The organism is Pseudomonas sp. AK-TSAG1-1 (genome assembly GCF_056821665.1).
Map to the genome: position 1 here is coordinate 342,777 of NZ_CM165965.1, position 55,854 is coordinate 398,630.

53 protein-coding genes, 1 tRNA gene and 1 pseudogene (1 of these 55 cut by a window edge) are annotated in these 55,854 nt (G+C 57.8%); 28 read left to right on the plus strand and 27 right to left on the minus strand.

All coding sequences use genetic code 11. The features are described from left to right. The first annotated feature begins 174 nt into the window (after positions 1 to 174). From AC1UK9_RS01490 to AC1UK9_RS01500, 3 genes are all read left to right on the plus strand, one after another. Entirely contained in the window at positions 175 to 2,109 is a 1,935-nt protein-coding gene (locus AC1UK9_RS01490; protein WP_482579109.1) for a RecQ family ATP-dependent DNA helicase, read from the plus strand. A gap of 214 nt (positions 2,110 to 2,323) precedes the next feature. Further along, complete coding sequence (locus AC1UK9_RS01495; protein ID WP_482579111.1) at positions 2,324 to 3,550, plus strand: 3-hydroxyacyl-CoA dehydrogenase; 1,227 nt, start codon at positions 2,324 to 2,326, stop codon at positions 3,548 to 3,550. 146 nt (positions 3,551 to 3,696) lie between these two features. After that, on the plus strand, positions 3,697 to 4,128 hold the full coding sequence (locus AC1UK9_RS01500; protein WP_473014166.1) for an acyl-CoA thioesterase: 432 nt from the start codon (positions 3,697 to 3,699) through the stop codon (positions 4,126 to 4,128). A 64-nt stretch (positions 4,129 to 4,192) separates the two neighbouring features. Here AC1UK9_RS01500 and AC1UK9_RS01505 read toward each other — a convergent pair whose 3' ends face one another. The 3 genes from AC1UK9_RS01505 to fdhD all read right to left on the minus strand — a co-directional run bounded on the left by AC1UK9_RS01505 (position 4,193) and on the right by fdhD (position 8,184). Beyond that, the gene (locus AC1UK9_RS01505; protein ID WP_025110971.1) at positions 4,193 to 4,672 is read right to left on the minus strand and encodes a glycine zipper domain-containing protein; all 480 of its coding nucleotides are present in this window, start codon (positions 4,670 to 4,672) and stop codon (positions 4,193 to 4,195) included. Between the two features lie 327 nt (positions 4,673 to 4,999). Further along, positions 5,000 to 7,348, minus strand: coding sequence for an FdhF/YdeP family oxidoreductase (locus tag AC1UK9_RS01510; protein ID WP_025110970.1), 2,349 nt, complete (start codon positions 7,346 to 7,348; stop codon positions 5,000 to 5,002). Further along, positions 7,345 to 8,184 (minus strand): formate dehydrogenase accessory sulfurtransferase FdhD, encoded by an 840-nt coding sequence (fdhD, locus tag AC1UK9_RS01515; RefSeq protein WP_025110969.1) that lies wholly within the window; start codon positions 8,182 to 8,184, stop codon positions 7,345 to 7,347. The genes AC1UK9_RS01510 and fdhD overlap by 4 nt, the downstream gene beginning before the upstream one ends. 377 nt (positions 8,185 to 8,561) lie before the next feature. Between fdhD and lysM the strand changes: the two genes are divergently transcribed. Beyond that, positions 8,562 to 9,002: a peptidoglycan-binding protein LysM gene (lysM, locus tag AC1UK9_RS01520; RefSeq protein WP_473014167.1), complete on the plus strand. Its 441-nt coding sequence runs from the start codon at positions 8,562 to 8,564 to the stop codon at positions 9,000 to 9,002. A 92-nt stretch (positions 9,003 to 9,094) separates the two neighbouring features. Here the strand turns inward: lysM and yrfG are convergent, their stop codons facing one another. Next, positions 9,095 to 9,757: a GMP/IMP nucleotidase gene (yrfG, locus tag AC1UK9_RS01525; RefSeq protein ID WP_025110967.1), complete on the minus strand. Its 663-nt coding sequence runs from the start codon at positions 9,755 to 9,757 to the stop codon at positions 9,095 to 9,097. An 88-nt stretch (positions 9,758 to 9,845) separates the two neighbouring features. On the opposite strand from yrfG, the gene nudE reads away from it, so the two are divergent. Continuing rightward, positions 9,846 to 10,412 carry an ADP compounds hydrolase NudE gene (gene nudE, locus AC1UK9_RS01530; RefSeq protein ID WP_025110966.1) on the plus strand — a complete coding sequence of 189 codons (567 nt, stop codon included), beginning with the start codon at positions 9,846 to 9,848 and terminating at the stop codon, positions 10,410 to 10,412. Between the two features lie 11 nt (positions 10,413 to 10,423). Continuing rightward, complete coding sequence (gene cysQ, locus AC1UK9_RS01535; RefSeq protein ID WP_482579114.1) at positions 10,424 to 11,251, plus strand: 3'(2'),5'-bisphosphate nucleotidase CysQ; 828 nt, start codon at positions 10,424 to 10,426, stop codon at positions 11,249 to 11,251. Positions 11,252 to 11,318: 67 nt separating this feature from the next. Here cysQ and AC1UK9_RS01540 read toward each other — a convergent pair whose 3' ends face one another. The 4 genes from AC1UK9_RS01540 to rfbC are packed head-to-tail and all read right to left on the minus strand — an operon-like array spanning position 11,319 to position 15,549. Beyond that, positions 11,319 to 11,774, minus strand: a complete 456-nt coding sequence (locus AC1UK9_RS01540; protein WP_482579116.1) for a thioesterase domain-containing protein — start codon at positions 11,772 to 11,774, stop codon at positions 11,319 to 11,321. After that, entirely contained in the window at positions 11,771 to 13,156 is a 1,386-nt protein-coding gene (locus AC1UK9_RS01545; RefSeq protein ID WP_473014171.1) for a sigma-54-dependent transcriptional regulator, read from the minus strand. The genes AC1UK9_RS01540 and AC1UK9_RS01545 overlap by 4 nt, the downstream gene beginning before the upstream one ends. Continuing rightward, a complete protein-coding gene (locus tag AC1UK9_RS01550; protein WP_025110962.1) occupies positions 13,153 to 14,961 on the minus strand; it encodes a sensor histidine kinase in 1,809 nt (602 codons plus the stop codon). The genes AC1UK9_RS01545 and AC1UK9_RS01550 overlap by 4 nt, the downstream gene beginning before the upstream one ends. 42 nt (positions 14,962 to 15,003) lie before the next feature. Further along, positions 15,004 to 15,549, minus strand: a complete 546-nt coding sequence (gene rfbC, locus AC1UK9_RS01555; protein WP_025110961.1) for a dTDP-4-dehydrorhamnose 3,5-epimerase — start codon at positions 15,547 to 15,549, stop codon at positions 15,004 to 15,006. Positions 15,550 to 15,695: 146 nt separating this feature from the next. On the opposite strand from rfbC, the gene AC1UK9_RS01560 reads away from it, so the two are divergent. From AC1UK9_RS01560 to AC1UK9_RS01570, 3 genes are all read left to right on the plus strand, one after another. Further along, positions 15,696 to 18,608 (plus strand): aminotransferase, encoded by a 2,913-nt coding sequence (locus AC1UK9_RS01560; protein WP_482579118.1) that lies wholly within the window; start codon positions 15,696 to 15,698, stop codon positions 18,606 to 18,608. A 249-nt stretch (positions 18,609 to 18,857) separates the two neighbouring features. After that, complete coding sequence (gene aguA, locus AC1UK9_RS01565) at positions 18,858 to 19,964, plus strand: agmatine deiminase (RefSeq protein WP_482579120.1); 1,107 nt, start codon at positions 18,858 to 18,860, stop codon at positions 19,962 to 19,964. Positions 19,965 to 20,209: 245 nt separating this feature from the next. Further along, on the plus strand, positions 20,210 to 20,422 hold the full coding sequence (locus AC1UK9_RS01570; protein WP_007961849.1) for a hypothetical protein: 213 nt from the start codon (positions 20,210 to 20,212) through the stop codon (positions 20,420 to 20,422). Positions 20,423 to 20,609: 187 nt separating this feature from the next. On the opposite strand, the gene AC1UK9_RS01575 is transcribed toward AC1UK9_RS01570, so the two are convergent. After that, positions 20,610 to 22,703, minus strand: a complete 2,094-nt coding sequence (locus AC1UK9_RS01575; RefSeq protein ID WP_482579122.1) for a TonB-dependent receptor — start codon at positions 22,701 to 22,703, stop codon at positions 20,610 to 20,612. A 256-nt stretch (positions 22,704 to 22,959) separates the two neighbouring features. On the opposite strand from AC1UK9_RS01575, the gene AC1UK9_RS01580 reads away from it, so the two are divergent. From AC1UK9_RS01580 to AC1UK9_RS01605, 6 genes are all read left to right on the plus strand, one after another. Next, a complete protein-coding gene (locus AC1UK9_RS01580) occupies positions 22,960 to 23,628 on the plus strand; it encodes a DsbA family protein (RefSeq protein WP_473014175.1) in 669 nt (222 codons plus the stop codon). Between the two features lie 297 nt (positions 23,629 to 23,925). Further along, positions 23,926 to 25,212 carry an OprD family porin gene (locus tag AC1UK9_RS01585; protein ID WP_025110955.1) on the plus strand — a complete coding sequence of 429 codons (1,287 nt, stop codon included), beginning with the start codon at positions 23,926 to 23,928 and terminating at the stop codon, positions 25,210 to 25,212. A gap of 230 nt (positions 25,213 to 25,442) precedes the next feature. Beyond that, positions 25,443 to 26,189: a 2OG-Fe dioxygenase family protein gene (locus tag AC1UK9_RS01590; protein WP_003220699.1), complete on the plus strand. Its 747-nt coding sequence runs from the start codon at positions 25,443 to 25,445 to the stop codon at positions 26,187 to 26,189. 79 nt (positions 26,190 to 26,268) lie between these two features. Continuing rightward, positions 26,269 to 26,646: a GNAT family N-acetyltransferase gene (locus tag AC1UK9_RS01595; RefSeq protein WP_003220700.1), complete on the plus strand. Its 378-nt coding sequence runs from the start codon at positions 26,269 to 26,271 to the stop codon at positions 26,644 to 26,646. Next, positions 26,643 to 27,359, plus strand: coding sequence for an AzlC family ABC transporter permease (locus AC1UK9_RS01600; protein WP_003220701.1), 717 nt, complete (start codon positions 26,643 to 26,645; stop codon positions 27,357 to 27,359). The genes AC1UK9_RS01595 and AC1UK9_RS01600 overlap by 4 nt, the downstream gene beginning before the upstream one ends. Beyond that, positions 27,338 to 27,655 (plus strand): AzlD domain-containing protein, encoded by a 318-nt coding sequence (locus AC1UK9_RS01605; protein WP_007909127.1) that lies wholly within the window; start codon positions 27,338 to 27,340, stop codon positions 27,653 to 27,655. The genes AC1UK9_RS01600 and AC1UK9_RS01605 overlap by 22 nt, the downstream gene beginning before the upstream one ends. Here AC1UK9_RS01605 and AC1UK9_RS01610 read toward each other — a convergent pair. Next, a complete protein-coding gene (locus AC1UK9_RS01610; protein ID WP_007961685.1) occupies positions 27,572 to 28,498 on the minus strand; it encodes a LysR family transcriptional regulator in 927 nt (308 codons plus the stop codon). The genes AC1UK9_RS01605 and AC1UK9_RS01610 overlap by 84 nt on opposite strands. 442 nt (positions 28,499 to 28,940) lie before the next feature. On the opposite strand from AC1UK9_RS01610, the gene AC1UK9_RS01615 reads away from it, so the two are divergent. The 9 genes and pseudogenes from AC1UK9_RS01615 to AC1UK9_RS01655 all read left to right on the plus strand — a co-directional run bounded on the left by AC1UK9_RS01615 (position 28,941) and on the right by AC1UK9_RS01655 (position 34,705). Next, positions 28,941 to 29,450 (plus strand): PBECR2 nuclease fold domain-containing protein, encoded by a 510-nt coding sequence (locus AC1UK9_RS01615; RefSeq protein ID WP_482579127.1) that lies wholly within the window; start codon positions 28,941 to 28,943, stop codon positions 29,448 to 29,450. Positions 29,451 to 29,757: 307 nt separating this feature from the next. Further along, complete coding sequence (locus AC1UK9_RS01620; protein ID WP_482579129.1) at positions 29,758 to 30,168, plus strand: MbcA/ParS/Xre antitoxin family protein; 411 nt, start codon at positions 29,758 to 29,760, stop codon at positions 30,166 to 30,168. Continuing rightward, the gene (locus AC1UK9_RS01625) at positions 30,165 to 30,845 is read left to right on the plus strand and encodes an RES family NAD+ phosphorylase (RefSeq protein WP_482579131.1); all 681 of its coding nucleotides are present in this window, start codon (positions 30,165 to 30,167) and stop codon (positions 30,843 to 30,845) included. Before AC1UK9_RS01620 ends, AC1UK9_RS01625 begins: the two co-directional genes overlap by 4 nt. A 77-nt stretch (positions 30,846 to 30,922) precedes the next feature. Next, a pseudogene (locus tag AC1UK9_RS01630) lies at positions 30,923 to 31,048 on the plus strand (helix-turn-helix domain-containing protein); the annotation flags it as partial. 589 nt (positions 31,049 to 31,637) lie between these two features. Then, entirely contained in the window at positions 31,638 to 31,910 is a 273-nt protein-coding gene (locus AC1UK9_RS01635) for a hypothetical protein (protein WP_017127016.1), read from the plus strand. Then, the gene (locus AC1UK9_RS01640; protein WP_017127015.1) at positions 31,907 to 32,263 is read left to right on the plus strand and encodes a helix-turn-helix domain-containing protein; all 357 of its coding nucleotides are present in this window, start codon (positions 31,907 to 31,909) and stop codon (positions 32,261 to 32,263) included. Before AC1UK9_RS01635 ends, AC1UK9_RS01640 begins: the two co-directional genes overlap by 4 nt. A 3-nt stretch (positions 32,264 to 32,266) precedes the next feature. Beyond that, complete coding sequence (locus AC1UK9_RS01645; RefSeq protein ID WP_017127014.1) at positions 32,267 to 33,286, plus strand: ImmA/IrrE family metallo-endopeptidase; 1,020 nt, start codon at positions 32,267 to 32,269, stop codon at positions 33,284 to 33,286. An 80-nt stretch (positions 33,287 to 33,366) separates the two neighbouring features. Then, entirely contained in the window at positions 33,367 to 33,933 is a 567-nt protein-coding gene (locus tag AC1UK9_RS01650) for a C1 family peptidase (protein WP_179029096.1), read from the plus strand. After that, complete coding sequence (locus tag AC1UK9_RS01655) at positions 33,911 to 34,705, plus strand: thymidylate synthase family protein (protein ID WP_017127012.1); 795 nt, start codon at positions 33,911 to 33,913, stop codon at positions 34,703 to 34,705. The genes AC1UK9_RS01650 and AC1UK9_RS01655 overlap by 23 nt, the downstream gene beginning before the upstream one ends. Here the strand turns inward: AC1UK9_RS01655 and AC1UK9_RS01660 are convergent, their stop codons facing one another. Genes AC1UK9_RS01660 through AC1UK9_RS01670 form a run of 3 tightly spaced genes read right to left on the minus strand, consistent with a single transcriptional unit; the run spans position 34,706 to position 36,899 of the window. Beyond that, entirely contained in the window at positions 34,706 to 35,377 is a 672-nt protein-coding gene (locus tag AC1UK9_RS01660; protein ID WP_017127011.1) for a uracil-DNA glycosylase, read from the minus strand. Continuing rightward, positions 35,374 to 36,588, minus strand: a complete 1,215-nt coding sequence (locus AC1UK9_RS01665) for a nucleoside triphosphate pyrophosphohydrolase family protein (RefSeq protein WP_017127010.1) — start codon at positions 36,586 to 36,588, stop codon at positions 35,374 to 35,376. The genes AC1UK9_RS01660 and AC1UK9_RS01665 overlap by 4 nt, the downstream gene beginning before the upstream one ends. A gap of 20 nt (positions 36,589 to 36,608) precedes the next feature. Beyond that, positions 36,609 to 36,899, minus strand: a complete 291-nt coding sequence (locus AC1UK9_RS01670; protein WP_017127009.1) for a DUF4031 domain-containing protein — start codon at positions 36,897 to 36,899, stop codon at positions 36,609 to 36,611. A 66-nt stretch (positions 36,900 to 36,965) separates the two neighbouring features. On the opposite strand from AC1UK9_RS01670, the gene AC1UK9_RS01675 reads away from it, so the two are divergent. After that, a complete protein-coding gene (locus tag AC1UK9_RS01675; protein ID WP_158683243.1) occupies positions 36,966 to 37,292 on the plus strand; it encodes a helix-turn-helix domain-containing protein in 327 nt (108 codons plus the stop codon). Positions 37,293 to 37,359: 67 nt separating this feature from the next. Here AC1UK9_RS01675 and AC1UK9_RS01680 read toward each other — a convergent pair whose 3' ends face one another. From AC1UK9_RS01680 to AC1UK9_RS01695, 4 genes are all read right to left on the minus strand, one after another. Continuing rightward, positions 37,360 to 37,971, minus strand: a complete 612-nt coding sequence (locus tag AC1UK9_RS01680; RefSeq protein WP_179029098.1) for an Nmad2 family putative nucleotide modification protein — start codon at positions 37,969 to 37,971, stop codon at positions 37,360 to 37,362. After that, positions 37,968 to 38,417: a hypothetical protein gene (locus AC1UK9_RS01685; RefSeq protein WP_179029099.1), complete on the minus strand. Its 450-nt coding sequence runs from the start codon at positions 38,415 to 38,417 to the stop codon at positions 37,968 to 37,970. Before AC1UK9_RS01685 ends, AC1UK9_RS01680 begins: the two co-directional genes overlap by 4 nt. 89 nt (positions 38,418 to 38,506) lie before the next feature. Continuing rightward, positions 38,507 to 39,763: a nucleoside triphosphate pyrophosphohydrolase family protein gene (locus tag AC1UK9_RS01690; protein ID WP_482579137.1), complete on the minus strand. Its 1,257-nt coding sequence runs from the start codon at positions 39,761 to 39,763 to the stop codon at positions 38,507 to 38,509. Positions 39,764 to 40,109: 346 nt separating this feature from the next. Then, entirely contained in the window at positions 40,110 to 41,198 is a 1,089-nt protein-coding gene (locus tag AC1UK9_RS01695) for a hypothetical protein (protein ID WP_482579139.1), read from the minus strand. 354 nt (positions 41,199 to 41,552) lie between these two features. Between AC1UK9_RS01695 and AC1UK9_RS01700 the strand changes: the two genes are divergently transcribed. Beyond that, on the plus strand, positions 41,553 to 43,763 hold the full coding sequence (locus AC1UK9_RS01700; protein ID WP_482579141.1) for an AAA family ATPase: 2,211 nt from the start codon (positions 41,553 to 41,555) through the stop codon (positions 43,761 to 43,763). Between the two features lie 490 nt (positions 43,764 to 44,253). Further along, positions 44,254 to 45,156 carry a hypothetical protein gene (locus tag AC1UK9_RS01705; protein ID WP_482579143.1) on the plus strand — a complete coding sequence of 301 codons (903 nt, stop codon included), beginning with the start codon at positions 44,254 to 44,256 and terminating at the stop codon, positions 45,154 to 45,156. 304 nt (positions 45,157 to 45,460) lie between these two features. Here AC1UK9_RS01705 and AC1UK9_RS01710 read toward each other — a convergent pair whose 3' ends face one another. The 9 genes from AC1UK9_RS01710 to AC1UK9_RS01750 form a co-directional block, all read right to left on the minus strand. After that, on the minus strand, positions 45,461 to 45,736 hold the full coding sequence (locus AC1UK9_RS01710; protein ID WP_240164019.1) for a hypothetical protein: 276 nt from the start codon (positions 45,734 to 45,736) through the stop codon (positions 45,461 to 45,463). Continuing rightward, positions 45,733 to 46,713: an integrase domain-containing protein gene (locus AC1UK9_RS01715; RefSeq protein WP_482579145.1), complete on the minus strand. Its 981-nt coding sequence runs from the start codon at positions 46,711 to 46,713 to the stop codon at positions 45,733 to 45,735. Before AC1UK9_RS01715 ends, AC1UK9_RS01710 begins: the two co-directional genes overlap by 4 nt. A gap of 910 nt (positions 46,714 to 47,623) precedes the next feature. Next, a complete protein-coding gene (locus AC1UK9_RS01720) occupies positions 47,624 to 48,946 on the minus strand; it encodes a tyrosine-type recombinase/integrase (RefSeq protein ID WP_482579146.1) in 1,323 nt (440 codons plus the stop codon). Between the two features lie 172 nt (positions 48,947 to 49,118). After that, a tRNA-Thr gene (locus AC1UK9_RS01725) sits at positions 49,119 to 49,194 on the minus strand. A 420-nt stretch (positions 49,195 to 49,614) separates the two neighbouring features. Further along, positions 49,615 to 50,850, minus strand: coding sequence for a methyltransferase (locus tag AC1UK9_RS01730; protein WP_482579147.1), 1,236 nt, complete (start codon positions 50,848 to 50,850; stop codon positions 49,615 to 49,617). Then, positions 50,831 to 51,520 (minus strand): ABC transporter permease, encoded by a 690-nt coding sequence (locus tag AC1UK9_RS01735; RefSeq protein ID WP_025110952.1) that lies wholly within the window; start codon positions 51,518 to 51,520, stop codon positions 50,831 to 50,833. Before AC1UK9_RS01735 ends, AC1UK9_RS01730 begins: the two co-directional genes overlap by 20 nt. Further along, positions 51,517 to 52,212 carry an ABC transporter permease gene (locus tag AC1UK9_RS01740; RefSeq protein ID WP_025110951.1) on the minus strand — a complete coding sequence of 232 codons (696 nt, stop codon included), beginning with the start codon at positions 52,210 to 52,212 and terminating at the stop codon, positions 51,517 to 51,519. Before AC1UK9_RS01740 ends, AC1UK9_RS01735 begins: the two co-directional genes overlap by 4 nt. Before the next feature lie 78 nt (positions 52,213 to 52,290). Then, the gene (locus tag AC1UK9_RS01745) at positions 52,291 to 53,040 is read right to left on the minus strand and encodes an ABC transporter substrate-binding protein (protein WP_025110950.1); all 750 of its coding nucleotides are present in this window, start codon (positions 53,038 to 53,040) and stop codon (positions 52,291 to 52,293) included. Between the two features lie 13 nt (positions 53,041 to 53,053). Beyond that, positions 53,054 to 53,827 (minus strand): ABC transporter ATP-binding protein, encoded by a 774-nt coding sequence (locus AC1UK9_RS01750; protein WP_025110949.1) that lies wholly within the window; start codon positions 53,825 to 53,827, stop codon positions 53,054 to 53,056. Positions 53,828 to 54,379: 552 nt separating this feature from the next. Between AC1UK9_RS01750 and gabP the strand changes: the two genes are divergently transcribed. Next, positions 54,380 to 55,771, plus strand: a complete 1,392-nt coding sequence (gabP, locus tag AC1UK9_RS01755) for a GABA permease (RefSeq protein WP_025110948.1) — start codon at positions 54,380 to 54,382, stop codon at positions 55,769 to 55,771. Between the two features lie 71 nt (positions 55,772 to 55,842). Here gabP and vapC read toward each other — a convergent pair whose 3' ends face one another. Then, positions 55,843 to 55,854, minus strand: the end of a protein-coding gene (gene vapC, locus AC1UK9_RS01760; protein WP_482579148.1) for a type II toxin-antitoxin system tRNA(fMet)-specific endonuclease VapC. The gene runs 396 nt beyond the window's last position; only the last 12 of its 408 coding nucleotides appear in the window; the start codon falls outside the window, past its right edge — the gene reads right to left on this strand; it ends in the stop codon at positions 55,843 to 55,845.

Consider the following 55,854-nt stretch of genomic DNA (forward strand, 5'->3'; position numbering starts at 1 on the left):
TTCTTGTGTTGGTCTGAAAGGCCTCTTCGTGAGCAGGCGCGCTGCCACAGGGCACCGAGTGGATTGCACCATTCGCTGTATCATCCCGTATTGAATTGACCCCGGCCTTTTCTCGACTCGCTGCGACCGCCCGCTAGGCTGTTGGCATCACAGCGGTCAACGGAGTGACAGCGCATGCATAACACCCTGGAACAGGTTTTCGGTTATCCACAGTTTCGATCTGGACAGGAGGCGGCGATCAGCGCCGTGCTGGCCGGGCGCTCGGCAGCGGCGATTTTCCCCACCGGTTCCGGCAAGTCGCTTTGCTATCAGGTTCCAGCGCTGTTGCTGCCGCACCTGACCCTGGTGGTCTCGCCGCTGTTGGCGTTGATGCAGGACCAACTGGCGTTCCTCAAGCGTCACGGTATCAGTGCCGGCAGCATCGATTCGGCACAAAGCCGCGATGACGCCAATGATGTGATGGCCCGCGCCCGCTCGGGTGAATTGAAGATTCTGATGATCTCGGTGGAGCGCCTGAAGAATGAGCGTTTCCGCAACTTTTTGCAGCAGGTGCCGATCTCGCTGCTGGTGGTCGACGAGGCGCATTGCATCTCCGAATGGGGTCACAACTTCCGCCCCGACTACCTGAAACTGCCGGACTACCAGCGCCAGTTCAATATCCCGCAAACCCTTCTGCTGACAGCCACGGCAACACCGCAAGTGATTGCCGACATGCAGGCCAAATTCGCCATCGCTGAAGCAGATGTGGTGACCACCGGTTTTTACCGGCCCAACCTCAATCTGCTGGTCGAACCGGTGCGCGGTCAGGACAAGCGTCGGCGTCTGGTGGAGTGGATGAGCGAGCGTGCGGGACAGCCGAGCATCGTCTACGTCACCCTGCAGAAAACCGCCGAGCACATTGCCGAGCATCTTGGGCGAAACGGCATTCAGGCCGAGGCCTATCACGCCGGATTACCACACGATCAACGCGAGGGCATACAGAAGCGCTTCATGGCCGGACAGTCCAATTGCATCGTCGCGACCATTGCGTTCGGCATGGGTATCGACAAGAGCGACATCCGCAATGTGGTGCATTTCGACCTGCCCAAATCCATCGAGAACTACAGTCAGGAGATCGGTCGTGCCGGACGTGACGGGCAGCCCTCGGACTGTCTGGTGCTGGCCAATCGCGACAGCCTCAACGTGCTGGAAAACTTCGTCTACGGCGACACCCCGGAGCGCGAGGGGATTCGTTGTGTGCTGGAGGAATTGCAGGCTGCGGCGCCCGAAGGGCAGTGGGAGTTTCTGCTCGGGCCGCTGGCCGATCAGAGCAACATTCGCTCGCTGCCGCTGAAGACGCTGCTGGTGCAGCTGGAGCTGCGTGGCCTGATCGCGCCGCGCTATGCGTATTACGCCGAGTACCGTTTCAAGTACCTGCTGGAACCGGAAGCGCTGCTGGAACGTTTCGAGGGTGAACGCAGGGATTTTGTCGCGGCGATCATTCAGACCTCCAGTCGCGCACGCACCTGGGCCACGGTGAATTTCGACGCGATGTACACCCAGTATTCGGCGGAGCGCAATCGGGTGGTGACGGCGCTGGACTACTTCCAGGAGAAGGGCTGGGTCGAGCTTGAGAGCAAGCAGATGACCGAGGTCTACAACGTGTTGCACAGCGATTTCGACAGCGCTGTTCTGAGCGGTGAATTACACGGATATTTCACCCGGCATGAGCAGGCTGAGATCGCCCGGATTCACGCGATGCTCGAGCTGTTTGCCACCGAGCGTTGCCTGGGATATCGCCTGGCCGAATATTTCGGTGACCACAACGCGCCCGAGCATTGCGGGCACTGTTCGGTGTGTCATGGGGATGTTGCGCGGCTACCACCACCACCGGAACTGCCGGCGCTTGTGGATAAAAACTTTGTGGCGCTGTGCGGTGATTTTATCCACAGGCACGAACAGCACACTGGCAGTGTGCCGACGGCGGAGCGGCTGACACGGTTTCTGTGCGGGATCAGTGTGCCGCTATTCACCAGGCTCAAGGCGCGAACGATTTCCGGGTATGCGGCGTTGGAGGAGTATCCGTACGCCGAAGTCCGCCGCTGGGCTGACAGTCATTTGCCCGAATGAACGCATAATCTTGTGGGAGCGAGCCTGCTCGCGAAGGCGCAAGGTCAGCCAACACTTGATTTGAATGTGCTGGCCTGTTCGCGAGCAGGCTCGCTCCCACATGGGAATGCTGCATCCATGCGCTGAATGTCGCTCATCACGGTAATAAACTTCAAAAACACCCGGTGCCTGACTATGGTGAAGGCTGTCTTCGGATCGCCAACAAGAGAACAACATGAGCCAGACATCCTTCGATATTCAGCAGGCCGCCGTGATCGGCGCGGGCACCATGGGCCGCGGCATTGTGATGTGCCTGGCCAATGCCGGTATCGCCGTGCAGTGGGTCGATAACAATCCGCAGATGCTTGAGCAGGCGCTAGGCACGGTAGCGGACACTTATGCACACAACGTGCGGCAGGGCCGAATTGACCAGACTGAGGCGGACGCACGTTTCGCCCGGATCAGCGCTGCCGCGGATTACCCGGCGATCCGTAATGTCGATCTGGTGATCGAGGCGGTGTACGAGAACCTCGAACTCAAGCAGAAGATCTTTCGCGAGCTGGATGGCCTGCTCAAGCCAGCAGCGTTGTTGGCGAGCAACACGTCGGCGCTGGATATCGATGCGATTGCCGCGGCGACAAAGCGTCCGCATCAGGTGCTCGGCCTGCATTTCTTCAGCCCTGCGCACATCATGAAACTGCTGGAAATCGTCCGCGGTGCGCAGACGTCACCGGCGGTATTGGCAGCCGCACTGGCTTTAGGCAAGCGCATGGGCAAGGTCAGTGTGGTGTCGGGCAATTGCCACGGATTTATCGGCAATCGGATGTTGCATCCGTATGTGCTGGAGGCGCGCAAGATGCTGCTCGAAGGCGCTTATCCACAGCAGGTGGACGCGGCACTGCAGGGATTCGGCTTCGCCATGGGACCGTTCCGCATGTATGACGTGGTGGGTATCGACCTGGAATGGCGCGCTCGCGAACTGGCCGGCAAGGGCCAGGATGCGCCGCAGGTTCAGGTCGATAACCGCTTGTGCGAGATGGGCCGCTTCGGGCAGAAATCCGGCAACGGTTATTACCACTATGAGCCGGGCAGTCGGCAGGCCGAGCAGGATCCTGAGGTCGATGCGCTGGTGCTGCGGGTCAGCGAAAGTCTGGGTTTTCAGCGCCGCGAGATCGGCCCGGAGGAAATTCTGGAGCGTTGCTTGCTGGCGTTGGTCAACGAGGGCGCCAGGATTCTTCAGGAAGGCATTGCCGGGTCAGCCCATGACATTGATCTGGTATATCTGAACGGCTACGGCTTCCCGGCCGACAAGGGCGGGCCGATGGCCTGGGCGGATCAGCAGGGGCTGGCGGATATTCATCAGCGGCTGCTGGCGCTGCAGACGCGTCAGGGCGATCAGTGGCAGCCGGCGCGGTTGATTGGCGAGCTGGCGGCGCAGGGGAAGGGTTTTGCCGAGCGCTGAGGGATGGAGGGCTGTGAGGACGCCTTCGTCGGAACGCCGCCCGGAGCAAGGGAGAGCGCATTCCAATGTGGGAGCGAGCCTGCTCGCGAAGGGAGCGAGGCGGTTTTACATTAGACTGACCCATTAATTTCAGGGATTGCTGATCGATGTCCAACCCGATGCCCCAACGCACCGACTACCCGCACTTCCAGCCCGTCACCACACGCTGGCACGACAACGATGCCTACGGGCATGTGAATAACGTCACCTATTACAGCTTCTTCGACACGGCCGTGAATACCTACCTGATCCAGGTCGGCGGGCTGGATATTCATGACGGTGAGGTGGTGGGGTTCGTGGTCAGTTCGGCTTGTGACTACTTTGCCTCGATTGCTTTTCCGGACCTGATCGAGATCGGTCTGCGGGTCGGCAAGCTGGGCAACAGTTCGGTGCAATACGAATTGGCGGTGTTCAAGGTCGGTGAAAGCGAGGCGTGTGCAGCGGGGCGTTTTGTCCATGTCTTCGTGGATCGGGCGACCAACCAGCCGGTGCCGATTCCAGGCAGGTTGCGTGAAGCGTTGGAGCGTCTGGTGATTTGAACCAGAACAAAAAAAATCGCAGCCCTCGGGCTGCGATTTTTTGTTTTCCGCTTAACCAGACGCGTTAGTCGCGGTAGTAGCGGTGATGCTTGCGGTGGCCGTAGGCGTGGCCGCGACCACGATGTTCGTCGCGGTAGTAGCGACGGTCGTCACGACCGCGATCGTAATGACGACCCTCGTCATTGCTCTGGTTGCCCATGTAGTTACCCAGCGCGCCACCGGCGCCGCCACCTGCTGCGGCGCCGATCAGGCTGCCGGTGGTGCCGCCCATGCTGCGGCCGACCACGTTACCGCCGGCTGCGCCCAACGCACCGCCAATGGCTGCTTCGCCGCGGCTGTGTTTGTTGGCACCCACCGCGCTACCACCCGCGCCGCCCAGGGCGGCGCCAATGGTTGAACCTGTACTGCCGCCTAACGACTGACCGACGACCGAGCCAAGAACCCCGCCCAATGCGCCGCCCACACCTGCTTCGGTGGTGCCTCCGGCAGAAGCGAAGCCACTGACCAGGCCAAGGGACAACAAGAGAATCGAGGAGAACTTCATAGAGGAGCCTCAAAGGGATGACGGCGCGATCCTGAGGCTGTGTAACAAGGCTGACAATCGAAATCCGACGAATAACACGACGTGTATACAATTTTGCAAGTTGCTGTTTTTTCTGCGGAACTTAGGCTTTTTTTGCCGGTCTTTAGCTACTTCGGACAGGCCGCTTTGTGAAAAAGCGGCCTTTTTTGTGGGCGTTTGAAAGGTGCACAGTACAAAGAATTCTGTTGAATGAGCTGCCGCTTTCGCGAGCAAGCCCGCTCCCACATTTGAATTGCATTCTAATGCGGGAGCGGGCTTGCTCGCGAAGGGTTCAGTCCAGAGACCGCATTACGCGGATTTGGCCATGATCAGCCCAGTCTCACTCGCCGCCTCAAGACGGATCGCGATGAACTTCGACGTCGGCGTATGGCTGCCATCCCCTGTGCTTTCGAGCGGCACCAGCGGATTCACTTCCGGGTAATACGCCGCCGCCTGCCCCGCTGGAATATCAAACGCCAGCAAGGTGAAGCCCTTCACCCGACGCTCGCGACCATCGTCCCACAGCGACACGATGTCGGCCTTCTGCCCTGGTCGGAAGCCCAGGCGAATGATGTCGGCCTCGTTGGCGAACAGCACATCGCGCTGGCCTTTTACCCCACGGTAACGGTCGTCAAGGCCATAGATCGTGGTGTTGTACTGGTCGTGGGAGCGCATCGATTGCAGAATCAGGTCCGGCAGTTGCCCGGTGGCGCGGGTGCGCTCGTGCACCAGGTCTTTGGGCAGCATGTTCGCGCGGAAATTGGCCCGGCCCGACGGAGTGTTCCACTTGCGCGCGCCGGCACTGTTGCCGAGGTAGAACCCGCCCGGGTTCTTGACCTTTTCGTTGAAGTCCCTGAAGCCTGGAATGGTGTCGGCGATCAGGTCGCGAATACGCCCGTAATCGGCCACCAGCCAGTTCCAGTCCACCGGTTTGCTGCCCAGCGTGGCGGCGGCAATGCCGGCGATGATCGCCGGTTCCGAGCGCATCTGGTTCGACAGCGGCTGCAACTGGCCGTTGGAGGCGTGAACCATGCTGAAGGAGTCTTCCACGGTAACCGCTTGCGGGCCTTCGGTCTGGATATCGATGTCGGTACGACCCAGGCACGGCAGGATCAAGGCGTCTTTGCCGTGGGCCAGATGGCTGCGGTTGAGCTTGGTGCTGATCTGCACGGTCAGGTCGCAGTTGCTCAGCGCCGCGAAGGTACGCGGGCTGTCTGGCGTGGCCTGGGCGAAGTTGCCACCCAGACCGATGAAGACCTTGGCGCGGCCCTCGGCCATGGCGTGGATCGCTTCGACCACGTTGTGACCGTTGTCACGTGGCACCTTGAACTGGAAGCGGCGTTCGAGGGAATCGAGGAACGCCACCGGCGGACGCTCGTTGATGCCCATGGTGCGGTCGCCCTGCACGTTACTGTGGCCGCGTACCGGGCACAGGCCAGCGCCGGGCTTGCCGATGTTGCCGCGCAGCAGCATCAGGTTGGCGATTTCCTGGATGGTCGGTACCGAATGGCGATGCTGGGTGATGCCCATCGCCCAGCACATGATCACGTTCTTGCCCTTGGCGTACATGCGCGCCGCTTGCTCGATCTCGACCAGGGTCAGGCCGGATTGAGCAACGATCTGCTCCCACGGCGTATCGTCGACCACGCCCAGATACTCCAGCACGTTGGCGCTGTGGGCATTGAGGAAATCGTGATCAAACACCGCCGGGGCGCCAGCCTTCTGCGCATCGCGCTCCCATTGCAGAAGGAATTTGGCCATGCCGCGCAGCAGCGCCATGTCGCCGCCCAGCGCTGGCCGGAAATACGCAGTGTTGGTCGGCTTGTCACCGTTGGTGAGCATTTCGATCGGGTGCTGCGGGTGCTGGAAACGTTCCAGGCCACGTTCCTTCAGCGGGTTGACGCACACCACTTGCGCGCCGCGTTTCACCGCTTCACGCAGTGGTTCAAGCATCCGTGGATGGTTGGTGCCGGGGTTCTGGCCCCAGACGAAAATCGCGTCAGCGTGTTCGAAGTCATCGAAGGTCACGGTGCCCTTGCCGACGCCAACGCTCTGCGCCAACGCCACACCGCTGGCCTCGTGGCACATGTTCGAGCAGTCGGGGAAGTTGTTGGTGCCGTAGGCGCGCACGAACAGTTGGTACAGGTACGCCGCTTCGTTGCTGGCCCGGCCCGAGGTGTAGAACTCGGCCTGATCCGGGCTCGACAGCGCTTGCAGGTGCTTGCCGATCAGAGCAAAGGCGTCGTCCCAGGCGATGGGTTTGTAGCGGTCGGTCTGAGCGTCGTAGACCATCGGCTCGGTCAGACGGCCCTGGTATTCGAGCCAGTAGTCGCTCTGCTCCAGCAGCGAGGTCACGCTGTGTTTGGCGAAGAACTTGCTGTCCACCCGACGCTTGGTCGCTTCCCAGTTCACCGCTTTGGCGCCGTTCTCGCAGAACTTGACCATGCCGCTTTCCGGCGAATCGCCCCACGCGCAGCCCGGGCAGTCGAAGCCGCCGTTCTGGTTGGTCTTGAGCATCATGCGCAGGTTCTTCAGCGCGTTATCGCTGGTCAACCAGGCCTGGGCCACACTGATCAGGGCACCCCAGCCACCGGCGGCACCCTTGTAGGGTTTGTAGCGCGGGACGGGTTTCTGGTCGGCTTGATGATGTTGGCTCACGCTTGATTCTCCATCGCTGGGCTGTAGACCCGCGGCGCATTCTTCTGCGGCAGGTGGATGAGATTGAGGTTGTGGCGACGGGCCCATTGCACGGCAAGGCCCGTGGGTGCGGACAGGCTGACCAGGGTCTGGATGCCGGCGCGCAGGACTTTCTGGATCAATTCGAGGCTGCAACGACTGGTGACAATCGCCACGCCGCCGTCTGTGGATATCTTCTGGCGGATCAGGCCGCCGATCAGCTTGTCGAGTGCGTTGTGCCGGCCGATGTCTTCGCGGCCCAGCAGCAATTCACCGCTGGCGTTCATGAACACCGCCGCGTGTACGGCGCCGCAGTGCTGACCGAGTGGCTGGAACGCGCCGATGCGCTGGCGCAGGCCATCGAGCCATGCCGCAGGCGGCAACGGTGCGCCGGGCAACACCTTGAGGTCGGGCAATGCCTGCTCCACCGCCTCGACGCCGCACAGCCCGCAACCACTGGTGCCGGCCAGTTGCCGACGCTGTTGCTTGAGATTCCAGAACGCGCGATTGGCGATGGTCACTTGCGCGTATTGCGCCGAGCCCGCGCCGGTCAGTTGCAGGTCATAAATGTCAGTGGCGTCTTCGATGATGCCACTGCCGAGACTGAAGCCGACAATGAAGTCTTCCAGATCCGTTGGGGTCACCAGCATCACCGCCTGGCTGATGCCATTGTAGGCAATCGCCAGCGCGACTTCCTCGGCGAGCGCGGTGCTGGCCGATTCCACGAGGGGCAGGTCACTGTAGCTGTAAGTCTGGCTGGCGGCGGGCGCGGGCGTTTCGAGTGCAGGCGCCGCGCAGGCTGGGCGCTTGGCGTTCATGGCATCACCGACGGATTGATCAACGCTAAGACTAGGCGCGGCAACTTGTCGCGTCTAATCGCTACTGTCGATCTATTGATAGATGCCGTCGATCAAGCGGCTGTCGATACCGGCTGCGGCCAACACCGAATAGGGGCGCGACGACGCAGGATGAGGCCCGGTGGCGCGAGGCTCTGGGCGTTCTCGATCGGTTGCAGGCGCCGGGGATGGATGCGTTTTTCCGGACCACCGTGCACAGCTTGTAACAATTGATCCGCGGCAACAGCTGCTGTGGGGCAGGCCCCGCAGGCAGGTGGGTCATTGGTCGGTCAGGAACCGCGTTTGTTTGGCGTGGTCTAGGCTTGGGCGTCTGGAACCCAAATCAAGGAGTGTGCGCTATGAGTATTTTCAGCTTTGTGAAAGAAGCCGGCGAAAAATTGATCGACCTGCTGACCCCGGGCAACGCCAATGCCAGCGAGCAGTTGAAGGAACATATCAGCAAGGTCGGGTTGGGCAATCCGAATGTTCAGGCGACTGTGGACGGCGACAAGGTCACGGTTACCGGTGAAGTCGCGAGTCAGGAGGAGAAGGAAAAGATTCTGCTGGCGGTGGGTAATATTGAAGGCGTGGGCAGCGTTGATGATCAGATCACCGTGTCGGGTCCGGTGGTGGCTGCGGCACGTTTTGTCGTGGTTAAAAAGGGCGACACCCTCAGCGCGATTTCCCTGGCGGTGTATGGCAATGCCAACCAGTACAACAAGATTTTCGAAGCCAACAAACCGATGCTCAAGGATGTGAACAAGATCTATCCTGGGCAGACACTGCGTATTCCTGAGTAAGCCTCGAAACCGCTTCGCGAGCAGGCTCGCTCCCACATCGGACGGCATTTCAATGTGGGATCGAGCCTGCTCGCAAAGGGGCCAACCCGGTCTCAGAGCCCGATAATCAACTCCCGATAATCCTCGACCGCCGCAAACTCGGCAGTGTCCTTCGGCCCTTTGCGGCTGTCCGGCTCTTTGACCGCCAGCAGATGCCCCACACCGAAATGCCGCGCACTGCGCAGGATCGGCAACGTGTCGTCGATGAACAGGCTGCGCGCCGGATCAAAATCGATATCTGCCTGCAAGGCATCCCAGAACTGCGGATTCTCCTTGGGGAAACCGTAATCATGGGAGCTGATCAACCGCTCGAAGTACGGCGCCAGTTCGATCCGCTCCAGTTTCAGCGACAGCGAGTCACGGTGCGCGTTGGTGATCATGATCACCCGTTTGCCTGCCTGTTTGATCGCTTGCAGAAACGTGTCGGCATCAGGACGCAGGGCGATCAGGTGCGCGGTTTCCAGTTTCAGTTCACGCACCGAGAGTTTCAGCTCGGTGCTCCAGAAATCCAGGCAATACCACTGCAACTGACCGGCATGGCGCTCGAACAGTGGCTGCAACTCCATGTCGGCCATGGCCCGACTGACACCGTGCAGCTCGGCGTAGCGTTGGGGCAGGTGTTCCAGCCAGAAATGGTTGTCGAAGTGCAGGTCCAGCAGCGTACCGTCCATGTCCAGCAGGACGGTATCGATGTCAGACCAGGGTAAAGAAGGCATGGCAACGTCTCGAGCGGTAGAAAGATATCCGACACTAACAATCGGGAAAGCCGCGTTATAGTAGCGCGTTCACGCCAAGGAGCTTTGCATGCGCCAGAAACCCACTGTACTCGCCCGCGAGATCGTCGCCACCAGTCGCCTGTTTTGCGTCGAAGAACTGAAGCTGCGTTTTTCCAACGGCGTGGAGCGCACCTACGAGCGGCTGGTCGGCAAAGGCGCGGGTTATGGCGCGGTGATGATCGTGGCGATGCTCGACAGCGATCACGCAGTGCTGGTCGAGGAATACTGCGGCGGCACTGATGAATACGAGCTGTCCCTGCCCAAAGGCTTGATCGAGCCGGGTGAGGATGTGCTGGCAGCGGCCGAGCGCGAGCTCAAGGAAGAGGCCGGTTTTGGCGCCCGCCAACTGGAGCATCTGACCGAGCTGTCGCTGTCGCCCGGTTACATGAGCCAGAAAATCCAGGTGGTGCTGGCCACCGACCTGTATGAAGAACGTCTGGAGGGCGACGAGCCCGAGCCGATGCGGGTCGACAAGGTCAACCTGCGCGATCTTTCGGCGCTGGCGCAAAATCCGCAATTTACTGAAGGTCGTGCCTTGGCGGCACTGTATCTGGCCCGTGATCTGCTGACGCAGCGCGGGTTCTTTCAGGCATGAGAGAGACGTCGATGAATTTTCCCCATCTGTTGATGGCGCCGGTGATTGAGCTGGCATTGCAGGCTGGCGAGGCGATCCTGCCGTTTTGGCGCGCCGGTGTTGAAGTCACCGCGAAGTCCGATGATTCACCGGTGACGGCGGCGGATATCGCCGCGCACCATGTGATCGTGGCCGGACTTACCGCGCTGGATTCCAGCATCCCGATTCTTTCCGAGGAAGACGCCGACATCCCGCAGAGCGTGCGTGCCGGGTGGCAGCGCTGGTGGCTGGTAGATCCGCTGGATGGCACCAAGGAGTTCATCAGCGGCAGTGAAGAATTCACCGTCAACATCGCGCTGATCGAAAACGGTCGGGTGGTGTTTGGTGTGGTGTCGATGCCAACCAATGGCCGGTTCTATGTGGGCGGTGCCGGACTCGGCGCCTGGCGCGGCGACAAGGGCGCAACGCCGGTCGCGATTCAGGTGCGTGATGTGCTTGCGCCGGGTGAAGCGTTCACCGTGGTCGCCAGCCGTCGGCATTCCAGCCCGGAGCAGGAGCGTCTGCTCGCGGGTCTCGGTGCCAGCCTGGGCGAACTGCAATTGGCGAACATTGGCAGCTCGCTGAAGTTCTGCCTGCTGGCTGAAGGTGCCGCCGATTGTTATCCGCGACTGGCGCCGACTTCGCAATGGGACACTGCGGCCGCCCAGGGCGTGCTGGAGGGTGCGGGTGGTGAAGTGGTGGATCTGCGGGGCGAAGCGTTCTGTTATCCGCCGCGTGAGTCGTTGCGCAATGAGTTCTTTCTGGCGTTGCCAGCGAAGGCGGCGTGGCGCGCAAGACTGTTGGAGCTGGCCCGAGGTTAAGCAGGCTGACTCTCGGTTCCCCTCACCCCAACCCTCTCCAAGGGAGAGGGTTGGGGGCTGTTGACCGTCAGCGGTGCAGAACATACTGCCCGCTGAATGTCACCGCATCTTCATCACTCCCGGCATTGACGATCCGCGTATGGAGCGTCAATCGCGCCCGCCCGTAGCGCTGATACATCGCCAGAAACTTCTTCCACACTGCCGCCTCCGGTGCCAGGCAAATGGCCGTGGCGTCGCCGGTCACTGGCAGTGGATAACTGATCTGCCCTTCCTGGATCACAATGTGCCCGTCTGTGATGCCTGCTTCCTTGAGGCGCAAATGCAGCCAGCCCCAACCCGCCAGCACCGCGCCGCAGTAGAGGCTGCCGCCGAACATGGTGCTCTTGTGATTGACGTTCGGCTCCAGCGGCAAGTGCAGGCGCAGCTGTTGCTCACGCCAGTCGAGTACCTTGAGGCCCATCTCGCGGGTCAGCGGAATATCGTGATGCAGCACGGACTCCAGATAGCGAGTGTCGCGGTTCATTCGGCTTCGTCTCCCTGGGCGCCACTGTCGGCAAAGTTCAAGCCGTGCTTGCGCAGCTTGTCGTGCAGGGTCTTGCGCGGTATGCCCAGGGCTTCGGCGAGGCTGCGTACCGAACTGTGGGAGCGCGCCAACTCGGCGGCGATCAATGATTTCTCGAAATTTTCCACTTGCTCGCTCAGGCCACCGCTGATGACTTCAACGCTGGTGCCGCTGCCCTCGGCGCCACTGTTATCCAGCGCCAGTTCCAGACCGAGGGCGAAACGCTCGGCAGCGTTCTGCAGTTCGCGCACGTTGCCCGGCCAGGTGTGGCGCAGTAACAGGGCGCGCTGTGCCGGTTGCAGTTCATGAGGCGGCAAGCCATGCCGGGCGCTGGCTTCATCGGCGTAATGCTGGAACAGCACCAGCGCGTCTTCGCCGCGTTCGCGCAGCGGCGGAATGCGCAGCGGCGCAACGTTCAATCGGTAGTATAAGTCGGCGCGGAAGCGGCCCTGGTCGGCGGCCTGACGCAGGTCTTCCTTGGTCGCGGCGATGACGCGGATGTCCAGCGGGATCAGTTGATTGCCGCCCAGCCGTTCGACGACGCGCTCTTGCAGCATGCGCAGCAGTTTTACCTGCACGTCCATGCTCATGCTTTCGATTTCGTCGAGAAACAGCGTGCCGCCGTTGGCGAATTCGAACTTGCCGATCCGGCGTTTCTGCGCACCGGTGAAGGCGCCTGGCTCATGTCCGAACAGCTCGCTTTCGACCACCGATTCAGCCAGTGCCCCGGCGTTGATCGCCACGAACGGGCCGTTGCGCCGGCTCGACAAATCGTGCAGCGCACGGGCCACGACTTCTTTGCCGGCGCCGGTTTCACCGAGGATCAACACGTCAGCCTTGGTCGCGGCCAACGCCCCGATCTGCTCGCGCAGGCGCAACATCGGCGCCGAATGGCCGACCAGTCGTGCGCTCAATTCGTTGCGATCGCTGAGGGCCAGACGCAGGCTGCGATTGTCCAGCACCAGCCGGCGCAGGGCCAGGGCGCGGCGCACGCTGTCGAGCAGCGCATCGCTGGCGAACGGTTTTTCCAGAAAATCATAGGCGCCGGCACGCATCGCTTGCACCGCCAGCGGCACATCACCGTGACCGGTGATCAGCAGCACTGGCAGCTCGGGATCCTGCGCGTGCAGTTCGCTCAACAGCTCCAGACCGTCCATGCCTGGCATGCGGATGTCGCTGACCACCACACCGGGCCAGTCACGCTCCAGTTGCCCGGCCAGGCCTTTGGCCTCGGACAGCGGGAGGATTTTCAGGCCGGCCAGGTCCAGGGTCTGGCCGAGGGCCTGACGCAGGTGCGGATCGTCGTCGATCAACACCACCTGAATGCGATTGTCGATGGTCATGCACTTCGATCCTCGGACGGTTGCAGGCTGACCCCGGGTGCGCCAGCGCGCAGCCGCAGGGTGATCAAGGCGCCGCCTTGCTTGTGGTTGGCGAACGACAGTTCACCACCGAAGGCGCGCATCAGGGTTTCACAGATGGCCAGCCCCAGCCCGAGGCCCTGGGTGCGGGTCTTGGTGGTGTAGAAGGGCTCGCTCGCGCGGCCAAGGGCTTCCATGCAGAACCCCGGGCCGTTGTCGCGAATGTACAGATTGACGCCTTCGGCGGTGGATTCGGCACTCAGCCAGAGTTTGCGCGGCGGGCCTTTTTCGGTCAGCGCATCGAGGGCGTTGGCCAGCAGGTTGCCGAGCACCTGGCGCAGACGGGTTTCTCCGGCTTCGACCCACAGGGTGGCGGCGGGCAGGTCGCGGATCAGTTCGACCTCCATGCTCCGGCGCCGCTTGGCCAACAACGCCAGCGCATCGTCCAGCGCCGGTTGCAGGGCGACGCTTTCCGGGGCATGGCGGTCGCGGCGGGCGAAAGCGCGCAAGTGGGCGATGATCGAGGCCATGCGCCCGGTCAGTTCACTGATCAGTTTGAGGTTGCCACGGGCGTCGTCGGTGCGTTGATGATCGAGCAGCACTTCGGCGTTTTCGGCGTAGCTGCGAATCGCCGCCAGTGGCTGATTGAGTTCGTGGCTGATGCTCGCCGACATGGTGCCCAGCGCCGACAGTTTGCCGGCCTGGACCAGATCGTCCTGGGCGCGCACCAGTTCCTGCTGGGCCTGCTCGCGCTCCAGCACTTCCTGCTTGAGGCGGCGGTTGAGGCCTTCCAGATCGCTGGTCCGCTCGGCGACCCGGCCTTCCAGTTCGCGACGGGCCTTGGCTTCGAACGCGATACGCTCCAGGTAATGCCGACGGCGCTGCATCATCAATCCGAGCAACAGCATCACGACCAACAGCGTGGCGCCGCCAATCGCCACAACGGTGCGCACCGGACGATCGATCAACGTGCGGGGGGCGAGAATGCTGACGCTCCAGCCGGTTTCGGCGATGTTCACGGTCTGCGTCAGCCAGGCGTTGGGGCTGAGGTTCAGCGGGCGCGGCTCGCGGGTTGGATAGGGCTGGATGGCGGTGATTGCCGAACGCTCGGTGTCGCTCAGGGTGCGGGTCGAACGGAAGCGCCATTCCGGGCGCGAGGTGAGAATGACCACGCCGTTGTGGTCGGTCACCAGCAGTTGTTCCGGGGTTTTGCCCCACAGGCTTTCGGTGTGGTCGAGGTCGACTTTGATCACCAGCACGCCGATGATTTTTTCGCCGTTGCGCACCGCTGCGGCGAAGAAGTAACCGCGCTTGGCCGAGGTGGTACCGAGGCCGAAGAAGCGTCCCAGGCGTCCGGCCATGGCTTCGCTGAAGTACGGACGGAAGGCGAAGTTGCGCCCGACGAAGCTGTCGTGTTTATCCCAGTTCGACGCCGCAAGGGTCTGGCCGCTGGTGTCCATCAGGTACATGACTTCGGCACCGGTCTGCGCGGCGATGTTTTTCAGCAGGCGGTTGGCATTGCCTTGGGTGACGCCGTCGTCCGGTGCGCCGAGTACGGCGCGCAGGGCCGGCAGATCGCCGAGAATCTGCGGCAACACTTCATAGCGATGCAGGGTGCCCAGCAGGTTGGCAACGTAGAGGTCGAGGGTCTGGCGGTTTTGCCCGGCCAGTTCACTGCGGTAATAGCGCTCGGCCAGATGTTCCAGCGGCCACAGCAACGGCGCCAGGCACAGGGCCAGCAGGGCGAGGCTGCGCCAGCGGGGTCTGCGGGGAAGAGTAGGTTTCATGAGCCGGATGCGCCTGAGTGAACAGGCGCATTATGCCTAGGCTCAGGCGAAGACGTCAGCGTCCTTGAGCAGTGCGCCAGCCTGGTCCTTGGCCGACAGCTTCGGCGCTTCGTCCAGTTGCCAGTCAATGCCCAAAGCGGGATCGTCCCAGCGAATGCTGCGCTCGGACGATGGATCGTAGTAGTTGGTGGTCTTGTAGAGGAATTCGGCGAACTCGCTCAGCACCACGAAACCATGGGCGAAACCTTCCGGGACCCACAGTTGACGGTGGTTTTCGGCGGAGAGGCGCACGGCAACCCATTTGCCGAAGTGCGGCGAGCTGCGGCGGATATCCACGGCCACATCCAGCACTTCACCTGCGGTTACCCGGACCAGTTTGCCCTGGGTGTTCTGCAGTTGGTAATGCAGGCCGCGCAACACGCCTTTTTGCGAGCGCGAATGGTTGTCCTGGACGAATTGAGTGTCCAGACCGGTTGCATCCTGGAATGCCTTGGCGTTGAAGCTCTCGTAGAAGAAGCCGCGCTCGTCACCAAATACCTTGGGTTCGATGATCAGAACACCGGGCAGATCGGTGGTGATTACATTCATGAGATTTTTCCAGATAGGTATGAATGGCCGACATTCTTGCGCAAAGCGCTGGCGGATGCGAGTGCTTGAATAACCGTGATCGGGGGTTGCGCATCCTCTGCAGCAATGGCGATATAGACGCCTAATAAAATTTCAGGGGTCGTTTCATGCCGCTCGCCACGTTGATTCATCGCGCCAGCTTGCCCAGTCCACAGGTCTGCGAGGCGTTGGCCCGGCAGTGGTTGGCGGAGCATTACGGACTCAGTGGCACGTTGCAGGCGCTGGGCAGTCAGCAGGATCTCAATTATCGGGTCGACAGTGAGCGTGGGCGCTTTGTCCTGAAAATCTGCCGCGGCGATTACGCGCTGGTGGAACTGCAGGCCCAGCATGCGGGTCTCAAATACCTCGCCGAACACTCGTCGGTGCACGTACCCAAGGTGATCCCGGCCCATAACGGCGACGACCTGCTGTCGCTGCAGGCCAACGGTGAGCCGGTACACGTGCGGTTGCTGGACTACATCGAAGGCCAGCCGCTGACCCATCTTGAGTATCTGGGTCACGAGGTGGTGGCCGGTTTCGGTCAACTGTGTGGCGAGATGGATCTGGCGCTGGCCGGCTTCGACCATCCGGGTCTTGAGCGCACCCTGCAGTGGGATGCACGTCACGCCAGTGCGCTGATCAACCATCTGCTGCCGGTGATTCAGGACGAGCGCCAGCGCGCATTGATCGCTGACGCCGCCGAACAGGCCGAGCGCCGCTTGCAGCCATTGCTGGACAAGCTGCCGGTGCAGGCGATTCACATGGACATCACTGACGATAACGCCGTCTGGCAACGGGATGCGCGACGCCACTGGCAGTTGCAGGGGGTGATCGATTTCGGTGATCTGGTGCGCACCTGGCGCATCACCGATCTGTCGGTGACGTGCGCGGCGCTGCTGCACCATGCCGGCGGTGATCCGTTCGTGATTCTGCCGGCGGTGCAGGCCTATCACGCGGTCAATCCGCTGCAACATGAAGAGTTGCAGGCACTGTGGCCGTTGATCGTGGCGCGGGCGGCGGTGCTGGTACTCAGTGGCGAGCAGCAAGTCAGCATCGATCCGGGCAACACCTACAGTCGCGACAACCTCGGCCACGAGTGGGAGATCTTCCACGTGGCCACTTCGGTGCCACTGGCGTTGATGGAAGCGGCGATCCTCACGTCAGTCGGCCAGCGTCTGCCGGCCATCGGCAGTGAAGGTTTTGCGCCGCTGTTGCCAGAGCTGGTCGGACGTGAGTTCGCGTTGATCGACCTGGGTGTGCTCAGTCCGCATTTCGAGGCGGGCAACTGGGAGCAGGACGGCATCGATCAGCGGCTGCTGACGGAAGCCGCCGCCGCGCATGGCCTGGCGGCGAGTCGTTACGGGCAATACCGCTTGTCGCAGACGCGAGCGGACAGTGCGGTCGAACCGGACACCTTCCCGTTGCACGTTGAATTGCGTGTGCCGCAAGGCTCGGCGGTGGAAGCGCCGTTTGCCGGTGTTCTGCATCACGCGGCGGACGGTGTGCTGCAACTCGATGGGCCACAGTTCAGCGTGCGCCTGTGGGGCGTGAACGCCTCGCTGCACAGCGGCGCGGCGCTGGTCAAAGGTCAGGTGCTGGGTTTGGTCGGTGGGCCGTTGAAGGTGCAGTTGAGCCGTGTAGCCGCGCTGGATGCGCCTTTGTTCTGCAGTCCGGCGCGCGCGGCTGCGTGGCAGGCGTTGTGCCCCTCGCCAGCGGCGCTGCTGGGCCTGGCCTGCGATGCCGAGCCGGAGCTGGACGCCAAAACCTTGCTGGAACGGCGTGACGCCAGCTTCGCCCGCACGCAAAAACACTACTACGTTGATCCGCCGCGTATCGAACGCGGCTGGCGCAATCACCTGATCGACATGCAGGGCCGCTCCTACCTCGACATGCTCAACAACGTCGCAGTACTCGGTCACGGTCATCCGCGCATGGCACAGGTGGCGGCACGGCAGTGGTCGCTGCTCAACACCAACTCGCGGTTCAACTATGCAGCGGTGGCGGAGTTCTCCGAGCGCTTGCTGAAACTGGCGCCGGAAGGCATGGACCGAGTATTTCTGGTCAACAGTGGCAGCGAGGCCAACGACTTGGCGATCCGTCTGGCGTGGGCCTATAGCGGCGGGCGCGACATGCTCAGCGTGCTGGAGGCTTACCACGGCTGGACGGTCGGCGCCGATGCGGTGTCGACGTCGGTTGCCGACAACCCGCGAGCGCTGGAAAGTCGTCCTGACTGGGTGCATCCGGTGACCGCGCCGAATATCTATCGCGGTGAATTTCGCGGTCTTGATTCTGCGCCGGATTATGTGCGCAGCGTCGAAACACGGCTGGCACATATTGCGGCGCAAGAGCGCCAATTGGCCGGGTTCATCTGCGAACCGGTGTACGGCAATGCCGGTGGTATTTCTCTGCCGCCGACGTATCTGAAACAGGTCTATGCGTTGGTGCGTGCACAAGGCGGGGTGTGCATTGCCGATGAAGTGCAGGTCGGTTACGGGCGTATGGGCCACTTTTTCTGGGGCTTCGAAGAGCAGGGTGTGGTGCCGGATATCATCACGATGGCCAAGGGCATGGGCAACGGCCAGCCGCTCGGCGCGGTGATCACGCGCCGGGAAATCGCCGAGGCGCTGGAGGCCGAAGGCTACTTCTTCTCGTCCGCCGGTGGCAGTCCGGTGAGCTGCCAGATCGGCATGGCGGTCCTGGATGTGATGGAAGAAGAGAAGCTCTGGGAAAACGCGCAAGTGGTCGGCGGTCACTTCAAGGCGCGTCTGCAAGCGTTGATCGATAAACATCCGCTGGTGGGCGCGGTGCATGGTTCCGGCTTCTATCTGGGCGTGGAGTTGATCCGCAATCGCGAGACCCTGGAGCCGGCCACTGCAGAGACCAGCCTGTTGTGTGATCGCTTGCGCGAACTGGGGATTTTCATGCAGCCGACCGGGGACGACCTGAACATTCTCAAGATCAAACCGCCGATGGTCACGTCGCGCCGCAGCGTGGACTTCTTTGTCGACATGCTGGATCGGGTGCTCGAAGAGGGCCTGTAAACGCTGCTTTTTGTGGGCGCGGGCTTGCTCGCGAATGCGATTTTCATTCAAAAGTGATATCGACTGCTGTGCCGCCTTCGCGAGCAAGCCCGCTCCCACAGGAATTAAGTGTTAATTCGATTTGTATCGGGATTAATATGAGTTTTTTAGTCTTTCTGCGTATTCAAGCATTTAAAATACGATATTTATCGGTTATAAAGTCGGCATTGCTTTGAAAACCCTCGACGGTGCCCTGGAGTTCAGATCCCGATGACCACTTTGAAAAGTACCCCGCGTGACGATGGCTTCTACATGCCGGCCGAGTGGGCGCCGCAGACCCAGACCTGGATGATCTGGCCCGAGCGCCCGGACAACTGGCGCCTGGGCGGCAAGCCGGCGCAAGCTGCGCATGTCGCAGTGGCCAAGGCTATCGCGCGTTTCGAACCGGTGACCGTTGCCGTGTCGGCCGGCCAGTACGAAAACGCCCGTGCGCGCCTCGATGTGCCGAATATCCGCGTGGTCGAGATGTCCAGCGATGACGCCTGGGTGCGTGATACCGGGCCGACGTTTGTCATCAACAACAGCGGCGAAGTGCGCGGGGTGAACTGGGATTTCAATTCCTGGGGGGGCTTTGAAGGCGGCCTGTACTCGCCGTGGAACCGTGACTCGCAGGTCGGCGGCAAGATTCTCGAAATCGAACGCAGCCCGCGTTATCGCACTGAAGGTTTCGTGCTCGAAGGCGGCTCGATTCACGTTGACGGCGAAGGCACGCTGATTACCACCGAAGAGTGCTTGCTCAACCACAATCGCAACCCGCACCTGGGCCGCGAAGAGATTGAAGCGGTGCTTCGCGACAATCTGTCGGTGGATAAAATCATCTGGCTGCTGGATGGCTTGTTCAACGACGAAACCGACGGTCATGTGGATAACTTCTGCTGCTACGTGCGCCCGGGCGAAGTGCTGCTGGCGTGGACCGACGATCCGCAGGATCCGAACTACCCACGCTGCCAGGCTGCGATGAAAGTGCTGCAAGGCAGCACCGACGCCAAGGGTCGCCCGTTCACGGTGCACAAGATGCCGATTCCGGGGCCGCTGTACGCCACTGAAGAAGAGTGTGCCGGTGTCGATCCGGTCGACGGTACGCAGGAGCGCAATCCTTCCGTGCGCCTGGCCGGTTCCTACGTGAACTTCCTGATCGTCAACGGCGGCATCATCGCGCCAAGCTTCGACGATCCTATGGATGCCCCGGCACGGGGCATCCTGCAGAAGCTGTTCCCGCAGCACGAAGTGGTGATGGTGCCGGGTCGTGAACTGTTACTGGGCGGCGGCAATATCCACTGCCTTACCCAACAGCAACCAGCGCCGCACAAAGAATGAGTTGAGACGTAACAGCTTGAGTTGACTCATAAATCGGCGATGCGACGATTAGCTCGCTATCCATGTAAAGAAGCCCGCGGCCCTGTTGGACCGCGGGCTTTTTTGTATCCGCTTGTCGACAAATCGGAAACCTTGGCATAGCTCTTGTATCGGACAAAGGGCACTAGGGAGAGGGAGGAACTTCAACAGTTCTGTCATAAACCTTGGATAACTTAGCCGCTCACGAACGGGGAGAGAGCGCTGAAATGAACGCCGAAGTGAACGTAGTCAGCGAGCGGACGTTGCATCCCATGGCCGTAAACGGCGAATCGCTCCAGATTGTCGCGCACTTTTTGAAATCCAACGGAACGCGTCAGATCAGGGAACCTGATCCGCGCCGGATGATGATCGAGCGCTACCCCGCTGGCCTGTTCAGCGAGGCCGAACTGGAAGCATTATGGGCTGTGATGGAAGGATAAGAAGAACAACAGGGATTGGTAAAAGCGCTGCCGGGATGGCGGCGCTTTTTTTTGCACAGAACAAAACCACTGCGAACATTGCACCTGTGGGAGGGGGCTTGCTCCCGAATGCGATAAGTCAGTGACGATGATGTTGCCTGACTCGACGCCTTCGGGAGCAAGCCCCCGCCCACAGGTTTTGTGCTGATCAGAAACTGTAGGTGCCAGTCATCACTACGCTGCGCGGTGCACCTGGCTGAATCTGATTCTTGCTGGTCGCCGAGGCGTAGTACTCACGGTCGGTGATGTTGTTCAGCGCTGCGCGCAGATCCCAATCCTTGAAGCGGTAGCCTGCCAGCGCGTCCCAGCGGCCGTAGCCCGGCAGCACCGTGGTGTTGTCGTTGTCGGCATAACGCTGGCCGACCAGGGTCAGGCCGGTTTCGCCGTACCAGCCCATCTCCGGTTTCCAGGTCAGGAACAGACTGCCGTTGTGCTTGGCCACGTTGTTGACGCGCTTGCCTTCGAGACCGTTGTTGTCCTTCTCGATGGTCGTGTCCTGTACGCCGACGCCACCGCGCACGTACCAGTTGCCGCCGAGCTTGCCGGTTGCGGTCAGTTCGATGCCGCGCGAACGTTGCAGACCGGTCATGACCGTCAGGGTCGGATCATTCGGATCGCTGGTGCGGCGGTTGTAGAGTTCCAGGTCATAGACCGCCAGCGTGGTGCTCAGGCGATCATCGAGCCAGTCGCTTTTCACGCCGATTTCTTTCTGTTTGGTCAGCTCGGGGCTCAAGTCGTTGGTATTGCCGGCAGCGCCTGGCGTGATGCCGATCAAACCGCCGCCCGCGGGCGAGAAGGTCTTGGACCATGAAGCATAAAACGAATGATTCTGCAGTGGCGTCCAGACAACCCCCAAGCGCGGGCTGGTGCTGTGGCTGTCGCGATCTTCGGCAATGTTCTTGAGCTTGTTGGTCGACTCGATATCGAACGTGTCGTAGCGCAGGCCGGCCAGCAACTGCCATTGATCATTCAGGCGTAATTGGTCCTGCACGTAGACCGCGCGGCTTTCGACTTCGGTGTGGCTGTCACTGAATACCTGCATGCTGCCGGTGTGGCGCAGCTCGCGGTTGGGGTTGAACAGGTCAAGTGACGGCACTGGCTGCGCGCCCGGGGTCTTGCCGGTTGCAGCGTTGTACAGCTTGGGATCGCGGCGCTGGCTACCGATCTCGATGCCGGTCAACAGGCGATGCTCCAGACCAAACGTGTCGAAACCGCCTTCCAGCTCGATGTTGTTGTAGACGTTGCGGGTGGTCAGATCCTGCTGCCAGTGCTGACGGACAACCTTGTTGGTTTTGGGATCGAAGTTGGTCAGGTAGGTGTTGTCGAAATCGCTGTCGAGCTTGAACACGCCGAGGGTCTGGCGCAGTTGCCAGTTATCGTTGATCTCGTAGGTGAGTTTCGAGCGCAGGGACTGCGCCTTGTCGTCGATGAAATCGTGATCGTTGCCGTACGTGGTGTCGCGTCCGACGTCGGCCGGGCGGCCGTTCACCCCCGGAATGCCGCGATCCGGTGTGCGGTTGTAGCGGCTGTATTCATATTGCACCAGCCAGTTCAGGTCCGGGGTCAGTTGCCAGCTCATCGACGGCGCGAACAACTGGCGGTTGCCACTGACGCCGTCGCGGAAGCTGTTTTCATCCATATTGCCCATGTTCAGGCGCAGGCTGAGGTTTTCGCTGGGGTCGGTGCTGAGGTCGGCGTAAAGGCTACGCAAGTCTTCGCTGCCGCCTTGGGCTTCGATGGTCGAGCGCCGGCCGAACTCGGGCATTTTGCTCACGCGGTTGACGATCCCGCCCTGACTGCCACGGCCATAGAGCACCGCCGCCGGGCCTTTGAGCACTTCGACCCGCTCGATATTGTGCAGGTCGCGCTTGTATTGGCTGTCGTCGCGAATGCCGTCCAGATAGAAGTCGTTGCTGGCATCGAAGCCACGAATGCGCAGGCTGTCGAAGCGGGTGTCGGCGCTGCTGCTGACGTTGGGAATGCCGCTCAAGGCGTCGCCGATGTCATTGGTGCCGTAGTTGGCGACGTTCGAGGTCTTGATCGAGTCGATCGCTTGCGGCACATAACGCACCGGTGTCGAGGTGCGGGTGGCAGTGTTGCTGATCTTGACGCGTGGATCTTCGGCTTGTTCTTCAGCGCTGATCGCGGTGGCGGGTAACTCGGTGGCGGAATAAGCAAAACCGCTGGACAGAAAGGCAGACAATCCAAGGGTGACAGGCGTGAGGCGGAACGGGGCAGGCATTGAAGAGCGCATCCGAAAGGGTAGGGGAATTCAAACGCGCGAATGGTAATGCTTTGCATTTGCTTCCGTAATTTATTCCTGAGAAGTTCCCCTGACAGATTGTTTCAATTTATGTCGATCTGGATACAACCTGACCGTTCGGTCCATTCGACCGATTCGCGAAACAGTCTGAAAGCCATTCCGGCGTTTTTCGCCCATGCGTGAAGGAATAGTCTGCCGGCATCGACTTTTCCCACTTTTCTGCCGGAGTTCTCCCATGATCCTTCACTACATCTATGACCCATTGTGTGGCTGGTGCTACGGCGCCAAACCGTTGGTGCAAGCGGCGCAACAGGTGCTGCCGGTCGTGGCTCATGCGGGCGGGATGATGAGCGGCGCGAACCGCCAGCAGGTCTCACCGCAACTGCGCAATTACGTCATGCCTCACGATCGGCGCATTGCCGAGTACACCGGGCAGCCCTTTGGCGAGGCGTATTTCGAAGGGCTGCTGCGTGATCACTCGGCGGTTTTCGACTCGACGCCACCCATCGCGGCGGTGATGGCTGCAGAGGCTATAGACGGCCGTGGCCTGCAGATGCTCGGGCGTTTGCAGACCGCGCATTACGTCGAAGGGCAACGGATTGCCGATGAGGCAGTGCTGTTCGAAATCGCGGCTCAGATGGATTACGCGCAAGAAGCTTTCGTGGCAGCGTTTAAAAGCGTTGATACCCAGGCGCATGTAAAAGCCAGTCGCGCATTGCTGGCCCAACTCGGTGGGCAGGGCTTTCCGACGTTGGCGCTGGAACAGGACGGGCAATTCACGTTGATCGACATCAGCCCTTGGCTGGGTAAACCGCAGGCCTTCGCTGACTGGTTGGGGCAAGCGATTGTGGCTGATGAAGTGGCTCAATCCCCCGCGCAATGTGGTCTCGACGGCTGCGCATAATCGCGCTGGATTCACTGGTTAAGCGCATTTCCGAGCAATGGGCTATCGCAAAATTTACGATTCTTAGACGATTTTTACCTATTTAAAGACGATTCTTGAAATTGACACATTATTGAGGGCGCGGCTACGATTCGGCCCAACGCCTGTGGCCAACCGCCATGACTCAAGAATAATAAGCAGGCCCGCCATGACCTTGTCGTGGGCGGGTCTTTTTGTTTCGGGGTGAAAAAAGAGTGCATTAGCGCCGTTTCAGCCGTTTCGACACAGCGCGTTTCAACCCGTAATAAGGAAAACAAAATGTTGAACAAGCGTATCAGTCTGATCGCACTGGGGATGTTGAGTGCCACACAGGCCATGGCTGACGGCCAGGCCGAATCGAAGGGTTTTGTAGAAGACAGCAGCCTCAAAGTGCTGCTGCGCAATGCCTACATCAATCGTGATTACAAAGACGGCAACAAAGACAAATCCGAGTGGGGCCAAGCCGCCATCGGTACGTTCTCGTCCGGCTTCACCCAAGGCACCGTTGGTGTGGGTGTGGATGCTTTCGGCCTGTATGCCCTGAACCTGGAGCGCAGCGAAGATCGCAGCGGCGCCGGCGGTATCGATTTCTTCAAGCGTGGCGACAGTGGCAAGCCAGCCAACGACCTGTCCAAGGGCGGCGCAGCGGTCAAATTCCGTCTGTCCAACACCGTGCTGACCTACGGTGATCAGATGCCGGCCCTGCCGGTGCTGAACTACGACAACTCGCGTCTGCTGCCGGAAAGCTACACCGGTACCTTGATCACTTCCAAAGAGATCAAAGGCCTTGAGCTGAACGCCGGTCGTTTCACCGCCGAATCGCGCAAGAGCGCTGAAGGCCGTGACAGCGGTGGTCTGAAGTCGATCAACGTGTTGGGCGGTAGCTACCAGTTCACCGAACAGTTCAAGGCTGCGCTGTACGCCTCCGACGTTGAGGATGTGCTGAAGAAGCAATATGTGAACGCCAACTACGTGTTCCCGATCGACAAGGATCAGTCGCTGACCCTGGACTTCAACGGCTATCGCACCAAGCTGGACGACTCCTACGTTCGCCAGAGCGGCGCTACCGGTGACGACAACAAGATCTGGAGCCTGGCAGCGACTTTCGCCACCGGCCCGCACTCGTTCACCGTGGCGCATCAGCGTTCCACCGGCGACAGCAACCTGGGCTACGCCTACGGTGGCTATCAGAAAGAGCAAGGTCGTGTCGGTGACGGTGGCAACACCATCTACTTGGCCAACTCCTACTGGTCGGACTTCAACGCTGAAGACGAGCGCAGCTGGCAGTTGGGCTACGGCCTGGACTTCGGCGCGTTTGGCGTACCGGGTCTGAGCTACAACTTCGCTTACGTGCGTGGCGACAACATCACCACCTCCACCAGCGAAGGCGGCACCGAGCGCGAAATTTTCAACCAGGTCAAATACGTCGTGCAAAGTGGCCCGGCCAAAGACCTGAGCGTGAAACTGCGTAGCTCGATCCTGCGCGTTTCGCAGAAATCCAGCGAGTACAACGTCAGCGGCAACGAACTGCGTGTGTTCGTGGACTACCCGATCAACATCTTCTGATGATCGTTCAGGTATAGATGCATGAGAAAACCCCGACGTGTTCGGGGTTTTTTTTCGAGGCCTTTTCGGTAAAAACCGTAAAAAACCCGTGTTTTTGTCATGTAAAAGTTGTTTTAAGAGCACTTCAAACGCCGTTTCAAGCAGGGCTTTAAATGCCTGAAATTCTTTCTCATGGACGCAAATTCTCCACCTAATAGATTAGGCCGCTCAACGCAGCGGAGAATTTGGTAATGATCGTTTTGAACAGAGAAGTGGGCGAATCGCTACGGCGCGACAAATATGTCAACGTCCAGGGTGGTGACTTCAATCTCTACGGTCATTTTGCCGACTTCGTCAGACTGACCAAAAGTTGGGAAAACATGGAGCCAGACAGTTACTACGGTCAGGCCGAAGCCGGCATGCGTTACCGTCGTTACAGCGACTTTGAGTACAACCCGAAAACCCGTGAACTCAAGCAACTCGAGCATCGCGCGTACGTGCAGTCGAAAGAGAACAACGCCTACGTGGGCGGTGTTGTGCGGCACTTCCAGGACTTCTCCGATGAAGTGATCACTTCACCGGTGATGCGCAGCCTGATCGACACCGATTTCGAAGTGTACAAAAGCGTGTTGCCGGAAGAACTGCACGATGAAATCTGGCAGTGCCAGATCCATCAGATCCGCATCGAGATCAAACCCGGCAAGCAACTGGAAATCACTCCTGAAGGGATTCACTGCGACGGCTATCCGTTCAGCGGTGTGCACTTCTGGGGGCGCAACAATGTCGAGGGGGCGGAAAGCCGTTTGTACGATGTGCACGAGCATCAACTGGCGTCGACCACCTACAAGGAAATCCTCGATACCACGTACTTCCTTGACCGCGACATGCGCCACTACGTGACCCCGGCGCGCAACACCCACACGCATGCCATGGCGTACCGGCAGATTCTGGCGATTTCCTTCTCGCGGCCCGGGACCGCTTTCGACATTGTTCGCTAATCAGATCACCCCAATCGATGGCGTCGAATGCTCGACGCCGGTGGTGCTGCGACGCGCCACCGCCAAGGATGCGCAGCGCATGGAGCGTTTCTTCCGCCAGTTCGACGAAGTGTCGTTCTGCGAGTGGCAGGACGCCAAATGCCTGCGCGGTGTATTGATCCAGAAGACCACCACGGCCTATCTGGCCTTCGACGTGGAAGGCGAAATCGTCGGCGCGGTGCTCGGCGGCATGCTCGGCAGTCGCGGCACTATCAACCATCTCGCCGTCAGCCCACGCTATCGCAGTCAGGGCGTCGGCCAGCGGCTGGTGGAAGCGGCGTCGTCTGACATGAAACGGGTCGGTGTATTACGGATGTTTCTGTTCGTCGACGATGCTAACCTCGCGGGCAAGCGATTCTGGACTGCCCAGGGTTTTTGCGAACCCCATGGCGAGCGGACATTTGAGAGGGATCTATGAATGAAACGTCCGGCAGTGCGCCGCTGATGGCTGCCCATCAGCCATCGCGCACGTTTGCCGAAGCCAGCCCGGTGGTGGCCGGTTATTTCACGGTGTCATTCGTGTTCGGGCTGATGGCCGTCAATGCCGGGCTGCCGATGTGGCTGCCGGTGGCGATGTGCTTGTTCGTCTACGCCGGCGCTTCGCAATTCGCCGCGCTGGCGCTGATCTCCAGCGGCGCTTCGCTGACCACCATCGTGTTGACCACCTTCCTGATTAATGCGCGGCACATGCTGATGTCGGTGTACATGGCCAAGGCCCTGCGCGCACTGGGGCTCAGCCGCATGGAGCGCTGGGCCTACGCTGGTGGGCTGACCGACGAATCCTTCGCGTTTCACAGCGTGAAACTGGGTACCGGCGCGCCGGTCAATATCCGTTACCTGATCGGCTTCAACCTGTTCTGCCACACCTCCTGGGTGCTGGGCGGATTGCTGGGCGCTGTTTGTGCGCAATACGCGTCGCACCTGATCAAATACCAGCTCGACTACGCACTGACCGCGATGATGCTCTACGTGCTGGTGTCGCTGTGCAACACCCGTAACAAACTCATCGCCGCAGCGGCCGCTGTGGCCTGCATGGGCGCGCTGAGCCTGGTCGGCACCTCGCCGTTCAACGTATTCATCGCCACGTTTGTGGGCTGCGGAGTGGGTGTATGCCTGACCAAACGTTCCTGATCCTGGTGGTCGCGCTGATGATGGCCGTGACCTTCCTGCCACGCGCGCTGCCGCTGCAGGTCAACACCGAGCACTGGCCGCCGTTCATTGCGCGGGCGCTGGAATACCTGCCAGTGGCGATCGTCGCTGCGATCAGCCTGACACCCTTGTTGATCAAGGATCAGCACATACAGCTCGATCGCCCGGAATTTTATGCAGCCATTCCGACGCTGTTATGTGCGTATTTCAGCAAAAACCTCTTTCTCAGTGTGGCGGTTGGGACGGCTGCGTACATTGCGCTCGGCTCGTTCATGTAGCGGCAGATCGACCACGTCGTTCAAGGCCTGGCCTGAAAGATTCGGGTTGTTCACCGCGAGCCGCACTTCGAGGAAATCCTCGAAACCGGGGAAAATCGTCAGGCCGTTCTTTTGCGCGGCCTCGCGAGAAACCATGCCGACCGCGTCCATTTGCGTGATCAACGACAGCGTCAGGGTTTCGCTGCAGGAATAGACCATGCGCTGACCGTTCTCGTGATTGCCCAGACCCGCGTCGAGAAAACGCAGAAAGCTGTGGGAATACGGACAATCTTCCGCAGGACGCACCTGAAACTTGTTGCCCAGCAACGTCAGCGGATCGTTTTCCTGCCCGCAATGGGCACCGACCACCTGCACCTGCACATCCGGCAGGACGATGCTCGGCAAACCCGGACGCTGCGGGCCAATCAGCACCGCGAGGTCAAAGTCTTCGTTCTTCAGCTTGCTGAGGTTTTCCATCGACTCGGCGTAGCTGAATTCCATCTGGTAATCGGGAAACACCTCGATCAGGCGTCCGATCATTCGTCGGTTGAAGTCAGACGACAACGTGTTGTTCAACGCGACCTTCAATGTGCGCTGGCCAGGCACCTTGAGCGCCTCGACCTTTTCTTCCATCTGTCGCGTGGCAATCAGCACTTTGTCCATGTAGGGCGTCAGCTCAGTGCCTTGCGGCGTCAGCGTCAGCCCTTTGTTGGAACGACGAAACAAGCGGAAACCGAACTGCTCTTCGACCTTGTTCAACTGCGCGGCCAGGGCCTGCACAGTCAGGCACGAATGCTCGGCTGCGGCCGACAAGGAGCCGGTCTGCACGATGCGCATGAGGTTGCGTAAGGTTCTGCTATCCATGGGTAATGCCCTCTGAAGTGGGCTGGGTATTGTTGTTTACGAGACTGCCGATCCGGCGTCATATGCCGGCTATATTCCAGCACCTGAGCATAGTTGTCGCGGGTTTAGTAGCGAATTGACGTCCCTGCCGATGGCTGGAAGCTGACACAGGATCGGGATTTTTGATGACGTGGGGGTGATTGGGGTCAAGAAAAGTGCCCGACTCGGACGAGTCGGGCACTTTTTTATGCCTTGGGACTACACCATTTTTGAGTGTTTCCCACACCGAAACGCCGCTGTTTTGCACCGTTGTCGGAAGCCTCCTATAGAAAAGAGCGAACGGGCTGATTTACCGCCAATGCCCAAGTGGCTGAAATATCAGGTAGTTATTTTCGGGACTTTTAGTCCGAGGTCATGGATTTCCAGGCAATGCCGGCATCCGCGAAGCTAGCGAGTCGATGCCATGAGTTTGCAGGGGAGCAGAGCGTTACCCGACCAAAAAAATTGGAAAGATCTGAGCTTGCCGGATATTCGCGATATTGAACCCGGGCTTCTGATTGCTGCGGTTAGAGAGCTTCCGGGTGCATCGAGCCTCAATGCAGCGTGGGAGCAGGTTGCCAGCGGTTTCGGACTTGATCAGGGTCTGGATGCTGTTCTGATCGAAACGCCATATGTGCCGATTTTGGTGAAACGCGAGCATTTGCTTCATACGGTGGAAAAGCGCCCGAATGCCCGTGAGCGGTTTACCGAATTTGCGCGAGATACTCTAACGAGGCCATTAGAGATATGGCGGGTTTCCTACGATGACGCCTCGTTTCGACTCTCCTTCATCGGTGCTTACAACGCGAGATACCAGATGCTGGTGGTAATCCATGTTGAGCGTGGCAACGTACTCTGGAATTTCATGAACTGTGACAAGAAGGGCCTGAACAAGCATCGGCATGGTGATCTGTTATATCGGCGTTACCGATAGCACAAACAAAAAAGGCAGCCTTCTCAGGCTGCCCTTCACATGAATGTCGCTTGATATTGTGCTCCCTCAAGCAGGGGAGAAGAGGTCTCACCCGGGCGCTGATTTTCAGGTCATCAACGGGGTTCCTAACGCCGACTATCGCCACCTGAAGGCAGTCGGTTTCGCGCTCTTGGCCAGATTCTCTGCCACGGAACATTGCAGTGTCAACCCGGGAATTCAAGGGGCTCTATTCGTATACGAATGACTTTATGGAAAATATTCATATCTGTACTAAGCTCAGTTTGCATGGCAGCTACGAAGGACAAACATGCCCACCTCCCCCCCAGCCCTCACCCCGCGTGAACAACTCGACGTCCCCGAAGCCGGGCGCGTCGCGCTGAAGTTTTTCTTCAACCTCATGGAGCGCTGGGGCTGCAACGCCGAGCAGCAACGCACTTTGCTGGGTGGCGTCGGCAACACCACGTTCTACAAGTACAAACACCTGCCGCCGAACATTCGCCTGCCGCATGACACCCTGGAGCGCATCTCGTACCTGATGGGTATTCACAAGGCGTTGAGCATCATCTTCAGCAACAGCCGCGAGCGCGCCTACACGTGGGTCAGCAGCCCCAACACGGCTGCGCCATTCAATGGCCGAACGGCGTTGGATTACATGCTTGCCGGGAGGGTGGTCGACATCGCTGACGTTCGCCGTTACCTCGACGGGGTGCGCGGGTGAAGGCCCCGCCGCTGGCCGAGCCGCAATGGCCGAAAGCCTACCGGATCGTCAACAGCAGCTTCCCGCCGATTGCGCTGTTCGAAGACGTGCTCGACCCCGAAGACCTGGAAATCGCCTACGCGCTGGAAGCGCTGACCAACGATCGCCTGATCGAACAGGCCGGCGTCCTCGCCCGCGTGCGCCCCGAAGACCGACTCTCCGGCCCCGGTTCAACGCCGGTGATGGCGGCATTTACCCACATCGGCAAAAGCAGCCGCTTCACCGACGGCACCTTCGGCGTCTACTACGCCGCCAGCAGCCAGGCCGCGGCCATCGCCGAAACCTGCTATCACCAGGAACGTTTCCTCGCGGCCACCCACGAAGCGGATCTTGAGCTGACCATGCGGACTTACGTCAATCGCGTGGTTAAGCCACTGCACGATGTTCGTCACGACTTTCCCGACTTGCATCAGCCCGATCCGGGCGCCTACGGCCCGTCTCAGGCGTTTGCCCGACAACTGCGCGAGTCTGAATCCTGGGGGCTGCTCTATAACAGCGTGCGCCTCCCGGGCCATGAATGTGTCGCCGCGTTCCGGCCGCCGGCGGTGTCGATTCCGAAGCAGGGCAAACATCTGCGTTATGTGTGGAGTGCGAGCCAGTGCAGGATTTCGTTTGTGTTTGAGATTAGTCAGGTGTGAAAAGCGAGGCGGCATACGTGTCATTATTCGACAACCTGCGCAGCCATTCTTAATCAACTGAAGGATGAAAATCAGCGATGGTCAATGAACTGGAGCAATTCCAGAAGGGCTTGCTGGACTCTGTACGTCAGATGAAGGCCGGGCAGGCTGCACGTGTCACGGAAGTGCTTTGCTCTGCACCGGCAGACACAAGTGCCTCGCTGACGAGTAATTCAGATTAACGACTGTTTTTGATAGTCCGGCCGTTAAAGCCAATGTGGACGTCATGTGGACGTTCCAAAAACAACAAAGCCCCAGCATTTCTGCAGGGGCTTCGTTTTGTATGGTGCGGCACCAGGAGTCGAATAAAAACAAAAGTAACTGAATTTTAAGAATATTATTTTTTAGTGGCTGCCCTTCTATCTCTAAAACTACCTCAAGGCGCCCTTACCGCTGTAAAAAATAGCCAGAGCAGGATGTAAAGGACTACTTTGCATCCGAATTCCGGACACAACCCTTAATGCTTGCGTGAGATTAGGCAGCGTCATTTTGCCTTATTCGACCAGTCGGGTACCGAGAAGCCTCTTGGGTGTAGCGGTAGCCTTAGCGCTCACCTGCGGTCTGCACGTACTGCGCTAGACCCTTATCAGGATATGTCTGACCAGCTAGCTGGTGATAATGGCACATTGATCTTTTCTTTGGATCCAGTGCTACTATCGGCATCCGGACGATATTGAATCATCTCCAAAGAGTGTCTCGTTGACGTATTATTTTCATACGGCTATGGTTTGATTTTCTTACGAGCGTTGTACGATGGATATCAAGACGCAAATCGAAACCTTGCTAAGTGCTTTCTGGGACAAGCGAGCGCAGGAAATCATTGACGATCCCTTGTCGACTGATGAGCTAGGAGCACCTCTGGATTCTATCTCGGCTGTCGATGCTTTCGTCGGGATCGACAAACTGGTCCAGCGCAAACTGCCCGTTGAGCTGATCATCCGCCATGGGGGATATAACTCGAAAGACCAGTTCGTCACTGACATTACCGACAAAGTTCTCCGTCATCTTAAGGGGGCACCGAAATGATTGACGTGACGCATTCGGATCGCAATGACATCGGTGATCGGCTGCGACAGGCCCGCGAATATGTAGGACTCTCGCAAGAGGAAGTTGCAACGGCTTTGGGACTACCTCGTCCATCGGTCACCAACATCGAGCTGGGTGCCAGAAAGGTCGAAGCGACCGAGCTCGGGAAGCTCGCGAAGCTTTACCGTCGAACACTGGAATATCTTTTGACGGGCGTTGAGCCTGCTCCCAGCGGGCCGGAGCAACTGGCGTTCCTGGCACGTGCGGTGAACGGTTTATCAGATAAAGACCTGGAAGAAGTCGCGCGCTTTGCTGAATTCCTGAAGCAGTCCGGGCGTAAACGCGGGGGGTAAATCATGGCCGTACGCGACATTGCGATGGCGACAGCCAAGGTGGCTGCCGAGGTCTTCGCGTCATCTCGCGCCATGGAGCGCATCGAGCAAGACGGCTACACACGGATTGACCCCTTTCGCATCGCGGCTGACCAGGGGGTTTCGGTTCTGTTGCGGCCCATGGAAAAGCTTCTCGGCGCCTTTGTACGCGAGGATTGCCCCGGGATTCTGGTGAACTCGGCCCGATCCGCCGGCTTGATCCACATGACCTGCGCCCATGAGTTAGGACATTACTTCATGGGGCACCAGAGTACGGTAGATGAGACCATCGATTACGGTGGTCAGGCCGCTGTGATGGAGCAGGAGGCCGAAACCTTCGGCTATCACCTATTGGTGCCGCGTCCTTTGCTAGGCATCATTTGCAAGCGCAAGGGCTGGAACAAAGCGTCGCTGAGCAATCCTCATGTGCTTTACCAGATGTCCCTTCGTCTGGGTGTGAGCTATGCCGCTGCGGCCTGGTCTCTGGTTCGGCACAAGATCCTTACGTACGACGCTGTTCAGGAACTCTTGAAAGTACAGCCTGCCTCGATCAAGCAGTCACTGCTGCAAGGGCAGCTCCCGGATGCCACGAAGGACGTCTGGCTGTTCGACGAAACCGATCAATCCTCGGTCCTGGAGCCTCGTCCGGAAGATCATCTGGTGGTGCGCCTCAAAAGCCACGCGTCCGCCGGCTACCTGTGGAAAGCGGACTCGGTGGAGCAGGTGGCCGAACAGGGCTTCACGCTGGCTCCATTGGTAACTGCGCGTCCTGTGGATCCTCGCACTGTAGTGTTCGGTGCTGATTCCACGCTGGATTATCTGCTCTCCGCGAAGCGGATGAATGTCGAGCAAGCCCATCCTGTAACGCTGTCCGAAGTTCGGCCATGGATGGGTAAGCAGGCCGGCGATGCGTCGTTCAACTCTAGGACTCATTTCGAGCCGATCGCTGAAGGGCTTTCTCGCGAATCGAAGCGCGCGCTGATTGAGGAGGTCGCCGGTTCGTGATAACAGTCGAGTGCCTGAGCGATAGATCCCCGGTCAAGGCGAGAAACCAAGGCAATCGTCCAACGTGCGTGGCCTTCGCCGTGACCGAGCTGAATCGTCGCTTCTCTGATGGTGATCTCGGGCCTGAGTATTTCTACCGCGCCACCGTCCAGAGGATTCCAGGCTGGAAACCTGGCGACGGAGTTCAAGCGGCTGCGGCGGCTGAAGCCTCGCAGGCCGGGCATGCCCTGGAAGTCCACTTCCCTTATCAGGCGGATGAGCCAGTCGTACCACTTGAAGCCCTGCCTGACGCGCTGGATTTGTTTGGTCACCCCATCCGTTTTTTCAATACCGACGTTGGCGAACTGATCGATAGCATGCGCATGGGTGTGCCTGTCGGCTTGGCTCTTCGGCTCACCTATGAGTTCTATTCGCCTGCCGAAGGGATCATCCCGTTCAGCCATTCGATCCTTCCTGGAGCGATGCAGCACGCGGTGGTTGCTGTTGGCCTGGGGCATGACGCTCACGGCGAGACTTGGTTTTTGATCCGCAACAGCTGGGGAGAGGAGTGGGGCCAGAAAGGTCACGCTTGGATCCCGGCTGCATATATCGCTGCGCATGCGACGTGCGCATTTGGAGTGGAACATGGCAGTCCTAATTCAGCATGACCGAGTGGTATCCGCCTGGCTGGCCGCGGCCCGTCATCTGGCGACGTGCCCAGATTACACTGCCCGAAACCTGGTGCTGGAGATCGCTTCGCCCGGGGTCCTGGAAGCGCAGGACAGAGATGTCATCGGTGCAGTCGATGCTGCAATTCGACAATGCTGGCCTAGTCTCAGCGTGCAGACTGTAGCGGGCACAATATTCCCGAACGAGATGTACCGCAGAGAAGGGCGACCAGCGTTCTACGAGTCTTACCTGAGCGCGATGGCTCGCGGAATGAAGAGCGGGACGTGGGGGACATACGCCTACAGGATGATGCGCAGGGTCAGTCGAGACGGCAAGACGACCTTTAACCCATTGGAGGTGATCGTCCGCAAGCTTCAGGCCTCCAAGACTGGGCGCCGCTTCCAAGCGGTATATGAGCTGGGAGTGGTGGATGTCGAATACGACATAGAAGACGACGGATTCGGCTTTGAATTGCCGTTGTATGACCCCGCGGCCGATCGAAATAAGCCGATGAATATGCCTTGCCTAAGCCATCTCAGTTTCAAGGTGACCGGCGACAAGCTGGACTTGACCGCGGTGTACCGATCTCATTGGTACGGCCAGAGAGCTTTGGGTAATCTGCTCGGGCTGAGCAATTTGCATAAATATGTCAGCGACGAGTCCGAATTCGAGCGTGGAGTTCTCACCTGCATCGCCACCCATGCGTTCCTGGATGTGGAATCGCTGGGCGGCGCGACAGCCGCTAAGCAGATGCTCGCGGCGTTTCCCTGATTAGAACAGCGAACCTTGGCGTTTCGAGCTGAATGTTTCGACTGGGATGTTGTACAGGGCGCTCATCCCATTGCGGAAGTCCTTGATGCCTCCGTAGCTAGGATGCCGGATGGCAACGACTTCGACATCGAACCGGCTCGCGTAGTTATAGGCATCTCCGCCAATGGCCACGACTCGGCGCACGCCCAGCCACTTGATCAACGTCTCGTTGAGCAGGTCGACCTTCTGCAGTTCACGAGCGGTGAACTTGCGATTGGTAAACGGATTGCCTGGCTCGTGTGGATGAAACGGGAACACGTTCCACAGTAGCGGCGGGAGCGCGAGCGCTCTGAGCACCGACCAGATTTCGGACGCCGTGCGCTCAACCACCGCCGGCCCGACCGTTGCTTGCTTGAAGTTGGAGCCAGGGTACCGCTGCATCATTTCCGGGAGGTGGTATTCGTCGGTCAGCGCAAGCCCGGTTCGCCGTCCACCGCGGTACCCCAGATCTCGTCCCATCCAGATGGTGTCGACACCGATATCGGTCGCGGCCTTGAGGTAGCCACGAAGATTGCGCCGGCGTGCGGCGACAGCATCGCTGCGATCGTGGACGGGGCACTTATCAGCGTAGGGATTGAACACGTTGTCCAGCTTCAGCTCAGACAGGGCATTCACAAAGGCGGTAGGGTTCATGGCTGCTCTTTCTTTTCTAAAGGTTCAAAGTGCATGGTGTGCTCGTGCACGTTGACATGTACGGTGCCGCACCGGTGCTTCTGTAATTGGCGAAATACCTGAAACCCGGTGAGGATCGCTTTTTCCCACTGCCACAGCTTGCACTCCTCGACCTCGTAGCCTTCGACCATGCTCTTGATCTGTTTTAGCACGCTGTAATCCAGCGCGCCTGGCTCGGGGTCGATAGAAAACTTTCGGCTTTTGGCATGGTTGAAGATCCAGGTCGCTATGCCCTCCTCGATGATCATCGCGCGGGCACCGTCTTCGTTCTCGTCCTTCTTTGGATCTGACTTGCGCTTGCGCTTGAGGAGCGCGCGCAGTACCGGCGACCAGCCCAGGAATGCAACGTAGGCCAGATGGAAAACGTCGTGGAAACGGTAGTCGTCGGGCTCGTTGCTGTTGTCCGTGAGACGATCGCCGATAAACACCCCCCTTAGGCTCTGCACAACATAGCCGTTCTCCGGAGAGCCCCGTTCATTGAACTCCATGGCTAATTCGGCTGGGAATTGTTCATGATCAGGGCACTTGAGATCAAATGGTGGGGGATAGACGGTTTCGTTGTCTGGCCACCGACTGAGAATCTTGTCGATGTTACTGCGTGCCACATCCTCAAATCTCAGATCGAAACTGGCACATGCAATGGCCAGTTCGGCCAGATGAACGCCCAGATTTTGGCTGCGCGACGGGGGAGACATTGCTCGCAGGGAGGCAAACGACACCTCGACCAGAACGCCTGCGCGGTTCGCCAGTCTGGAGAGCTGGGAGGAACGATCGACATTCTCTGGGCTTCTGCGCATTTCCATGAGACTGTCGATGTGCCGAAAGGTCACCGGCAGGACTGGGTCCAGTTCACTTTCCCCGTACTGGGAGCGCAGATAGGCGATGCAGCTGGCACCAATCTCATCCGGGCCAACGTCCACGGCCGCAGCGATGTTGATCAGGTACCACAGCGCGTCCCCCAGCTCCTCGGCCGCCAGTTCGCTGACGGACGCCGCGAGGCGGTCGCGGCCTACCTTTTTGACTGCAGAGAGCAGGCCGCCCACTTCGCCAAAGTAACCGAACTTCAGCTTCTGGTACCCACCTTCGTCGGTCTGAAACCGGTTGGTGCCGCCAGCTTTCAGACGGTATTGAGGAATCGATAGCGAGGGTAGCTGCGGTGTAGGTACCAGCACGGAATTTCCCTTTCCTTAAGTTAGATGCCGGAGACGGCATCTCGATGAGCTTGGATCATCTCGAATCGCATCTGCCTTGCGCAACTGACAATTTTTTCCCTGTCTGCGCCGTGCGCACCCATCGCCAGTGCCCGCGTCCTGACAGACTTGGTGACGTCGTAGTGAGGGTAGAGCGTTTTGGACTGAAACCAGCTGCGCCTCAATCCGAGCTTGTCTGCGAAGGCGTGCAGCTCATCCAGCGAATCGGCAACTAGATGGTTCCATTCACGACCGCGCCAACGGATTCCTTCTGCATCAACATAGACAGCCATGGTGCTCGCCTTGGGAAGAAATATGTGCAAATATCTTGCACATATTTAGCAAATTATTCAATCGAAATGAACGCATCAGATCTCGGTAAACGCATAAAGGCGGTGCGCAAACAAAAGGGTTTTACCCTGCAATACCTACACCAAAGCACCGGAATTCACTACACGCAGATTTCCAAGATGGAGCGGGGTGAATGCAAGCTCCTGAGTAAAAATTTGCTAAAAGTTTGCGATTTTTTGCATATTTTACATTCACCCGATAGCGCGTATTCCCGATCCGAGGGCGTGGTCGACAGGGTTCAGGCCTTGATTCAGTCATGGCCGCAAAGCGAAGGGCTGATTCGCCACTTTTTGGAAGGGGTTGAACTGGCGCTTAAGACCGGGCAAGCGAAGTAGGTCTCGGGCCCGCGCAAAGCTTGCCGGCCGAGACGCTTGAGTATGTCGATGCGCTATCGAAACATGGCTAACGCCAAGAAGCTGGCCGGCCTCGACAGCCCTGATCAGCGAGTGCCTTGAACCAGGTATCGACTTCAGCCCGGAAGTCATCCGTGAATGTACTTCGGTAGTTTCGTGAAGGAGGGTAGAGGTCCTCCCCTGCGAAGTGCCGTAAGTGGTCAGGGAGCTTCACTGCGCTCGAACCCCAATAAACGAACTCTTCTCCTATCAGAACGTTGTCCGAACTAGTATCCCGGAGAAGGTTCTCGTGGTTCACCCCTCCTCCCACGAAGCTGTGATGCGAGTCTTCCTGAATCCACGCCTCGCCATCGCGATGGTAGATGTTGTCCCCATAAGCCATGCTTTTGCTTGAATGCAGGTTTGGCCGTTTGATCTGAAAGGCCTCGTGCTCCCAATATTCCTGGAAGGAAAGCTTATGGGAAACCCTCATCGCGAAGATGATTCTTCCCTCCAGTTTCAGTGCGGAGCTTCCGCAGCCTACGATGATGTCCCCGACCTTGGCTGATCTCCTGATCTGCGGTTTGCAGGTCCCTAACGTGCAGATGCCGTGGAACGGGTTCGGCGCAAAGCCGTAGTCCCTCACAAGTTTGTACGAGAACACATTCGGCACATCACTCATTGGCACTTGACCCGATCAATCTTGCGTTCTGCGCTCGGGCTACCGTCCGCACGCTCCCAGACCTGATTGCCTTGGATGACATCGCTCAGTCGTAGGCTGTCGATCGTAAGTACGGAGCTGGCATGATCGTCGAACACCTGAGGCAGTGATTCAACGTTTTCGGCGATGGCCACGATGGTTTTGCCACACGCCACCGCATGTCCGGCAGCCCCTTCCAGGCACTCGTAACCTTCCTCAGGGATCAGGAAGATGCTGATCACTGCGTTGTCGATACAGCTTTGGATCTCCTCGGAGACAGGCTGTGCTGCCTGGGCGGCTTCGACTTCTTCCTGTTCGGCCTCAGCCATGCACACATCGAAGCCTCTTTCATTCAGCTGTTGAGACACTTCCTGGGCCTTTTGATCTAGCCCTGTCGTGAAGACGATGCACGCTTTATCGTTACTCATGAGTGGATCTCCTCAACTGCATATGGGTCATTGTTTGGTTTAAAGGAATGCTGAGGATTGCGCGTTAAGCTGCACTCCTCAGCCGATAGCTATTCATCGTCGTCATTGCCGTCGCGAAAGCTGATCGTGTGATTGTCGAAGTCGGCCATCACGTAACCTTTTCGTTTGTCAGAGAGCTGCCGGAATATGCTGAATCCATCCAGGATCGCCTTTTCCCATTGCCACAGTGCGCACCGGGCGACTTCATAGCCTCTGACGAAATCCTGAATGGACTTCAGCAGGTCATAGTCGACGTGATCGACATTCCTGAATAAATCGCACTCCAGCCCGCGGCCAAAGATGAAGGTAGCCACGCCCTCTTCGATGAGCATTGCCCGGGCGCCGTCTTGGTTTTCGTCAAGTTCAGGATCACATTTACGCTTCAGGTGAAGAAGCGCTCTCAGGACGGGAGACCAGCCGAGATGGACCGCGAACGCGAGGTGGAACACGTCGTGGAAGCGGTAGTCATCACGTTCCATCTTATTGTCAGTCAGGCGATCACCAATGATGATCCTGTTGCACTTCTGGATGACGTACTGCTTGTCGCCGGCGCTCTCTTCGGCAATGTAGAACTCCAGCCACGAAGGCAGTCGTTCATTTTTGGGCATGTCGACGTCGAAGCGGGGTGGGTAGGTCATCTCCGCTGGCCATCGACTGAAGGTCTTCTTGAGGTTTTCAAGCGCGGCGGCCTCCATATCAACATCGGCAGAGTCCGCCGCAGCGACCAGCGCCCGGAATACCTCCACCATGTGGGCAGAGAGCTTGTCGCGGTTGCGCGTGAATGTTCCGGTCCTGAAATCGTTGAGTAAATCACCCACGCAGCCGGCGAGCGCGAGGACTTGGATGCTAAAGTCTTCTTCGGAGACTGGCTCATCTATCCAGCGTTGCATGTCCCCGAATCCGAGGCTGGGTTCAGCAGGCTCGACGATGTCCCAATCCTCCAGATCCCGAAAAACTCTCTGAGCTAGAGTTGGAAGATCAAGCTGGGCGCGCGTAGCGAGGTTCGAAAAGTACCAGAGCACATCTCCCAGCTCCTCCTGGATGATTGCTTTATAGCGTTTGAACGCTGCCCGGTCACGCTGTCGCTTCTTGAATGCGCTCAGCAGACTCCCGACTTCACCGAACAGCCCCAGAATCATTAATTCCAGCCCAGTATCAGGCAGTCTGTCAGTCGTGCTCGCGATTTCCTGATATGTGCGGATGCTCATCCAGCCGTCTCGAATATCGGGCGGCAGGATGACGAACTGTTCAGGTGTCTTGAGAGGATTGAAGCGGTCGCTCGATGGGGATGAAGCTTTTTCGTCCATGCAGCCCTCCGGCCGATCTATTTCTCCAGATTCGACAATCAGGTGTCTGAAGTCGATTTGCCATCATCATGAGCGATCCAATATGCGATGTACAAGCCCTGAACCTGATGTGCAAATGGAGCGCGGCATGGCCAATGCTGCCAACGGAAAATCCTTTAACCTAAAGTCCTGAAGTTAAATAGGACGGTGCCTTCATAATCCTTAGATGTCGGAGGAAGAATGACCTCCGAGCGTAGAGAGTCGTTCGATTATGACTTGACGGTGCATCTGGATCTGGAAGGCTTTCCAAACGGATCCGTTGTCTGGAGTGACGCCTTTATTAATATAAGGTACTCATTTCGTTAAATCAGAAATGAAGGTAGGCAGATACTGGTTTGAAATAATAGTTGTCATATAGCTCGGGATGAAACTGCCTACGAAATTTTTGGATGTCCGAAGTTCTGTAAATTAAGGGGGTTACCAAAGCACGGATAAGATGTAACGGCATGAAATAAGGTGATCCTTTTGCCTTTACGGTTAAGGTGGGCCAAATTCCATCCACATACATATCAAGCTTTTGCGGCGGAGTCGAATGTCGGAAGAAATATTTTAGCAGTTCGTCGTGCGCTTCGATTCCAGCCTGCTGGATGAGTAAAAAATTATGCGTAATTATTCTGTTGTATATCATTGAGCTGGACATTGACAATCCTTCGGCGGTTATAATTCCGGGAGGCATGTAGATATTGCCGTCTGATAAACTGAGCGAGCTGTTGGCGGAAAGTTGCCGAAATTGTTTGGTGGTGGCGATCGAGCTGTCTGTGTTGCTTTGTTTAATGTTACTCCTGTATTGATACATCCATTCAGGCCAATTTCTTAACACGATTTCCATCAGGTCAATGCTATACCAAAGATCAGGGTTCGATTTTCCATGGTCGCGTACATCTATCAAAAATGCCTGGTCTTGCCAAATGATTGCCAATAATACTTCTTTTGAACGTTCAACGTAACCGTCTTTTTCAATATTGGTGTTTATGTGGAAGTGAGAAATTTTCCACGCGTTGTACATTTGGTCGATGTCTTTTAGCTTGCCCCATCCTCGACTTAAGTGTGGCCAAATACTGATTCCGTTCTCTAGTTTTCGAACTATAGGTTGGATGGTCTGTATTTTTTCAGATGACTCAAGAATGGTATCACTTAGGTGGACGCGGCGGCTTCGTGAGCCTGGCAGTCGCATAACAAGGTCATGAAAGTAATAAGGCAGGTTTCCAGGGGGGATCTTTCGGTAGTCTTGCCCCCACTTGTGCAATATTTTTTTCAGGCTCGCTTGGTAGCTCAAAATAAGACTCGCCGAATAATCAAAGCTTTGTGACATAATTGCTCCTTGAAATTTTATTCCTGAAATAATGATAATACCTGCTGCGCCATGATGATGGTTGCACATGATGCAAAAAATCAAGATTTTTTCGTGGCTAAAAACTGAATAGAAACTCTAGATCGCAGGTGGTGTTAGTTGTATCGTTAGTTTATGTTTGTTATCAATAAAGTTGATTTTTTTCGCCATTGAGACATAAGTGTATAACTCAGTCAGCTTACTGATGTTTTGTTGCTGGTGGTACGCTCTGTCGCGACGGCCAGATAGTGAAGAGGTCCGAAAATACTCGCTAATGCAACAGCACCACAACCATGTCGCAGCCTTCAAAGTAGCCGCCTGAGGATAGGAATAGGTTCTGCGAAAGGCTTATGGCAAAAGGAGCAGGCGATGGTATAGATTTGATGACACTTTAATTTTTCTCTACCACGGATGGATCTCATGATTGACCTGGTCTCTCTCAAAGGTGTCACTAGCTATCCCTCTGGCGCCTCTGTCACGCTCGGCCCTCTGACGCGAGTGAACCTTATTTACGGGCTTAACGGTAGTGGGAAGTCCACCATTGCGAATTATCTGCAGGAGCTTACGCATGGCCACTACAGACACTGCCAGGTCAATCCGGCGGTGAGCCAGGACCAGGTCTTCGTTTATAATCAGGCATTCGTAGAGAAGAATTTTCACTCAGAAACTCAGCCCGGTATCTTCACGCTCAACCAGGGTAATATCGAGGCTGAGGCGGCCATCCGTGAGGATGAACAAAGCCTTGAAGAGACGCGTTTGGAAAGTCAGGCAGTCGCTGATGAGCGTCAAAAGCTCTTCAGTCAGCAGACAAAGGAGGACAACCAATACAAGGATCTGCTATGGGACATCAAGAAAGAATATAACCAAGACAGTCTCTATTATTGCTTTGAAAGCTTCCATACCAACAAGGCCAAGCTGAAAAGCAAGCTGGAAAGTATGTCGCTACCTTCGGTAGCCACCCGTTCAGGCCGCGAGTTAGCTGAAGCAGCGCATGCACTGCAATCGTCTGATGGTGAGCTTCTATCCACTCTGGGGCCTATCTTGTTTACCGCGTCCGCGGTTGAAAACAATAAGATTTTCAGCGAAGTCATTACCCCTTCTGGGGATTCCTATCTGGCAGGTTTGATCGAGAAGCTTGGGAACTCGGACTGGGTGAAAGGCGCGATGTTTTATGTCGCCAAATCCGATGGACAATGTCCCCTCTGTCAGCAATCGCTACCGCATGAATTCCACTCCCACGTCAAACAACTCTTTGATAAAAGCTACGACGAAAAAATAGAAACGCTCCAATTGCTAAAGGATGAGTACGAGAGTGGTACCCGCTCGTTGCTGACGACGCTGGAGGGCGAACCCTACAAAAGCTCTGCGATTCAGGAGGATCCCGCTTTCGTCAAAGCCAAGGCTGACTTGGTCAAAGCCTTTGCTGATAACGTTGCGAAAATTAACGACAAGACAGGTTCGGCCTCGAAGGTCGTGAGCCTCATTTCTACCAGTGACATTGTTGAGCGACTGAACATTACGATCGAGGTGCAGCGTCTCAAGATTTCCGAGTACAACGAAAGGATCCTTAAAAAGGATCAGTTGCTTAAGGATATAACCCAAGAGCTGTGGCTGATCATGCGTAAGCAGGCTGAGCCGATCATTTCGGCACACAAAAAGCTTACTAAGGAGTTGGAGGAGAGTATCCAAGGATGTGATGAGAGCATCGCGCAACTAATTAAGCAGTCGACTACGATTCGAGATTCTATCTCACGGCATCGGTCGGAGATTACCAATATCGAAGAGTCAGTCATAAATATCAATAACTCGCTTTCAGCGATTGGCCTCAGCGGCTTCTCTATTCAGAAGGAGCTAGGAGACCAGACCAGTTACCGACTCGTCAGGCCCGATGGAATAGATGATGTCTACCGCTCACTGAGCGAAGGTGAAAAGACCTTAGTCACGTTCCTATACTTTCTGGAGCTATGCTTGGGTAGTGTCGAGTCAGACTCACCGGTGGTACTGAGTAACCGCATTGTGGTCATCGATGACCCAATCTCCAGCCTTTCGCATAACTATGTCTATGAGGTTGCCGCGCTCATTTACCACCGAGTGCTTCGTCCGGAGGCGAATTTCAAACAGATCCTGGTGCTTACTCATAACTTGTTTTTCTTCCACGAGCTTTTGAGAAATGGCCGGCAAACCGTGGTCAAAAAATACCGATGCTTCCGGGTCGTCAAGGGCGAGTTCAGCAGCATTTCAGCGTTGGGTCATCGCGACATCAAAAATGACTACGAGACGTATTGGCAAGTAATCAGGGATGCAAGTGAGGGCAGGGTAAGCCCGGCAGTGCTGCCGAACATGATGCGCAATGTGCTGGAGCACTATTTCGGTTTCATTCATAAGAGGGATGATTTGTCGAAGGCCCTAGAGGGCTTGGAGAATAATGATAGTGGGGAGTTCAAGTCGCTCTATCGTTATGTCAACCGAGAATCACATGGCACCTCTATCAATATCACTGATTTCGGGGGGCTAGAGCCCAACAAACTCATTGAGAAATTCAAAGAGGTTTTTGCGGTATCTGGGTACCCTGAGCACTATCGCATGATGATGGGGGAGGAGGACGAGAGTGATTCAGCAGACATGGCATAAGCCTCAGAGGCTCAGTCACTTCGTTGTTACCGCTGAACATGCTCAGTCCGGAACCAGCGCGACGAGTCTGCCAGCAAAGCGGCCATACATTTGCGATCCAGCTTGTGATGGCACTAGCGGCACGGTGCCATCAAAACGCTTCACAGGCCTGTTTTAGACTGTTAGGATTGTTCCGCAGCTACCACCAACGGATCTCTCCATCCTGCCCCACACTCGAATGCGTAGCTTTACACATAGGGTGTAAAGGCTATCAGCAGCAAGCTGAGAAAAAATGGAGATAACGTCATGACTAGTCATGCCAAAGTCGTACCGGTTCGCCAGTACGAACGTTACCGTTTCGGTCGTTGGGAGACAGTGTGTAAACACCAGCGCTCCCTTCCCCGCCGGTAATGAATAACCTTGGTGGTAGTTGCACCTCTTGCACCTCTCGGCTTTATCTGTTTTAGCCAGGCACATCTCCTTACTTAGCCCATCATAAGTCCAATATTACATGCCCATAGAACCAAGGCCTTCGATCAGTCTAGATGAAAAGAAGCTGAACATAGAGATGGAGAAGCTTAGTCTTGAGCAAAGAAAGTTTAAACTAGAAGCGTCAAAAGCCTCTCTTGCTGCAAAAAGTTACAGGATTGATTTGTGGTCTAAGCTCGCGATTCCAGTCGCGGTTTTCGTCTTGGCAGCTGCTACATACTATACAAACTCTAGTAATATGTCCGATCGGATGGTATTCGACGCGGACAACAAAAAAGTTGAGTTTAGGCAAAAAGAGGAAGAGCTTTTTATCAAGAAAAGTGAATCTGAGCAAAATAGAGAGGCAAATAAAGCAAGGTTTATACAGAACAATCTTGAGCTTATTACCGCTCCTGCACCAGAGTCTGAGCAGAGGCTGGCGGCGCTGGCAAATGCTGTGTTGCCAGCTATTGATGTTCACGAGGTTCTTGAAAAAGCTAAAGCTATTAGAGTCAGTAGCACCCCCCAAGAGGTCATTGCCGATAAGGCATCTCCTCTGAACGCTTCAAGTGAATACCTTAATACTGGTAAAATCTTTGCCAAGAGCGGGAATTTCGAACAAGCGTTGACCAATTTTGAGATGGCGACCCTACTTAACACTTCTGATCCATTGGCGTGGAACTACAAAGCTTACGCAGAAATGCGAACTGATCGGAACGACGCTGCGCTAAAAAGCATTAGCACTGCGATCAACCTGAAGCCAGTCGAAGCGAGTGCTCAAAGAATAATTATGCTCAACGCGACAAAGATTCTATGTTCTCTCGGGCGAACCGAAGATGCATTGTCGTACATCAACAAGAGCATAGCTTTGTCCCCAGAAATGTATGATCTAGCGCGCAAGGATCAGGAGTTCGGGAAGCGCTGTAATTTTGCTCTGAGAAAATAAAGTATCTGGATAAGCGCTTGCATAAATTCCGCTGAGGCGAACCTTGCTTGCGGCGGTGGTTTCCCGTAGAAACCTACAGGTTCTCTGGCTAAAACTGCCTATTGCTTTGCATTCGGATCATCACGCTCGGCGATTCTTGACCAAATACGGTCATTACCTCTTGAGCTGGGCTGCTCCGTGGAAAGGCATCAGTTTGCAAGAATTGTTATGCCGCGGGCTCTCGCCTTTTTATTCCGAGTTGAACTTCCCATTAAGTCACCCCTGAGTTTATGGATACATACAATGCTCGGTTGTTGATCGTTGACTAACGTTTGAACTGCCAAGATTTTCCTAAACGAAGAGTGAGCAAATACATAGTCAGAAGATAGTAATAGCGTGTTGATTCAGCTTGCCGGTTTACGTGCTGATTTAGAAACCAGGCTAGATGCTTTCGCTGCCATGTCCATGGATTATCTCGGTGCCAGCGATTAGAGATCGCCACTTGAATGGCCCTCGCTTGGCGTATGTGGCGCTGGCGTGTGGTATGCGACCCCGTGACGACGCCCACCAGGAAAAGCTCCATATCGAATGCCGTGCTCATATTCGACCACCGATGTAAGCCGACAACACACCGATACGGCCGTGCCCCAGCTCATAGCTGATTTGCAGTCTGGCATCCTGATCTAGGCGTCGGTCGAGCTGATAGCAATGGCCACCGTTGATGGGTGCGGGATGATGGGTGATTTGCTCATAGCGTTCGCATGCATAGGCCGTCCGTAACTCGTGGAAACCTTTGAGGCTGTACTGATGGAGGATGTCCCGTGCAGGACGGACGATTCTCCGTTGGAAATCGAGGTAGCTTTCGTCCGGTGCAAGTAGGTTGCGGCTACCGTCGGGCGAGACCTGATCGGCAAATCTCAGCGCGTCACGAATATGATCATCTACCGTAATCCAGCGAGGTGCTGAAGCTCCGGAGCGGCCACCTTTGGTGCCGTCCTGGATGTTGATTCTGCCAAGTTGTTCTGCTTCACGTTGCAATCGGGGCAGGTCGGCCAAAATGGTTTCACGCATGCGCATGCCGGCGGTTCGCGCCAACTGCACGATGGCTGCGGCGCGCGGCTGCTGATGTTCGCAAAGCACGTCGACGATCCGTTTCGCCTGTTTGCGGTCTTGGCCTTGCGGCACTGAGCAACGAACACTGGTGCGCTGCGTCCCTAGCGCATTGCTCGGACTCGGCACTTTCACATGCTGATCACCGCGAAGCGCTGCCAGGGTCCGGTTCACGCTGGACAACCGGTTTTGCGCTGTGGCGATGGCGAGCTCGCCCTGTTCAACTTGCTGACGCAGATGCCCGGCGTAATCCAGCAAGGTCTGCCGATCAATTTTTCGCGCATCATTAAACCCCGGTCCATCCTTCGATCGGCACCAGCGTACAAACGCCTGCCAGCGATCACTGTGCGCCTTGACCGCGCCGTAATGCCCGCCGCCAAACAGATCGCGCAACGCCTGTGGCCCGGCATAGCTCAGTTGTCGGCCATAGCCAAAATTCCGCCCATCCCGTCTGCCTACCAATGCCATGATCAAACTCCTCTCGAAGCCAAAACGTTTCAAACCTTCCTCACGTCATCCCGCCAAGAGTGCTGAGTGTTATCAGGGATCATGGCCCCTGCGACCTGTGAGGGTTGTCCACTAACGCGGGACTGGCGGCTCTTTACGACCGGGAGCCTGGGCATCTCATGATCTGGCCTCCTGAACACTTCCAAGGAAGTGGGCGGGTGGAGGCTGCATTGGCTGACGAGACCAACGCCGCGAGATCTTGAGCCGGGTGAAGGCAGTGATGCGATGTCCGGGGTGTGCCTGACTGTCAGTCAGGTGCAGTCCATTCCCTGGGCTGCGGCACCATCATCTGCATCGCTGTTGCGGGTGACTTCGGTGTTTGTCACGCCGATTGTCACGAGGGGGAATGCCGCAAAGCCTTGTACGAGATGGGCTGCAGCAGCGGTACGAGCGCCCGTCTCTTTCCGGGAGAAAGAGACGGGCGCAGGTTGGCGCAAGGAAATGGCCAAGCGGATAGGTTGCTGCAAGACAGCTACGAAGGGGGGTGAGTTGCCGCAGTGGGCACACTGGTAAAAGTAGGCATCCATCACATCGCTGTGACCGTGCGAGCCGCCGGACGCTAATCGCACTTTGGGGGAACCACCATGGTGTGGCGTAGCCTTAAAGGTTCTGGCTACCTGGGTTGCTGTCAACGACAGCGCTTGCCCGATCTTTTCTACGCCTGTGGATAATTCGGGTCAAGATTCCAATTTTCGGGAGTTCTGCGGCTGTGGATGAAATTATCCACCGGTGGAAATCAGTGGTTTTCCACAGACAGTTGTGTGGGCTTTAGATTTTTTAAGTGAGGTCCATCCAAGCAGGGCGGCTTTGCAGCCCTGTTTGGATGGACCCGCGTGGACAAGCGGATCACTGAGATATAAAGACCGAGCGCTTACTCAGTTGCGCCACGTTTTGCTTTTAAGCGAGTGACGTTCGGTCCGGTCTGGTTCGCGAATTCGTGTGGAGTGACATGCTCCTGCCGGTTGGCCTCCAGGTACCGGCTCCACCAGTTCATGATCAGCCTGCGCTCCTCGATGAATTCTGCCTTGTGGATGTAAGCGGCGCGGACGTTGTTGCGCTCCTTGTGGCTCATCTGCCGTTCAATGGCTGTCTCCGACCACAATCCTGACTCGATCAGTGCGCTACAGGCCATCGAACGAAACCCATGCCCGCAGATATCGGTTTTGGTGTCGTATCCCATCGTCCGAAGCGCGTTGTTCACGGTATTTTCGGACATGGGCTTCCAGGGTTTGGCATCCCCTGCGAAGACCAATGCGAATTTGCCTGTGAGTGCATGGATTTTTTCGAGTAGCGCCACTGCTTGCGGCGATAAGGGTACTAAATGGATATCCCCTGCCATCTTCGTACCCCTTGTGGAAAAGGGTACTCCCTCCAACGCGGGTCGAGTGTCCGGTATCTTCCAGGTGCCGCGCTTGAGGTCGAACTCGCTCCAGCGTGCGAAACGCAGCTCGCTGGATCGTACAAACACATGCAGCGACAGCATCACCGTCAGACGGGTAAGTGCCCGGCCTTTATAGGTGTCGATCCGCTCCTGCAGTTCCGGCAGTCGCGATAAGGGTAGAGCGGGGCGATGTACCACCCGCGGGGCTTTGATCGAGCCTTCGAGATCGTAAGCAGGGTTTATGGTGATAAGCCGGAGGCGCTTTGCCTCGCGCATGATGCTCTGCAGGTAGTTTTGTACCCTTAAAGCAACGTCGATCGTTCCGCGCTTCTTGATCGCTTCCAAGGGCTGCATAAGGTCATGGGTGTCGAGATCAACAATGGCGCTTGCGCCGATCAGTGGGAATACGTGGGTTTTGAGGCGGCTCATCACTGTCTTGGAATGGCCTGGTGCCCACTTCGCCGACATTTCCGTATGCCAGTCGAGCGCAACACTTTCAAAGGTTCTGCCTTTGATTACGGCTTCCGCCTTGGCTTGGTGCTTGGTCTCTATAGGATCAACGCCATCCGCCAGCATTCGCTTAACTTCCAAGCGCTTGCGGCGCGCATCGGCGAGGCCAATGACGGGGTAGTTGCCGAACGAGGTAAGTCCTTCGCGTCCGTTAGGTTTGACGTAACGGAGCCGCCAGCCTTTGCGGCCATTGGGTTGGACTAGGAGGTAGAGGCCATCGCCGTCGAAAAGCTTGTAGGCGCGGTCTGTAGGTTTTGCCAAGCGGCAAGCTGCGTCGGAGAGCGGAGCTGTGGTGCGCGACATAAGGGTACTCCCTTTTATCGAAGTGACCTGTATCCCAAACTCTACCCTTAAAACGGTTGGAGTCCACCAGTTTCTGACGGAAACCGACGGAACGCCAAAACGAAAAAACCCGCCAGAAGGCGGGTTTTTCGGGGGTTTCAGAGATTTTGAAAGCCTTCTCTGGAACCTTGGATGGTGCCGGCACCAGGAGTCGAACCCGGGACCTACTGATTACAAGTCAGTTGCTCTACCAACTGAGCTATACCGGCGTGTGGGCGACGATTATAGCGATTGGGTTGGTTCTGTAAACCCCTGAATTCAGACTATTTTTACGCAGGCGCTGGATCAGGCGTGGCTTGGGCTGTGTCGTCGGGTTTTCAGCCGCAAAACCGGGCTTCCTGGCGGCCAATCCAGCCTGAGCGTGAGGGCAGAATTTTTGCACTGCTCAAGCACCCATTTCACCCGTTTATGTCCTTTTGATTGGAAGCTTATGCACAACGGATCGGCGCGATGGGGGTATTGCGAGGGATTTTGTGGACACGTTCTCATTTTGCTCGCAACGCCCTGTTTTACAGGTTTTTTATCTATATGAACAAAAAATGACCAATGCTGTTGCGGTCGCGTAACGGCGATGGATATTGGATCCACGGGAAAACCATCAACAGAGTTATCCACAGGCTGGAAAGGATTTAACTGCGTTCGGCCAGCAGCAGAAAATTACGTGGGGTCAGTGGGGTGTCGCAGAAGGTGCCGAGGCGTACGACATATCCCTGCTCTACGAGGAAAAGTGCCCGATCCAGATTCAGCCAAAGCTCCAGCGGTCGTCGGAACAGTCCGCGCAGCAATTCCAGGTTGCGAACTTCGGCCAAGCGCTGCCAACCAGCGACTTCCAACGCCTGCCAATCGGGCGTGCCGATTGTGGATAACTCCTTCAATGCGGCCAGATCGCGACAGTAATCAGCGAAGGGTTTTTCCAGCCAGGCGCTGGGCAGGGACGGAGTTGGAAGGTATTCGTTGACGCCGCGCAGTTGCCGTTGCAGCAGATCAAACGCCAGACGCCGGGCCATGGAGGTGTCGCGCTGACGTCGGACTCTTGCACCGGCGGTGACGGTTTCACTCATGGGCAGTGCAAGATCTTCGAGTGACAGCTGTAGGGCGGATCGCAAGCCCGCGCAGGACGATGCCCGGTACTCGCTGCGATTGATCCGGTTGTAACAGCATGGGGCAATGGCCATCTGCTGACATCCGGCTGCGCTCGCCAATTGCATCAGACGCACATGCAGGTCACCGCAGGCGTGCAGGGCGACGGGGGTGTGTTGAGCGCTCAACACGGTTGATGCGTTTGATGCCAGCACATCCTGCTCGACATGCAGAGCGTGCAGGTGATGCCGCTGACTCAGCGCCTGACCGCTGGCAACCAACGCCGGATCGTATTCAACGCAAGTCAGCTGTTGTCCCGCACCCAACAAGCGTCGGCCCAAATGTCCCTTGCCGGAACACCAATCCAGCCAATGCGTCGGTTGTGCAGTAAAGGATAAACGGCTGGCGAACGCCTCGATCTGCTGCCACTTGCGCCCCGGCACATCGACGTTCAAGCGATGGCCTGCGGCTTCCAGCGCATGCTTCGGCAACTCACCGACCGCGCTCAGCGCAGCCGACAACGCCGCCAGGGAAGCGAACGGCTCCGGCGCATCGAGGAGATCGGCAGGATGGTTATGCACCCGCTCTGCATCTTCCAGTGATCGTCCGCGTAGCCACGAAGCCAATTCGGGGTAGGCGGTTTCCCACGGAAGCGAAAGATGGGTGAACGGACGAGGTTTCCACAGCGTCTGATGCTCGATCAAAAAAGCATCCAGCGCGGTGAAGCGGGCGAGTAGGTCCTCGCCCGTCAGCACGTAGGAAGGATCAACGCCCTTGGCAGGCATCGACGCGCAACCAGCGCTCCAGCAGCTTGAAGCCGCGCACCAGCACGTAGGACATCAGCAGATAGAACACGCCGGCGGCGAAGAAGATTTCCACCGGCAGGTAGGTGCGGGCGATGATCGTGCGGGCCATGCCGGTCAGTTCCAGCAGGGTCACGGTGCTCGCCAGCGCACTGGCCTTGAGCATCAGGATCACTTCGTTGCTGTAGGCCGGCAGACCGATGCGCGCCGCACGCGGCAGCATGATGTAGAACATCGCCTTGGGTTTGGACATGCCCAGCGCCCGCGCCGCTTCGATTTCCCCGGGCGGAATCGCCTGGATCGCGCCGCGCAGGATCTCGGCGATGTAAGCCGCGGTGTGCAGGGTCATGGTCGCGGTGGTACACCAGAACGGATCGCGCAGGTAAGGCCACATCGCGCTGTTACGGACCGCGTCGAACTGCGCCAGGCCGTAGTAGACGAGGAACAGTTGCACCAGTAACGGCGTGCCACGGAAAAAGAAGATGTAGGCGTAGGGCAAAGCGCGCACGTACCACAGCTTCGAAGAGCGGGCGATGCCCAGGGGAATTGCCAGCAGCAGGCCGGCAATCACTGCAATGGCTACCAGCTCCAGGGTCAGGGTCGCGCCCTGCGCCAGTTTCGGCAGCCACTTGATGATCACTTCCCAATTCATGAAGCGCTCCTCGCAAAGCCGCGAGCGGCGCGTTTTTCCAGGAAGTGCATGCCGGTCATCGCCAGTACGGTGAGACCCAGGTACATGACCGCCGCCACCAGATAGAAGGTGAACGGTTGTTTCGAGACGGTCACGCCGATCTGCGCGTGACGCATGATTTCTTCCAGGCCGATCACCGAGACCAGCGCGGTGTCCTTCATCAGGATCATGAACAGATTGCCCAGGCCCGGCAGGGCAATGCGCCACATCTGCGGCATGATCAGCCTGGTGAAGATCCGCCATTTCGACAGGCCCAGTGCCACGCCGGCTTCACGGTGGCCCTTGGGAATGGCGAGAATCGCGCCGCGGAACACTTCCGTGGCATAGGCGCCAAAGCACAGGCCCAGCGCAATGACGCCGGCGGCGAAGGCACTGAGTTGCAGATCGGGATTGCCGAAAAACTCACCAAGGCTGCGCATCAGGTTGACTGTGCCGAAGTAGATCAACAGCACCCAGAGCAATTCCGGGACGCCACGCACCAAGGTCGAATAAGTGCCGCCAAGCCACTGAAGCGGCTTGTACGGGGAAGTCTTGGCCAAGGCGCCGAGCAGACCGAGCACCAGTCCAAGACACAGGGCGGTGAGAGCCAGTTTGACGGTCATCAGCGCGCCGGCGGCGAGGGCCGGGCCGAATCCGTAGAGGTCGATAATCATGGATTTCTGTTCAAATTGCGGCAGGCAAAGTCGGGAGCCGACGCCGTTGAGTCACGGCGCCAGTCCCACAGGTCAGGATCAATAGATGCTGAACGGGAAGTACTTGTCGTTGATCTTCTTGTAGGTACCGTCGGCGACGATTTCCTTCAGTGCGGCGTTCAGCTTCTCGCGCAGCGGATCGCCTTTACGTACAGCGATGCCGATCTTGTCGCTTTCCACGACCGGGTCGCCTTTGAACTCGTAGTTCTTGCCGGCGTCGCTTTTCAGCCAGTCATAGTTGGCGTACTTGTCGGCGAGGATGGCGTCGACACGACCGGAAGTCAGATCCAGGTAGGCGTTTTCCTGGGTGTCGTAGAGGCTGACCTTGATGTCATCACCGTAGGTGTCTTCCAGCCAGGTACCGGCCAGCGTCGCACGCTGCGTACCGATGGTTTTGCCTTTGAGCGAATCCTTGTCGGTTTTGAAGTCGACGTTTTTCGGCGCAATGAACTGCAGCTTGTTCGAGTAGTACGGGTCGGTGAAGTCCACCGCGCCCTTGCGCTCTTCGGTGATCGACAGCGAGGACACCAGGAAGTCGAACTTCTTGGCGTTCAGCGCAGGGATGATGCCGTCCCAGTCGGATGTGACGACGGTGCACTCGACTTTCATCTTGGCGCACAGGGCGTCGCCGATGTCTTTGTCGAAGCCGACCACGTTGCCGCTCGCGTCTTTGTTATTGAACGGCGGGTACGCCGCTTCGATGCCCATCTTCAGGGTCTCGGCCATGGCACCGGCGCTGAATGCGAGGGTGACGGCGGCAGCCAGGAAGACCTTCTTGAAATTCTGCATGCATGTTGCTCCGTTAGCGGTTGCTGGACATGAATTGTTTGCAGCGCGCCGAAAGCGGGTTTTCGAACACCTGCTGAGGCGATCCTTGCTCTTCCACCAACCCCTGGTGGAGGAATACCACTTCGCTGGAGACCTGACGGGCAAAGCCCATTTCGTGAGTCACCAACAGCATGGTGCGGCCTTCTTCGGCCAATGCGCGGATGACACTAAGTACTTCCTGAACCATTTCCGGGTCAAGGGCGGAGGTGGGCTCGTCGAACAGAATCACCTTCGGTTGCATCGCCAGGGTGCGGGCGATGGCCGCGCGTTGTTGCTGACCACCGGACAATTGCGCCGGGTAGGCGTGGCGTTTGTCGGCGATGCCGACCTTGGCCAGCAGCGCTTCGGCCACTTCGATGGCTTCGGCCTTGCTCTGGCCTAGCACCCGACGCGGAGCTTCGATGATGTTGTCGAGTACGCTCATGTGCGGCCACAGATTAAAGTTTTGAAACACAAAACCAATCTCGGAGCGCAGGCGGTTGATCTGTTTGCCGTCGGCGGCAACCAGTTCGCCATTCTTGGCGGCCTTGAGCTTGAGCTCTTCACCGGCCACCAGGATCTGGCCCTGGTGCGGATTTTCCAACAGGTTGATGCAACGCAGGAACGTGGACTTGCCGGAACCGGAGGAACCGAGGATCGAGATCACATCGCCGTCGCGGGCGGTCAGCGAGATGCCTTTGAGCACCTCAAGCTGTCCGTAGCGTTTGTGCAAGTTGCGGATTTCAAGCGCGGGCGTGGCCTCAGCCATGTGCGTTCCTCATATATGTTGCGCTCCTGCTGTTGGCTGGCCTTCCTGGCGAGGCGGCCAAGCTAGCATAGCGTTTCAATGGCAGCCAACAGCGCTACGGGCGGTAAGCGGATGGCGTGTGGCAGGTTGTCGCATCGGCACAGCAGACTGTCGCCCCATCAACAACCGAACGGGTGTTTGATCGTGCAAACCCGTGGGCGTCGCGTAAAAAAAGGCGCGATGTTGCCAGCTTTGGCGGGGTGTTGGAAGCGCTATCCGGCCGAACGTTCCTGAATTGCCCTTTTATTGTGCATCCCACACTTTTTCAGTGTGTTTCTGGTGCGCTCGTTCGTTTGAAAAGTGAGTCGCAGGGTAACGCTCTGGCGAATTGCCATTAATTTTAAGGACTTGCGATGACTGTCCGGTCGCGTTCAAAGCCGCGGGCCAGAAGAGTTTGAAACATTTTGGCGCATTTATTGCGTGCAGAATCTGGAACGCCCCGTTGGTTTCTTTTTACGAGAAGGAAAGCCAGACGGGACGGACGCAATCGCTTTCCTTGCAAAGGTAGTTTCGATGAGCAGTACCCCAAGCTCCAATGGCCTCGAACAGGGGCTCAAACCGCGTCATGTGACCATGTTGTCGATCGCCGGTGTGATCGGCGCCGGTCTGTTCGTTGGCTCCGGCCACGCTATCGCTGCCGCCGGCCCTGCCGTGCTGTTGGCCTACGCCGCCGCCGGTACCCTGGTGGTGCTGGTGATGCGCATGCTCGGTGAGATGGCTGTCGCCTCGCCCGACACCGGCTCGTTCTCGACTTACGCCGACCGTGCCATCGGGCACTGGGCCGGTTTCACCATCGGCTGGCTCTACTGGTGGTTCTGGGTCCTGGTGATCCCGCTGGAGGCCAACGCCGCCGCGACCATCTTGCACGCATGGTTCCCGAGTGTAGGCATTTGGGCGTTTGCGTTGATCATTACCCTGCTGCTCACCGTGACCAACCTGTTCAGCGTGAAAAACTACGGTGAATTCGAATTCTGGTTTGCCCTGATCAAAGTGCTGGCGATCATCGGCTTCATCATCCTCGGTCTGGCGGCCATCTTCGGCTTCCTGCCAAACAGCCAGGTCAGCGGCGTTTCGCACCTGTTCGACTCCGGCGGCTTCCTGCCAAACGGCATGGGCGCAGTACTGGGCGCGATCCTGACCACCATGTTCTCGTTCATGGGCACCGAAATCGTGACCATCGCGGCCGCGGAATCGAAGAACCCGGGCAAGCAAATCTCCAAGGCCACCAACTCTGTAATCTGGCGGATCGGCCTGTTCTATCTCGTCTCGATCTTCATCGTCGTGGCCTTGGTGCCGTGGAACGATCCGACCCTGGCCAACCTCGGTTCCTATCAGACCGTGCTTGAGCGCATGGGCATTCCGAACGCGAAAATGATCGTCGACATCGTGGTACTGGTCGCGGTGACCAGCTGCCTGAACTCGGCGCTGTACACCTCGTCGCGCATGCTGTTCTCCCTGGGCAAGCGCGGTGACGCGCCAGCCATGTCGACCCGCACCAACAAAAGCGGCACGCCTTACTGGGCGGTGATGCTGTCCACTGGCGCGGCGTTCCTCTGCACCTTCGCCAACTACGTGGCACCGGCTGCGGTGTTCGAGTTCCTGTTGGCCAGCTCCGGCGCCATCGCGCTGCTGGTGTACCTGGTGATCGCGTTCTCGCAACTGCGCATGCGCAAACAGCGCATGGCCCGCGGCGAGAAAATCGTCTTCAGCATGTGGCTGTTCCCGGGCCTGACCTACGCGGTGATCATCTTCATCGTCGCGGCCCTGACCATCATGCTGTTCCAGGAAGCCCACCGCGTGGAAATCCTCGCGACCGGCTTGCTGAGCCTGTTGGTGGTGGCTGCCGGCCTGCTGGTAGCACGCCGTCGCAAGCTGGAAAAACGTGGTGCGGTGGTGCTCAACTGATCCGTAGCGCGTAATGCAAAACGGCCGCTGTCAGTGATGACGAGCGGCCGTTTTTGTTTGGGAACGGTGGATTATTCAGGGTG

Excerpts from the sequence above, each read along its gene's own strand:
- AC1UK9_RS01490 (WP_482579109.1), top strand. The coding sequence starts at position 175 with ATGCATAACACCCTGGAACAGGTTTTCGGTTATCCACAGTTTCGATCT.
- AC1UK9_RS01495 (WP_482579111.1), top strand. The coding sequence starts at position 2,324 with ATGAGCCAGACATCCTTCGATATTCAGCAGGCCGCCGTGATCGGCGCG.
- AC1UK9_RS01500 (WP_473014166.1), top strand. The coding sequence starts at position 3,697 with ATGTCCAACCCGATGCCCCAACGCACCGACTACCCGCACTTCCAGCCC.
- AC1UK9_RS01505 (WP_025110971.1), bottom strand. The coding sequence starts at position 4,672 with ATGAAGTTCTCCTCGATTCTCTTGTTGTCCCTTGGCCTGGTCAGTGGC.
- fdhD (WP_025110969.1), bottom strand. The coding sequence starts at position 8,184 with ATGAACGCCAAGCGCCCAGCCTGCGCGGCGCCTGCACTCGAAACGCCC.
- lysM (WP_473014167.1), top strand. The coding sequence starts at position 8,562 with ATGAGTATTTTCAGCTTTGTGAAAGAAGCCGGCGAAAAATTGATCGAC.
- yrfG (WP_025110967.1), bottom strand. The coding sequence starts at position 9,757 with ATGCCTTCTTTACCCTGGTCTGACATCGATACCGTCCTGCTGGACATG.
- nudE (WP_025110966.1), top strand. The coding sequence starts at position 9,846 with ATGCGCCAGAAACCCACTGTACTCGCCCGCGAGATCGTCGCCACCAGT.
- cysQ (WP_482579114.1), top strand. The coding sequence starts at position 10,424 with ATGAATTTTCCCCATCTGTTGATGGCGCCGGTGATTGAGCTGGCATTG.
- AC1UK9_RS01540 (WP_482579116.1), bottom strand. The coding sequence starts at position 11,774 with ATGAACCGCGACACTCGCTATCTGGAGTCCGTGCTGCATCACGATATT.
- AC1UK9_RS01545 (WP_473014171.1), bottom strand. The coding sequence starts at position 13,156 with ATGACCATCGACAATCGCATTCAGGTGGTGTTGATCGACGACGATCCG.
- AC1UK9_RS01550 (WP_025110962.1), bottom strand. The coding sequence starts at position 14,961 with ATGAAACCTACTCTTCCCCGCAGACCCCGCTGGCGCAGCCTCGCCCTG.
- rfbC (WP_025110961.1), bottom strand. The coding sequence starts at position 15,549 with ATGAATGTAATCACCACCGATCTGCCCGGTGTTCTGATCATCGAACCC.
- AC1UK9_RS01560 (WP_482579118.1), top strand. The coding sequence starts at position 15,696 with ATGCCGCTCGCCACGTTGATTCATCGCGCCAGCTTGCCCAGTCCACAG.
- aguA (WP_482579120.1), top strand. The coding sequence starts at position 18,858 with ATGACCACTTTGAAAAGTACCCCGCGTGACGATGGCTTCTACATGCCG.
- AC1UK9_RS01570 (WP_007961849.1), top strand. The coding sequence starts at position 20,210 with ATGAACGCCGAAGTGAACGTAGTCAGCGAGCGGACGTTGCATCCCATG.
- AC1UK9_RS01575 (WP_482579122.1), bottom strand. The coding sequence starts at position 22,703 with ATGCCTGCCCCGTTCCGCCTCACGCCTGTCACCCTTGGATTGTCTGCC.
- AC1UK9_RS01580 (WP_473014175.1), top strand. The coding sequence starts at position 22,960 with ATGATCCTTCACTACATCTATGACCCATTGTGTGGCTGGTGCTACGGC.
- AC1UK9_RS01585 (WP_025110955.1), top strand. The coding sequence starts at position 23,926 with ATGTTGAACAAGCGTATCAGTCTGATCGCACTGGGGATGTTGAGTGCC.
- AC1UK9_RS01590 (WP_003220699.1), top strand. The coding sequence starts at position 25,443 with ATGATCGTTTTGAACAGAGAAGTGGGCGAATCGCTACGGCGCGACAAA.
- AC1UK9_RS01595 (WP_003220700.1), top strand. The coding sequence starts at position 26,269 with ATGGAGCGTTTCTTCCGCCAGTTCGACGAAGTGTCGTTCTGCGAGTGG.
- AC1UK9_RS01600 (WP_003220701.1), top strand. The coding sequence starts at position 26,643 with ATGAATGAAACGTCCGGCAGTGCGCCGCTGATGGCTGCCCATCAGCCA.
- AC1UK9_RS01605 (WP_007909127.1), top strand. The coding sequence starts at position 27,338 with ATGCCTGACCAAACGTTCCTGATCCTGGTGGTCGCGCTGATGATGGCC.
- AC1UK9_RS01610 (WP_007961685.1), bottom strand. The coding sequence starts at position 28,498 with ATGGATAGCAGAACCTTACGCAACCTCATGCGCATCGTGCAGACCGGC.
- AC1UK9_RS01615 (WP_482579127.1), top strand. The coding sequence starts at position 28,941 with ATGAGTTTGCAGGGGAGCAGAGCGTTACCCGACCAAAAAAATTGGAAA.
- AC1UK9_RS01620 (WP_482579129.1), top strand. The coding sequence starts at position 29,758 with ATGCCCACCTCCCCCCCAGCCCTCACCCCGCGTGAACAACTCGACGTC.
- AC1UK9_RS01635 (WP_017127016.1), top strand. The coding sequence starts at position 31,638 with ATGGATATCAAGACGCAAATCGAAACCTTGCTAAGTGCTTTCTGGGAC.
- AC1UK9_RS01640 (WP_017127015.1), top strand. The coding sequence starts at position 31,907 with ATGATTGACGTGACGCATTCGGATCGCAATGACATCGGTGATCGGCTG.
- AC1UK9_RS01645 (WP_017127014.1), top strand. The coding sequence starts at position 32,267 with ATGGCCGTACGCGACATTGCGATGGCGACAGCCAAGGTGGCTGCCGAG.
- AC1UK9_RS01655 (WP_017127012.1), top strand. The coding sequence starts at position 33,911 with ATGGCAGTCCTAATTCAGCATGACCGAGTGGTATCCGCCTGGCTGGCC.
- AC1UK9_RS01660 (WP_017127011.1), bottom strand. The coding sequence starts at position 35,377 with ATGAACCCTACCGCCTTTGTGAATGCCCTGTCTGAGCTGAAGCTGGAC.
- AC1UK9_RS01670 (WP_017127009.1), bottom strand. The coding sequence starts at position 36,899 with ATGGCTGTCTATGTTGATGCAGAAGGAATCCGTTGGCGCGGTCGTGAA.
- AC1UK9_RS01675 (WP_158683243.1), top strand. The coding sequence starts at position 36,966 with ATGAACGCATCAGATCTCGGTAAACGCATAAAGGCGGTGCGCAAACAA.
- AC1UK9_RS01680 (WP_179029098.1), bottom strand. The coding sequence starts at position 37,971 with ATGAGTGATGTGCCGAATGTGTTCTCGTACAAACTTGTGAGGGACTAC.
- AC1UK9_RS01685 (WP_179029099.1), bottom strand. The coding sequence starts at position 38,417 with ATGAGTAACGATAAAGCGTGCATCGTCTTCACGACAGGGCTAGATCAA.
- AC1UK9_RS01690 (WP_482579137.1), bottom strand. The coding sequence starts at position 39,763 with ATGGACGAAAAAGCTTCATCCCCATCGAGCGACCGCTTCAATCCTCTC.
- AC1UK9_RS01700 (WP_482579141.1), top strand. The coding sequence starts at position 41,553 with ATGATTGACCTGGTCTCTCTCAAAGGTGTCACTAGCTATCCCTCTGGC.
- AC1UK9_RS01705 (WP_482579143.1), top strand. The coding sequence starts at position 44,254 with ATGCCCATAGAACCAAGGCCTTCGATCAGTCTAGATGAAAAGAAGCTG.
- AC1UK9_RS01710 (WP_240164019.1), bottom strand. The coding sequence starts at position 45,736 with ATGAGCACGGCATTCGATATGGAGCTTTTCCTGGTGGGCGTCGTCACG.
- AC1UK9_RS01715 (WP_482579145.1), bottom strand. The coding sequence starts at position 46,713 with ATGGCATTGGTAGGCAGACGGGATGGGCGGAATTTTGGCTATGGCCGA.
- AC1UK9_RS01720 (WP_482579146.1), bottom strand. The coding sequence starts at position 48,946 with ATGTCGCGCACCACAGCTCCGCTCTCCGACGCAGCTTGCCGCTTGGCA.
- AC1UK9_RS01730 (WP_482579147.1), bottom strand. The coding sequence starts at position 50,850 with ATGCCTGCCAAGGGCGTTGATCCTTCCTACGTGCTGACGGGCGAGGAC.
- AC1UK9_RS01735 (WP_025110952.1), bottom strand. The coding sequence starts at position 51,520 with ATGAATTGGGAAGTGATCATCAAGTGGCTGCCGAAACTGGCGCAGGGC.
- AC1UK9_RS01740 (WP_025110951.1), bottom strand. The coding sequence starts at position 52,212 with ATGATTATCGACCTCTACGGATTCGGCCCGGCCCTCGCCGCCGGCGCG.
- AC1UK9_RS01745 (WP_025110950.1), bottom strand. The coding sequence starts at position 53,040 with ATGCAGAATTTCAAGAAGGTCTTCCTGGCTGCCGCCGTCACCCTCGCA.
- AC1UK9_RS01750 (WP_025110949.1), bottom strand. The coding sequence starts at position 53,827 with ATGGCTGAGGCCACGCCCGCGCTTGAAATCCGCAACTTGCACAAACGC.
- gabP (WP_025110948.1), top strand. The coding sequence starts at position 54,380 with ATGAGCAGTACCCCAAGCTCCAATGGCCTCGAACAGGGGCTCAAACCG.